Source organism: Morganella sp. Je.2.23 (assembly GCF_051129855.1).
In the GTDB taxonomy this organism is placed as follows: Bacteria; Pseudomonadota; Gammaproteobacteria; order Enterobacterales; family Enterobacteriaceae; genus Morganella; species Morganella sibonii.
In genome coordinates this window covers 1-57,671 of the sequence record NZ_JBCPSQ010000010.1, presented here as the reverse complement: position 1 = coordinate 57,671, position 57,671 = coordinate 1, and the positions used below count along the sequence as shown (strand labels likewise).

Below are 57,671 nucleotides of genomic sequence, written 5' to 3'. Positions count from 1 at the left end.
CGCTTGTCCGTTTTCTTTCAGGACAGCGGTATGCACCTGTGCAATTGATGCGGATGCCAGCGGGGTAATATCAAAATCATCGAACCAGGTTTCCACCGGCCCTTCCAGGGCATCCTCAATGGTTTTCTTTGCCAGATTGCCGTCAAACGACGAAACGCGATCCTGCAACAGCGCCAGCTGGTCAGCAATGGCCGGCGGGAACAGATCCCGGCGGGTGGAGAGCATCTGCCCGAATTTGATCCATACCGGTCCCAGTTCCTGAAGCGCCAGACGCAGACGCTCCCCCAGTGCTTTGTCTTTATGCTTGTTCGGCATCCAGAACAGTGAACGCCGCCAGAGACGTATCGCCCAGCTCAGGCGGTTCTTGGGGATCAGCTCATCCAGACCGTAATTCAGGAGGGTACGGATGATAAAATAGAGGCGTTTTATTTCACTCGGTCTCATACCCGCTTCCTGTTCTTTTTTCCAGGCGGGCGAGGCGCGCCTCAAGTTCATCCGCGATATGTGCCACATCCGCGACTTCATCACAGAAATGGGCCGCTTCCAGCGCAGAAGGCGCCAGTGCCCATTCACGGGTGACAGCACCGGTCAGGTATTCCTGCTGACGGCATACCGCCCGCCGGAACAACTGCCCGCCTTTCACGGCAATCTGTGTCAGTGTCTGCGCGGCAATATCACCCGTATACGGTGCCAGATAGTGTGCAGGGTCCCATTCAGCCATATCCAGCAGTGCTGAAAAATGCTGAATAACCTGCATATCACCGTCAATAATGACATCACCCTGACGGATCAGAGTTGAAAGCTGTTGTTTATCTTTCAGTTTCAGCAACGTAAGAAAACGGGTTTGCAGCACGCAGTCAGCCGGATCTTCCCAGCGGGAAATCACATCCAGCTGTTTTTCACTGAAAATCAGCGTGAACTGCATATCCGGTTCTGTCAGCCGGAGCGTCAGTGTTTTTCCGGTCAGACGGGCGCGGGCCGGTTTCAGTACACTTTCGCTGTACAGCAGACGGTTGAGCACCGTTTCCAGAAATCCGGCAACCACAGGATAAAGTGCCTGCGGACTGACAGGAGACGGGATATTTTCTGCAAACGTATCAGACATATCAGAATTTGAATCCTTTATGCAATGCCACAATACCGCCGGTCATGTTGGTGTAGGAGACATGCTCAAAGCCGGCATTTTCCATCATGCCTTTCAGGGTTTCCTGATCCGGATGCATGCGGATGGATTCTGCAAGATAGCGGTAGCTGTCCGCATCATTCACAACCGCCTGCCCGATACGCGGCAGTACGTGGAAAGAATAAGCGTCATACACTTTACTCAGCGGCTCAAGCACCGGTTTGGAGAATTCCAGCACCAGCAGGCGGCCACCCGGTTTTAACACACGGAACATAGAGCGGAGCGCTTTGTCTTTATCGGTGACATTACGCAGCCCGAAAGAGATGATGATGCAGTTGAAGTAGTCATCCGGAAACGGCAGTTCTTCAGCATTCGCCTGAACATAATTCACATTACCGACAACCCCGTGATTACGCAGCTTTTCCCGTCCCATTTTCAGCATGGAATCATTGATATCCGCGAGGATCACCTGACCGTTTTCGCCGACCATACGGGAGAATTTTGCCGTGAAGTCGCCGGTTCCCCCGGCAAGATCCAGCACCCGCTGGCCACGACGGACACCACTGGCATCAATAGTAAAACGTTTCCAGACACGATGGATGCCGAAAGACATCAGGTCATTCATCAGATCGTATTTTGCGGCAACAGAATGAAAGACGTTTGCCACCATACCTGCTTTTTCGTTTCTGTTAACAGTGCGAAAACCAAAATCGATTGTATCCCGGGATTGCTCTTCCATTCTCTTCTTGCCTGTTTTGCCTGTGTGCATGAATTTATGATCGGAAAAGTGTATCAGCCTTTACCGCAAAACCCTATGCCCATTGTGTTGTTCTGCGAAATTAGCCGGAACCTCCGGCGGTTCATCCGCCCCGCTATCCTGTTGTTCACTGAGACGGGCTTTCTGTACCAGAATTTCATCCAGCGGGCGCTTTACCTCAACCCCCAGTTCACGGAAACCTTCGGCCTGTGACAGCAGATTTCCCCGGCCGGTGGTCAGTTTTTTCATCGCCCCGTGGTAGGTATTCTGAGCTTTATCCAGCGCCTGGCCGATACCGTCCATTTCCTCGGTAAACAGGCGAAGCTTGTCATAGAGACGGGCAGCACGCTGTGCGATCGCCTGACTGTTCTCATGCTGATGTTCATAGCGCCAGAGGTTGGCGATTGTCCGCAGTGCCACCAGCAGTGTGGATGGGCTGACCAGCATGATATTGCTTCTGAGGGCTTCGTCCAGTAGCACACTTTCCTGCCCGACAGCCGCCAGAAATGCCGGTTCGACAGGGATAAACATCAGCACATAATCCAGTGAGTTGATCCCGCTGAGATCCTGATATTCTTTTCGGCTCAGGCCGCGTATATGCTGACGCACAGAGTTGATATGTTCGGTCAGTGCCGCCTGCTGTGCTTCCGGGGTTTCACTGTTGAAGTAACGCTCATAGGCCACCAGCGACACTTTGGCATCAACAATGACCTGTTTGTTCTGCGGCAGGTAAATCACCACATCCGGCTGATAACGGCTTTGCTGTTCATTTTTCAGGCTGACCTGAGTGGCGAATTCATGGCCTTCCCGCAGACCGGAGGCTTCCAGGATACGGGCAAGAATCGTTTCCCCCCAGTTACCCTGCATTTTGTTATCACCTTTCAGGGCATTGGTGAGATTGACCGCTTCCTGTGCCATCCGCAGATTGAGCTGCTGCAGACGCTGAATTTCATGTGTCAGGGTGTGCCGTTCACGGCTTTCCTGGCTGTAACTTTCCTGAACCTGCCGGTTAAAGTTATCCAGCTGTTCACGGAACGGGCGCAGCAGCATAGACAGGCTCTGGCGGTTGAGTTCATCCGTCCGGCGACCGCTCTGTTCAAAGATGCGGGAAGCCAGGTTTTCAAACTGGGTATTCAGGCGTTGCTCACTGTTGAGCAGCAGCCGCTGTTTTTCTTCGGCGGCCAGGCGGCTCTCTTCCAGCCGGGTGGTCAGCTCACGGATTTCAGCTTCCTGCTGTGCGCTGATATGACGGGCATTTTCCAGTGATTGTTCACTCTGTTCTCTGGCCTGTTGCCAGTACGCAGCCTGACGCCGTGTTTCATCCAGCAGAGCAAGTTGTGCAATATTGTCCTGTAGCAGCCGGTTTTTGTCCGCCAGCCGCTGCTGCAGACTGAACCAGACCACACCGCCGCCCAGCAGAATACCGCTCAGAATGCCGATAAAACCATAAAGCCACTGAATATCCACGATGGCTGTCTCCTCCGCGAGTCACTTACGCCGCTTACGGTAAAATAGCACTGTACAGATGTCCACTGTCTTTTTACTGTCCGCCGTTTTTTTCGGCGCGTCACGCAAAAACCAATGTAATCCGGTGAAAATGCGGTGCTATCCGCCCATCAGCCCGGCCATCCATTTCAGTCCGAATGCGCCGGGGGCCAGCAGACCAAATGCCCAGATCACGGCAGAAAACAGATTGGCCAGCTGAAAATGGCGCTGCGGCATCGCACAGATCCCGGCCACCAGCGGCACCACCGCCCGGAACGGCCCGAAAAAACGCCCGAGGAAGACACCCCATATTCCCCACTTTTCAAAGAACTGATGCCCTCTGACCAGGGTTTGCGGGGATCGGGAAATCGGCCACATATGGCGGACATTGTCTTTGTAGTAGTAGCCGATGTAATAGGAAACCCAATCGCCGAAAAAGGCGCCGGTGGCCGCCACGAGGAAAACCGGCAGAAAATTCAGTCCGCCTTCCCCGATCAGAGCCCCGACCCCGAGCAGGATCACTGTCGCCGGAAACAACAGGGAAAGAAATGCGAGAGATTCACCGAATGCCAGCACAAAAATAATCGGCAATGCCCAGAACTCATGTTCACGGACAAACGCGGTGACAGTGGTAATAATATCTGCCGGTGCCAGAGAATCCCCCTTACTATCGGATCTTATTCAAGGAAATGGTTACGGATTTTATCGCGGACGGCGGTAGTCAGCCCGATATCTTTCGCCAGCCAGGTATCAATACTGCCATAATGTGAGTGAATGCTTTTCAGTGCAGTATTCAGGAAATCAGACTGTACGGAATACACATAGGCGAATTTTTCCACAACCGCTTCCGGCATGGTTTTCGCGTGTTCTGCCAGCAGTTCATGGCGGTAAGGTGCCAGGGTGTCGTTGGTCAGCAGGTAATCTTCCATCACCATATCGGTATCCGCGCCGAGCGCAAACAGCACCAGTGCCGAGCCCACACCGGTCCGGTCTTTCCCGACGGCACAGTGCTGTACAATGCCGCCTTTTTCCGGGTTGCGCAGCATATCACCGAGTGCATGATAAGCCGGGTTTCCCAGCGGCAGCAGTTCATAAAGACGCAGCATAAAGGCTTTCGGATCAAACTCCGTCAGTGCTTCATTGCCGAGCTTCTCAAGATTGGCGTCCACTTCTTTTGACATCGGATTTGCCGGTGCGTTCGTGTACAGCGCACCATTCCACAGGCGATCCGGTTTATCCGCAATTTCGCCGCTGTCGCGGTAATCCAGGATCTGAAACAGATTCTGCTCTGTCAGGCGGGTTAAGTCGTTGTCGCTCAGGCGATCCAGCGCCCCGGCACGGAACAGCAGGCCGGGTTTGATTTTACTGCCGTCCGGCAGCACTTTGTTTCCCAGGTCCCGGAAATTGATCCCGCCGTCAAGCGGCAGCACGGAAGGATGCGGTAATGGCTGTCTGGTCATTGATACCTCTTTATCATTATTATCAGTATGTTCGGCACGATCACTGTATCAGATTTACAGAATGAATGATTAAAAAAAAGCCGTATCACCGGAAAAACCGGAGACACGGCTGATTCACTGAACCGGTAACGATCAGATGAGATGACGGGCGGCTTCCACCACAATATCCAGGGTATTGGATTCTGTTTTCTTCATCTTCGCTTCATCAGGAATTTCCTGCTGGGTGCGGTTAACAATAACCCCGGCAACCATCCCCGCACGCAGCCCCTGGCTGGCGCACATGGTCAGCAGTGTGGCGGATTCCATTTCAAAGTTCATCACGCCCATTTCCTGCCACTCTTTCATTGATCCTTTGAACCGGCGGGTCACACGGCCGCTGAACGTATCATAACGCTCCTGGCCCGGATAGAAAGTATCAGAAGAAGCAGTCACACCAATATGGACGGTAGCTTTGGCTGCTTTCGCTGCATTTACCAGTGCTGTGGTACATTCAAAGTCAGCCACGGCCGGGAATTCCATCGGCGCAAAGTGCAGGCTTGCACCATCCAGGCGCACAGCAGCCGTGGTCACAAGGACATCACCGACATTAATGTTTTCCTGAATCGCACCGGTGGTACCGATACGCAGGAACGTGCGGATACCCAGCTGCGCCAGCTCTTCCACCGCAATTGAGGTGGACGGGCCGCCGATACCGGTTGAGCAAACGATGACCGCTTTGCCATCCAGTTCACCGCGCCATGAAGTGAATTCACGCAGAGACGCGAGATGAACAGGGTTATCCATCAGGCGGGCAATTTTTTCGACCCGGTTCGGATCGCCCGGCACGATAGCCAGCGTCGCACCCTGTAAATCTGCTTTAGTCAAACCTAAATGAAATACATCAGCCATCCTGAACTCCTTTGCGAAAAAGTGATTATTGGGGACACTCTAACGTGTCGTCACACAAAATTTAGTGATTATTATCACTTCATTGATACTAACAAATGAATCAATTACATAAAAATGAGATTCAAATCACATAAACAGTGATTTGTGCTGAAAATGTCACCGGACTGCTCTCTGAAAAAGGTAAACACAGGTTGCTTTTTTGTCCGCCTCACTCTACTATCCGCACCATTCCGGCACGCGATGCGTGCTGACCTGTCACTTTCAGAACGTAAGGAGGTTCATATGACAACATTACAGTGCACTCTTTGCGGGCTCTTGCAGAACTGATTATCACATCGGTATTACAGCGTTATTTCTCCGTATTACCCGTCCCTGTTTCCTGTCTGTTTCTTCCTGACTGCCCGCCGTAAACCCGAATTTTCACTATTTTCCGGAATGGATTATGGGCAATTATATGCATTTTGTCGCGCCGGGCGTCTCTTATATCGCCTCGGATGCGACGTGGATCGAAAGTAACGCGATTCAGCAACTGATCACCACCGCACAATTACCGGGTATGACGGCTGTTGCCGGTATGCCGGATCTGCACCCCGGCAGAGGCTATCCGGTGGGTGCGGCATTTTTCTCTGAAGGCCGTTTTTATCCCGCGCTGGTCGGTAACGATATCGGCTGTGGTATGGCGCTGTACCAGACTGAGCTGAAAGTCAGCAAACTCAATGCTGACAAGGCAGAAAAGCAACTGCGCAGCATGCATGACCATGCAGATGCAGACTGGCTGGCAGAGCACGTGAGCGATCACTTCGTATCACATCCGTTTGCGGCGTCTCTGTCTTCTGTCGGCGGCGGAAATCATTTCGCTGAGTTTCAGCAGATCGATAAGATCTGTGATGACGGGCTGTTTGCTGCGTCAGGGCTGGATAAACAGCGGGTTGTGCTGCTGGTTCACAGCGGTTCACGCGGTCTGGGACAGATGGTTCTGCGTCATCATGTTGAGCAGTTCAGCCACGGCGGACTGACAGAAAATACACCGGAAGCGGCTGAATATCTGGCAGCACATCAGCAGGCGCTGGATTTTGCACAGCACAACCGGGCGCTGATTGCACTGCGGATGATGCAGCAGCTGCGTACCAACGGTGAGGTGATACTCGATATCAATCACAACCTGGTGGAGGCCTGCACGATCAACGGACGTGACGGCTGGCTGCACCGGAAAGGGGCAACCCCGGTAAATCATGGTTATGTGGTGATCCCCGGTTCACGGGGGGATTACAGTTATCTGGTGAAACCGCAGGCCACCGCTGACAGCCTTTACTCTCTCGCGCACGGCGCGGGACGTAAATGGATGCGCACCGAGTGCAAAGGACGTCTTTCTCACCGTTATACGCCCGCACAATTATCCCGGACTGATCTCGGCAGCCGGGTTATCTGCGCCAATAAACAGCTGATTTATGAGGAAGCGCCGCAATCCTATAAATCGATTGAGACAGTGATCGACAGTCTGTGCGGTGCCGGACTGATTACCGTAGTGGCACGGCTGAAACCGTTGCTGACCTACAAAACGAGCGGGGAGTGCTGCTGATGTTATTACAGTTTTCTGCCGCTCACGGCCCGGAAGAGTGCTGCCTGGCAGTGAAGCATGCGTTACGTGTCTTTTTGCAGGATGCCGCACAGTCAGCAGTAACGGTGACAATTGCAGAGGAAATGCCGTCACAGCACGGTCTGCATTCTGTATTGCTGTCACTGGACGGAGAGTATGCGGATGCCCTGGCGGATCGCTGGTGCGGGACATTGCAGTGGCAATGTGCCAGCCCGTTCCGCCCGAAACACCGGCGTAAAAACTGGTTTATCGGTATCCGGCGTTTTACTGCGCCGCAGGCGGTATCAGACAGTGAAATTATCTTTGAACGTCTTAAATCACAGGGGCCGGGCGGTCAGCATGTGAATAAGACAGAATCCGCTGTCCGTGCCACGCACATTGCCACCGGTATTACGGTCAAAGTGCAGTCTGAACGCAGTCAGCACGCCAACAAAAAACTGGCCCGCCGCCTGATTGAATGGCATCTCAGCCAGTATCAGCAACAGCAGTCCGCATCACTGAACGGCGAGCGTCACCGGTCACATCATCAGATCGAACGCGGCCGGGCAACGCGCTGCTTCAGCGGGCCGGATTTCCGTCCGGTCAGCTGACAGCGCATAACACAAAGCCGGTCATCACTGACCGGCTTCTTTCTTCTTTTATATAAATTAACTCAGCGGGATGTCAGCGGATTTTCCCGCAGACGGCGCGCCGCTTCCACCATGTTTGCCAGGGCTTTGCGGGTTTCATCCCAGCCGCGGGTTTTCAGGCCGCAGTCCGGGTTAACCCACAGACGCTCCACGGCGATCTTATCCGCCGCTTTGCGCAGCAGCGCTTCAATCCACTCCACTTCCGGCACATTCGGCGAGTGAATATCATAAACGCCCGGTCCGATTTCATTCGGATAATCGAAATCTTCAAATGCTTCCAGCAGTTCCATATCCGAACGTGATGTTTCAATGGTGATCACATCCGCATCCAGCGCCGCGATGGAATCCATAATGTCATTGAATTCGCAGTAACACATATGGGTGTGGATCTGAGTGTCATTTTCTGCGACTGCGGCATTGAGCCGGAAGGCATCCACCGCCCAGGTGAGATACTCCGCCCATTCTTCGCGGCGCAGCGGCAGCCCTTCACGCAGTGCCGGTTCATCGATCTGGATAATACCGATCCCGGCTTTCTGCAAATCGTCCACTTCATCACGCAGTGCCAGAGCAATTTGTTTAGCAATAGTTTCGCGGCTGACATCCTCGCGCGGGAATGACCAGCAGAGAATGGTCACCGGCCCGGTCAGCATACCTTTCACCGGTTTGCTGGTGAGGGATTGCGCGTACGTCGCCCAGTCAACCGTGATAGGTTCCGGACGGCTGATATCTCCGATAATCACCGGCGGTTTGACACAGCGGGAGCCGTAACTCTGCACCCAGCCGTTCTGCGTAAAGACATAACCGTCGAGATGCTCGCCGAAATACTCCACCATGTCATTACGTTCCGCTTCACCGTGAACCAGCACATCCAGTCCGAGCCGTTCCTGCTCATTAATCGCCTGCTTAATATGTTCAGAGATATTGGTGCGATAGAACGCTTTATCGATATTTCCTTTTTTGAAGTTCAGACGCAACCCGCGGATTTCTGTCGTTTGCGGGAAAGAACCGATTGTAGTGGTCGGCCACAGCGGCAGATTAAAACGACTGCGTTGTGCCTCTGCACGTTCGGCATACGGCGCGGCACGTTCACTGTCGCGGGCGGTTACCGCCGCCAGCCGGGCCGCGACTGCGGCGTTATGCACGCGGGAAGAGTGGCGGCGCAGCGTGATAGGTGCACTGTATTTCTCCAGCGCGGCAATATCGCCCGCCGAGCCGCTGTTGACCGCCCGGGTCAGCAGTGCCAGTTCCTCACATTTCTGCTGTGCGAAGGCAAACCAGCTTTTGACTTCCTCATCCAGTTTGGTTTCGTCACGCAGGTCAATCGGACTGTGCAGCAGCGAGCAGGATGTGCCGACCCACAGATCACGTTTTCCGGCCAGCGGTGCTATCACATCATATTTTTGCCGCAGATCGGCACGCCAGACATTGCGCCCGTTAATCAGACCGGCGGAGAGCAGCCAGTCTGCCGGTAAGGCTTCATGAATAGCCTGAATATCATCGCTGCCTGCAACAAAATCAACATGCAGCCCCTGCACCGGTAGTTCACGGATAAGCGGCAGATGGTGGCCCACGCTGTCAAAATAGGTGGTCAGCAGCAGTTTGGTATGCCCCTGCAAAGCATCATACGCGGTACGGTAAGCGGACTGCCATTCCGGCGGTAAATCCAGTACCAGTGCCGGTTCATCAATCTGAATCCACTCAATACCGCGCTCCGCCAGTTTTTCCAGCACGGTTTTATAGGCTGCCAGCAGTGACGGCAGTAATGATAAGCGATCAAACTGAGCGCCTTTCACTTTGCCGAGCCACAGATACGTGACCGGCCCGAGCAGTACCGGTTTCACCGCAAAGCCCTGCTCCAGTGCCTCATCCACCTCATCAAACAGCTGCGGCCAGCTCACGCTGAAGGTTTGCCCGCGCTGAAACTCCGGCACAATATAGTGATAGTTGGTGTTAAACCATTTTGTCATTTCCGCTGCTGCGGCCGGTTCACCGGAAGGCGCACGGCCACGGGCGATACGGAACAGGGTATCGAGGTCAATTTTCCCGTCAGCACCGGCATGACGCGGCGGCACATTACCAAACAGCAGACTGGTGCCGAGAACATGATCGTACCAGGCAAAATCCCCGACCGGTAATAATTCAACCCCGGCCTCTTTTTGCAGCTGCCAGTGGCGGCGGCGTAATTCACGGCCGGTATCGCGCAGCTCATCCTGCGAAATCTGCCCTGCCCAGTAACCTTCAAGCGCTTTTTTCAGTTCTCTTTTCAGACCGATACGCGGAAAACCCAGAGTGTGATTATGTGTCGTCATAAAAAATCCTATCATTTAGCCATCCAGATGTTTACACATCCATAATCAACGGGTACTGTATAAGAAACAAGCGCAAATTCTTCATCGCTAACCTGAAGGTTCCTCATGATAGAAATAAAACATTTAAAAACGATTCAGGCACTGAATCAGTCAGGGTCGCTCGCAGGAGCAGCAGGTGCGTTGCATCAGACACAATCCGCCCTTTCCCATCAGTTCAGTGAACTGGAGCACCGGCTCGGCTACCGGATTTTTATCCGCAAAACCCAGCCGCTGCAATTCACCCCGCAGGGACAGGTGTTGCTGCAACTGGCAGAGCAGGTGCTGCCGCTGGTGAAAGATGCTATCCGCGAGTGTAATGAGCCGGGGCTGACCGCGCTGCGCGTGGCGATTGAGTGCCACAGCTGCATTCAGTGGCTGACCCCCGCTCTGGCGCATTTCCGCGAAAGCTGGCCGCAGATTAATGTCGATTTCACTTCCGGCGTCAGTTTTGATCCGCAGCCGGAACTGCTGAAACGCGAACTCGATGTGGTGCTGACATCCGACATTGATGAGCAGCACAACGGGAAGCTGACATACACGCCGCTGTTTGATTATGAGGTGAAACTGGTGGTGGCACCGGATCATCCTCTGGCCCGCCGTCTGCATATTCAGCCGCAGGATCTGACAGCAGAAACCCTGCTGATTTATCCGGTACAGCGTCAGCGCTTTGATATCTGGCGGCGCTTCCTGCAACCGGCCGGTGTTTCCCCGCAGATAAAAACCGTGGATAACACCCTGCTGATGATCCAGATGGTGGCCGCCCGTATGGGGATCGCCGCACTGCCGCACTGGGCGGTGGAAAATTTCGAAAGACAGGGAATGGTGGTGACCAAAACCTTAGGGGAAGGATTGTGGAGCCGGCTGTATGCCGCAAACCGCAGCGGGGAACAGCGTCAGCCGGCTGTTGAGTCGTTTATTCGCGCGACGCGTCAGCACGCGGTGGACAATCTGCCTTTTGTAAAGACGGCTTCAGTATCCATACCCGGTGCACCCACAGCGATGCAACAATCAGGGTTGAGCCAATGCTGAACGTGAGCCAGTCCGGATGCTGCTGCCAGATGGCGAAGTTCACCAGTAACCCCGCCGGAACCATCATGTTGTTCATGATCGCGAGTGTTCCGGCGTCCACCTGCGTGGCACCGTAGTTCCACATAAAGTAGCCGATCCCGGAAGCACCAATCCCCAGCCACAGCAGGACGCCCCACTGTAACTGCGTGGACGGCATTTTGGCGAAATTGCCGAACAGCAGCCAGCCCGCCAGCGCCACCACACAGGCACCGAGGTAGAACCAGGAGAATGCCGTGCGCTGCACCAGCGGATGCACTTCCATCAGCCGCTTGTAACCGACCTGGCCGATGGCAAAGAAGATATTCGCCAGCTGCACCAGAATCAGCCCTGTCCAGAAAGAATCACTGAGATGGTCATAGCGGATCACCGCCGCACCAATCACCGCCAGCAGCGAACTGAACACATATCCCCACCGCAATCCGCGACGCTCCAGCAGATCATAAATCAGTGTCACATAAAGCGGCGTCAGCACGGTGAACAGCAGAAATTCCGCGACAGTCAGGTAGTTGTAGGCATGGAAAACGAAGAGATACATAATGCCGAGCTGACAGGCGCCCACCGCCATATACATCAGAATGACTTTCGCCGCGATCCCGCGCCAGCGCAGAAACGGCAGGAAAACCAGTGCCGCCAGCGACACACGGACTAATACAGAGAACCAGCTGTCCACCTGACCGGCGAGATACTCGCCGATCAGGCTGAATGATGCGGCCCATAAAATCGTGGTAATAATCAGTAACGGCATCGGTTATGTTTCTTTCTCAACCAGCAGGGCTTCCAGCAGATCCAGATCATGCAGCAGCAGTTGCAGGGTTTCATTGCTGATATTACGGGTCGCACGCTGGTGATACAGCTCCCCGCGCTCGGCACGCAGTGCGGTCAGACGGAAACGGCGTTCCAGATCTTCCACCTGGAGGTTATATTCCATCTCATCCCCCCCGGCGGTACGCCGCCTGAGGTGTCCGGCAACCCGCGAGGCCACCTCGCTGATCGCTTCCGCATCCAGCGCCTCGTCCGAACTGGCGGACAAACGCTCTTCCATCTTGCCGATACTGACAATCGCCACTTCCGCCATCGCCGCTTTCGCCGCACGGATTTCATTGGCATCTGCCTGTTTATCCCCGACATTCATGCCTTTGAGCAGGAACGGCAGTGATACCACCCCCATAAAGAGCGAGAAGATAATCACCCCGGCGGCGATAAACACCATCTGATAACGGGCCGGGAACGGCGTGCCGTCCGGCAGGAACAGCGGGATGGAAAGCACACCCGCCAGTGTTATCGCCCCGCGCACCCCGGCAAATGACGCCAGCCACAGATCACGGGTGGTATAGAATGTGAAGTCCAGCGGTTTACGTTTTAAGGTCAGGCGGCTGACGGTTTTCATCATCCACAGCCAGCAGAAACGCAGTACCAGCAGGGCAAAATAGATCACAATAACCGCGGTAAACAGCATCCAGGTTTCTACTGTCGGGTCCAGTTCCGCCTCAATAACGGACACCTGCCAGATCCCCGGCAGTTGCAGGCCGAGCATAATAAAGACCAGACCGTTAAAGACGAATTCCAGCATCCCCCAGACGTTATCTGCCCGCAGACGCATCGCCAGCGGTGCATTGCGGATCACGCCGGATTTGCTGATAGTCATCCCGGCGGCCACGGCCGCCAGGATACCGGACACACCGATATGTTCCGCGATCAGATAAGAAGCAAACGGCAGGAGTAACATAAAGACGATTTGCGTGGCCGGGTCATCCCCGCTCCAGCGGCTCATCAGACGCAGCGATTTACTGTACAGCCAGGTGACAGCCACCCCCGCCAGCAGACCGCCGATAGCGACTTTGAAGAATTCCAGCGTGACACCGGTGACCGAGAAAATCATCGTGCCCATGACAATCGCCACGGCAAATTTCAGCGCCACCAGGCCGGAGGCGTCGTTCATCAGCGCCTCACCTTCCAGAATGCCCATCATCTGTTTCGGAATGCGCCCTTTGCCGACAATCGACGACAGCGCCACGGCATCTGTCGGTGACAGCACCGCCGCAAGAGCAAAGGCCGGGATCAGCTCAATCCCCGGCATCAGCCAGTAGATCAGATACCCGATACCGATAACGGTGACCAGCACCAGGAACAGCACCAAAATGAAGATTTCCCGCCCTTTCTGCATAAATTCCCGGGTCGGGGTTTTCCAGCCGTCAACAAACAGCAACGGCGGTATCAGCAGGACAAGAAACAGTTCAGGGTCGAACGTGACATGCAGACCAAACTGCGGGAAGGCAAGCAGTGCCCCCATTGCGATCTGAATAATGGGTAACGGAATACGATACGGAATCATTTTGGTGAGAACACCGGACACCGACACGACCAGAATCAAAATAAGAATCGTAAAGAATATTTCCATATTACCCTTACTGAACTTAGGGCTTAACCAGCCCGCTGACAAAGAAGATACTGTTAATAACGGCAAAAAAACCGTAATAAGACCCCGGAAGAGAAAAAATTACCGCCGGTTGCCACTATCATACAAAAAAAGCAGCGGCGGATACGTTATCCGCCACTGCTATTTTATCTTCTCATGCCATTAATTCGGGCAATTAATTAGTATTTTGAGACAAATCGTATAAATAAAGCGTATCGTCACCACCAACTTCCGTTAAGTGGTGATTTATGACTTAAATTGCCCAGCCGCCAGCATAAAACGCCACCAGTGCCGCTGCGATAAGAACAGTGCCGATATTCAGCTTACGCCATTCACCCCCGGCAATACGACCGATAACCAGTGAAGCAAAGCCCAGCATAATCCCGGTTACAATGTTACCGGTCAGCACAATAAACACCGCACACAGTAAACCGGACATCGAACCGACAAAGTCACCGAAATCCAGTTTACTGACATTACTCAGCATCAGCAGGCCGACATACATCAGTGCCGGTGCCGTGGCATAGGCCGGAACCAGATAAGAGAGCGGAGAGAGAAACAGTATCAGCAGGAACAGCACGCCGACTACCGTTGCGGTCAGACCGGTACGGCCGCCCGCAGCAGCTCCGGCCGCAGATTCGATATACACCGCAGCAGGCGCCGCGCCGACAACACCGGCCACAATGCTGCTGACTGAGTCAGTTGTCAGTGCTTTGCCGCCGTTAATGATCTGATTATCTTTATCCAGCAGATTTGCCTGACCGGCAACCGCGCGGATCGTACCTGTCGCATCAAACACCGCCGTCATCACCAGTGCCAGAACTGTCGGCAACACCAGCGGCTTCAGTGCGCCCATGATATCCATGCTGAAGAAGAGTGACAGCCCGTCATCACCGAGAGACGGTAATTTGAAAAAGCCCTGATATTTCACATTCGGGTCAAAAATCAGCCCGATAACGGAAATGGCAATAATGACCAGCAGTACCGCACCCGGGACTTTCAGACGCTCAAGACCGAAAATCACCGCCAGACCGGCCAGTGCAATCATGACAGGGAAAGAGGTGAAATCCCCCAGTACCACCGGCATACCCGCGTTCGGGTTTTTAATCACAAGGTCGATATTGGTGGCGGCGATCAGCAGCAGGAACAGACCGATACCGATACCGGTACCGTGCGCAATGCCCATCGGAATATTACGCAGGATCCATGTCCGGATACCGGTTACGGAGATCAGGGTAAACAGAACCCCCATCAGGAAAACCGCGCCCAGCACAACCGGAATCGGGATATTCTGACCAAGCACCATGCTGAATGCCGTAAAGGCTGTCAGGGAGATCGCACAGCCGATCGCCATCGGCAGATTTGCCCACAGCCCCATCAGCAGAGAGCCAAACCCGGCAACCAGACAGGTGGCGATAAAAACTGCCGTATGCGGGAAACCCGCCTGGCCGAGCATGCCCGGCACAACAATCACGGAGTACACCATCGCCAGGAATGTGGTCAGTCCGGCGAGAACTTCACGGCGGACAGTCGTCCCGCGCTCAGTCAGTTTAAAAAATTGGTCTAATTTGCACCCGCTTTGCGGCTGTGTCGCAGACATGTCATCACCTGTGTTAATGAATTTTGTGTCACATCACGTAAACGATTGCGTTTTCAGAAAAAATCCGCCGGTTTCCGGGTAAAAAAACCGGACACACACGACGCAAACGTTTGGCTTTCAACAGAGAAAAGATGTGATTTTTTGAGGCAAACGATTATCTTAGGAAAAATCCTGATAATCAAGGCCAAATCCGGGAATTTTTTCACATCTGCCGCACGGACGGGTTATCATCATCCGTCCCGGTGCCTGATGACGGAATCTGTAATGAAACTGACTGCTTATCTCCTCCCCGTGAGCCTGTTCTGCGCTGTTTTACCAGCGGCACATGCAGCGATCACCCCGCTCAGCCCGGACACCTGCCGCGCTATGACGGCACTTGGCATTATCACACCGGAAAACCCGGTGCCCTGTGAACGGCTGGTGAATGTGGATGTCCGGTTTATCACCTTTGAGGGCGAAACCCGCACCGGCACTATTACTGTCGCCGATATTATTGCCCCTGAAACGGAAGCGCTGTTCGGTGAGTTGTACCGGCGAAAATTCCCGCTGCACAGCGTGCTGCCGATAGAGGCCTTCGGCGGTGATGATGAGGCATCTATGGCGGCTAATAATACGTCGGCATTTAACGGCCGCCGTCAGGCAAGTCAGAAAGCCTGGTCAAAACACGCTTACGGCATGGCGATCGATATTAATCCGCAGCAAAACCCTTACCGCTTCCGCGAGAAAAGCGGCCGTGTGACCATCAGTCCGCCGCAATCCGCCGCTGCACTGACCAACAGAGAAGCTATCCGCGACGGAAAAATGGAAACGGTGCTGCCACTGGTTTTCAGCCACGGTTTTCTCCGCTGGGGCGGGGAATGGAAAAATCCGGTAGATTTTCAGCATGCGGAGATCGGCAGTTTTACCTTTATTAATCATCTGCTGTCACTGCCGCTGCCGGACGCACAGGAGGAATACAGTGCCTATGCCGCCCGCTACCGCGACTGTTTCCGTAAAAGCAAAACCGGTGATGAGCTGCTGCGCGCCCGGCAATGTGCTAAAAAAGTGCTGCGCTGACCGCCGTCAGTGCACCAGGTTACTGATCAGCAGCGTCAGCCCGGCCAGCAGGATCACCATATTCAGGAAACGGAAAAAGGCCTCTTTCGGGATACGCATAGTGATATGCCGCCCGAGGACAATCCCCGCCACCATCGCAGGCAGAAACAGCAGCGCAGTAATGGCAATTTCGCTGTTCCAATAGATGCCCATGATCAGAAAAATAATCACACGGGTTAATGTACTGAAGCCAATCAGCGTGGTCTGCGTGATACGGAACCGGTTTCTGTCCTCAATCCGCCCGGCAAAATAGATGGCATACACAAACCCGCCCGCCCCGAACAGCGCACTCAGAATACCGCCGCCGATACCGAACGGAATAATGTATTTCTGCGGATAATGCCGTGCCGTCTTCTTAATAAAGAGGGAATAAAGCGCATAGAGAACAATAAACGCCCCGAGGAACACCGCCAGCAGATCCGGATGTGTTTTCAGCAGAATCGCCGCACCAATCAGACTGCCGCCGATCATCAGCGGCACCATCCATTTCAGCTCGGCAAAATCGGCTTTGCGCCCGTCACGGGTGACGTTAATCACCGCGGCGCCCAGATCCATCAGTGCCAGCATCGGCACAATGTGCGAAACCGGAATAAAGAAAGCCAGCACCGGGCTTGCGATCAGCGCAGAGCCGAATCCGACCATCCCGAAGACCAGATAACCGGCGAAGAGCACCGTAAAACAGATGAAAAAATCTGCCCATGGCAGGGTGTAGATCATGGTGAGCACCCGTTTAATGACATATGTTAATTATCACCATGCCGGACGCTTTCCTCTGATAACATCATTTATCAGACCTGTCTTTCCGGAAAATCACGGCTTACTGTTGTACAACAAGTGTGCAATACTAACAGGGTTTCCCTGCAAATTTCATTGGTATCAATTACATTATGCTAAAAACCAGTGCCCACATCGGCCAGAAAGTCAAACTGCTGCGTCAGGCGCGTAACCTGTCGCTCAATGATCTTTCAAAACTCTCCGGCATCTCGAAAGCCGCACTGTCCAAACTGGAATCCGGTGATTCCAATCCGCGTATCGATACACTGGAGGCCATTGCCGTTGCACTGCGTTTCCCGCTGGGCGATCTGTTTACCGCCAGTAATGAAGGTTATCCCCGTTACGAAAAAAATAAAGTCTTTAAAGGGGAATATGCGGAAGATTTTAAATTCCGTGTCGGTATGGGGAATATTTCAGAGATCTGGCACCTGAAGATGATCCGCGGTGCGATTATTAACAGTCCCGCGCACAGTACCGGTACCCATGAACATATTCTTATCCACCAGGGTACGCTGATGATGCGCTTTAATGAAGATCAGACAGTCCTGCTGGAACCGGGTGATTTCTATGCGTTCTCCTGTGATATTCCCCACTCTTATATCTGCATGGAAGGCGATCTGAGCGGTACGCTGATTATGTCTTATTCCCATATCGGCCAGACATCACCGTAATCCCGGACAAAAAACCGGGCTTATCCGCCCGGTTTTATCACGCTACTGAATGTATTTATTCAGTTGTTCAAAGATACTGATATCTTCGTTGTACTTCACGTCCTGCACGTCTTCCAGTTTTTCCACCTGACTGACCATCTGGCTTAGCCGGTCATCCGATTTCACCAGCAGCCAGATATGGCTGTGATCCTGTCCCGGCAGCGGCAGACACAGAATACCGTCCACGTTAAACGCCCGGCGGGCAAACAGACCGCAAATGTGCGTCATAACACCGGGGTGGTTACGGACGACCAGTTCCAGAGCGATAGGCTGATTATTTTTTTCCATGATTCTGTCCTCTGTCATCAGGCTGTGACCATATCGATATTGGCATCACCCGGCAATACCATCGGCCACACTTTTTCACTGACATCGATTAATGCGTGGATCAGACACGGCCCGGGATGGTCAATCGCCGCCTGCAATGCAGCATGCGGATCACTCTCTTTATTCAGATCACAGGTATGCAATCCGAAACCTTTGGCAATCGTCACAAAATCAGTCTGATACGGATAGGCAGATGCCACAATATGCTCATCGAACATCAGCGTCTGCTGCTGGTGAACCATCCCCAGCGCCTGGTTGTTCATCAGAATAATTTTGATATCCAGATTATGCTCTGCGGCTGTCGCCATCTCCTGGATATTCATCATAATACTGCCGTCACCGGTAAAGCAGATAATTTTGCGTGACGGCTCCGCCAGTGCGGCACCAATCGCCGCCGGTAAACCAAATCCCATGGTTCCCAGCCCGCCGGAAGTCAGCCACTGGCGCGGACGGCATAACGGATACGCCTGCGCCACCCACATCTGGTGCTGGCCGACATCCGTGGTGATAATGGCATCGTTATCCACCGCATCAGCCACCGCAGCGATCAGCCCGAAGTGACTTAACGGATTGCTCTTGTTGATCTGCTCCAGCGGGAATTCCTGTTTGATCTGCGTGATATGATCATTCCACGCCTGACGGGTATTCACCTCAATCTGCGGCAGCAGCATGGCGAGAACCTGTCCGGCGTCCGCGTTGATCGCGATATCCGGCTGCTTGATCTTGCTGATCTCCGCGCGGTCGATATCCACATGAATAATTTTGGCATCCGGGCAGAACTGCTCGGCTTTGCCGATGGCCCGGTCGTCAAAACGCGCCCCGACCACAATCAGCAAATCAGATTCCTGCAAAATCATGTTGGTATAGCGGGCGCCGTGCATCCCTAACATCCCCAGATAGAGCGGATGCTGCTGCGGAATGGTGCCTAACCCCATCAGGGTCATGGTGGTCGGTAACCCGGCACGTTCGGCAAAACTCTGCACCAGCTGCTGTGACTGAGAAGCCACAATACCACCGCCGATATACAGGATCGGGCGCTTCGCCTGATTAATCATGGCGGCCGCTTCGCTGACTTTTTCGGCATCAAACAGCGGTAACGAATCTTTTGGCATGATTGGCGGTAATTCATCAATCTCAATGATGGCTGCCTGAACATCTTTCGGCACATCCACCCAGACCGGTCCCGGACGGCCGGATTCCGCAATACGGAATGCATCCGCAATAATACCCGGCAGATCCTGAACATTGCGCACCAGATAATTATGCTTGGTGATAGGGATAGACATGCCGTAAGTGTCCACTTCCTGGAAGGCATCGGTGCCGATCATCGGCGAAGAGACCTGGGCGGTGATACAGACCAGCGGAACTGAATCCAGTTTGGCATCCGCAATCGCGGTCATCAGATTGGTCGCACCCGGCCCGCTGGAGGAGATACATACCGCCGCTTTACCGGTTGTGCGGGCAATACCCTGTGCGATAAACCCGGCTCCCTGTTCGTGGCGGGCGAGGATATGGCGGATGCGGCTTTTGCCCAGTGCATCATACAGCGGCAGCGCCGCCCCGCCCGGAATCCCGGAGACAGAGGTGATCCCGTGCTGTTCTAACATGCGGATAATTAATTCCGCCCCCGTCATCCGGGTTTTTGCCTGAGTCTGCTGTGAAGCTCCCATAACATCATCCTTTTCTTAACAACCGGTTCAGTTTCGCGGAGCCTGACATAAAAAAACCCCGCTCGGTTTACGCCGGCGGGGTTAGTGATCCTGTTGCTGATCCCAGCCCGTTACGGCGCGCTGCCGACGACCACCACCACTACCACACGCACGACGACAACCGCGTCTGATAGCGCGGTTGTTAGTAGTACGTTTTGCGGACGGGTGAATGGTTTCACGGGGTATCTCTCAACAGTAAATTGTGTGTGAATAAATTCGGTTCGTACTTTAAAAAAACATAAGAATGAAATCTGTACAAGCCTTTTTTCATTTATTTTTTATTCAGCCACTGAATTGTGATCGTTATCACTAATAAATCACTACCATAAAAATCAAAAATAATTAACCTATTGATTTTAAATAAAATATCAAAATACCCAATTTACTGTTACAGCGGGAAACAGCACTGTTCCTGCTAAAAAACAGCGATAAAAAAGGGAAAAGAAACAATTATCCGGAGCTATACAAACCATGGAACGAAAATCACAGCGGAATATATCGCAGGGAGATCACTGAAAACAGCGCCTGTTCACATTATCGCTGTCAGTTACTAAAAATCATTTTTTTATCAGTTTTATTGCTCAGTGTAATAAAAAACAGGATTTATTCAATTACCGGGCCGATTAACAGAACACATTAAAATGTGATTATTTGGTTAAAAATAACCTGACAGGTTACATTGAAATTACAAATACGGCTAAAACAGGTATTTTTACGTGACATTGATCACATATAATTACTACTGTGATTGTCACGTTTCAGGTTTACAGATAAAACGTAATCCGACACATGCTCTTTAAGCCTCTTATCATATTTTAATAAAAATTGAGTATATAACGCATTGATACCCAATGGTTTCATTGGGTTTTTTCTTTAAAAAGAGCAAACACACATCCGGTTACGACAGACATTTATAATAAAAATACCCGTTCTGATAAAAAATCAGACAAACAGGATAAAAACAGGACTTATAAAAACATAAGCTGTACTGCCTGTTAACCCCGGGCAATCTCATGTGTTCATCCAACGGCATGAGACATTACCCCTTACTGTCACCCGACGTAAGGGGTATTTTTTTGCCGCTGACTATGCAGAACTACGCAGAAAAATAATTTTTTTCTTATTTATTCTGAGCTGATAACACCTTATTTTCATCTGTGATATTTCAGCAAAGTACATATCATGTTTCATATGCAGACGATATACATGAAAAAATAAGATTAAGACTAATCATTATTTCGCTTTACGGATAAAAAAATACATTTAGCACTCAGTTAAAAACAAGGAGTGTTACATGTTAAAAGTTTATATCTGGTTGCCGGAAGGAAAATATATCGGACATGCATCTCTTTCGTTTCAGGGAAACTACGTCAGTTTCTGGCCAAAAGACAGTGCAGGAAAAAAAGATCTGAAAATTAAATCCAATAGTCATCCCGGTGCCTTTATGGGCGCGTTAAAGGAAGATATTGAAAATGAAGGCAACAGACAACCACGGGTTGTCACTATTAATGAAATCAATGAAGAAAAACTTGCATTTCATATCACAGAACTGATGAGTAACACACCGAGATATCAGCTGGCCCGCAATAACTGCTCTCATATTGTTGCTGAATGCCTGGCTGTTGCCTGTGATAAAAAACCCGGCTTTACCCCATCAGCCAGTAATTATTCCAAATATTTAGGTTCAACTCTGGGTAGAGGGATCTGGACACCTCATGATATCTTACGGTATGCACAGGAACTCTCGGTAAATATAGTATGAATGTAATCTATAGTGAGAATTATAATTTTGACATCGGACTGTTGAGTTACTTTCATCCGTTTTACGGGATGAAATTCAAATCTATTTTTAATGATTTGAAAAATAACAGTAAAATCCGGTTTCACATGCCTGATTCCGCTATAGATGAGCAGATCACAGAAGATTATCTTTCCGGGATAATGAAATACAGAGTCAAAAATAAAAAGGGTATCCTCAGAGCACTCGAGTTCCCCCCGGTACCCTTCCTCAGCTATGCATATCTGGATAAGCATGTATTAACTCCCATGCGTTTTGGTATCGCCGGTACATTGCTGGGAGCACAAAAAGCGATACAGGAAAACACCATTTTCTGGAATCTTGCCGGTGGTTATCACCACGCATCTCACCAGAATATGGAGGGGTTCTGTATCTATAATGACATCACGATTTGCTATCAGGAATTACGCCGGAGAAATATCCTGTCCGCGGATGACAGAATATTAATTATTGATACGGATGCACATCATGGCAATGGTAATGCTGTCGATTTTATGGATAACAGCAAGGTAACGATCCTTGATATTTATAATCAGGATATTTATCCGCAGTCAAAATATACACGTGAACGTGTTGATATCCCTGTTCCGCTTCCGGAAAAAACCCGCGGTAATCATTATCTGAGCCAATACCGTGATGCCTTAAATAAGATAAACGGTAACTATAAAATAGCATTTGTCATTACCGGCACAGATCCGCTTGAAGCAGATAAACTCGGCGGCCTTTCACTGACAATCAGTGATATTGCAGAAAGAGACAAAACAACCTGGCAGTTCCTGTCAGAAAAACAAATCCCCGCTGTTTTTCTTGGCGGAGGTGGTTACTCAAAACTCAGTGCAACCTGTGTCACCCGCGCCATTAACGGTATTATCACCGACGCCGCGGACTGATTTCAGATCACAGATATAAAAAATCCCGCGTTAGCGGGATTTTTTATATGAAATAACAGATATTCAGATCAGAACGGAATATCGTCATCGAAATCCATTGGCGGTTCATTGCTTTGCGGTGCAGCTGCTGCCGGTTGTTGTGCCGGGCGCGGGTTACCGCCGCCGCTGAACTGCTGGGATTGTTGCGGCTGCTGTGGTTGTCCCCAGCCACCGCCCTGTGATGCATTATCACCGCCACCGCTGCGGCCGCCCAGCATCTGCATGCTGCCGCCGATATTGACCACAACTTCCGTGGTGTAGCGTTCCTGGCCGCTCTGATCCTGCCATTTGCGGGTCTGGAGTGCGCCTTCGATATAAACCTGTGAACCTTTTTTCAGATATTCACCGGCAATTTCTGCCAGTTTGCCGAAGATCACCACACGGTGCCATTCGGTTTTCTCTTTCATTTCGCCGGTTTGTTTATCACGCCATGATTCTGATGTCGCCAGTGTGATGTTGGTAACCGCACCGCCGTTAGGCATGTAACGCACTTCCGGATCCTGACCCAGGTTCCCGATAAGAATGACTTTGTTGACGCCTCTGCTGGCCATGAAATGCTCCCGATGAAATTGTTTAAAACATATAAGGATCTAGTCTAACACGTCTGGGTGACTTTTTTGAATCGGTAATCTTTTGCCGCGATCGGCTTTTCATATTTGCGTGTCTTCTCTAAAATCTGCTGCGCAAAATGCCATCAGCTGTCAGGCAAATGCTGCTGAGATTATACACAGATTTCTTCTGATACTGGATATCCACTCAGTAAATTATGTGCAATAATATCAGGCTGAATAAATTAGTCGCTATCTGAAACTCCCGGGAAGTGGTACATGGATAATATCGATATACGGGGCGCCCGCACCCACAATCTGAAGAATATCAACCTCATTATTCCGCGTGATAAACTGATTGTTATCACGGGGTTATCCGGCTCCGGGAAGTCGTCCCTCGCCTTTGATACACTCTATGCCGAGGGACAGCGCCGCTATGTGGAATCGCTGTCCGCCTATGCGCGTCAGTTCCTGTCGCTGATGGAAAAACCGGATGTGGATCATATTGAAGGGCTTTCCCCGGCGATTTCCATCGAGCAGAAATCCACTTCCCATAACCCGCGTTCCACCGTGGGCACCATTACTGAGATCCATGACTATCTGCGTCTGCTGTTTGCCCGTGTGGGTGAGCCGCGCTGTCCGGACCACGATATTCCGCTGACGGCACAGACGGTCAGCCAGATGGTGGATAATGTTCTGACTCTGCCGGAAGGCAAACGTCTGATGCTGCTGGCACCGGTCGTTAAAGAGCGTAAAGGCGAACACACCAAACTGCTCGATAACCTGGCGGCACAGGGCTATATCCGTGCACGGATCGACGGGGAAATTTGTGATCTCTCTGATCCGCCGAAACTGGAACTGCAGATCAAACACACCATCGAAGTGGTGGTTGACCGTTTTAAAGTCCGGGATGATCTGGCACAGCGCCTGGCGGAATCCTTCGAAACTGCACTGGCACTGTCCGGCGGTACGGCCATTATCGCCGATATGGAAGATAACAGCGCCGAAGAACTGGTATTTTCGGCGAATTTCGCCTGTCCGGTCTGCGGATACAGCATGAGTGAGCTGGAGCCGCGCCTGTTCTCCTTCAATAACCCGGCGGGGGCCTGCCCGACCTGTGACGGTCTGGGTGTACAGCAGTTTTTCGATCCGGATCGCGTGGTGCAGAACCCGAATCTGTCACTCGGCGGCGGAGCTATCCGCGGCTGGGATCGCCGTAATTTCTATTATTATCAGATGCTGATGTCCCTGGCGGATCATTATAAATTTGATATTGAATCCCCGTACTCAGAATTACCGGCCAAAATTCAGAAAGTGATCCTCAATGGTTCAGGTCGTGAATCCATTGAATTTAAATATTCCAATGACCGGGGTGATGTGACGGTTCGCCATCATCCGTTTGAAGGTGTGCTGCACAATATGGAACGCCGTTATAAAGAGACGGAATCCATGGCGGTACGCGAAGAACTGGCCAAATATATCAGTAACCGCCCGTGTATTTCCTGTGGCGGCACCCGTCTGAAAAAAGAAGCCCGCTTTGTGTTTGTCGGTGACACCACACTGCCGCAGATTTCTGATTTCAGCATCGGCCATGCGATGGACTTCTTTAATAACCTGAAATTCAGCGGCCAGCGCGCGAAAATCGCCGAAAAAGTACTGAAAGAGATTCAGGATCGCCTGAAATTCCTGGTTAACGTCGGTCTGAATTACCTGACCCTCTCCCGCTCCGCAGAAACGCTGTCCGGCGGTGAGGCACAGCGTATCCGTCTTGCCAGTCAGATCGGCGCCGGTCTGGTCGGCGTGATGTATGTGCTGGATGAACCGTCTATCGGGCTGCATCAGCGCGATAATGACCGTTTGCTGGAAACCCTGGTTCACCTGCGTGATCTCGGCAATACCGTGATTGTGGTTGAACATGATGAAGATGCTATCCGTGCCGCTGATCATATTATCGATATCGGCCCGGGCGCGGGTGTCCACGGCGGGGAAATTGTTGCTCAGGGATCGCTGGACGACATTATCGGCACACCGGAGTCCCTGACCGGGAAGTTCCTCAGCGGCGAACGGCGGATCACCATCCCGGAAAAACGCAATGCGGCAGATCCGGCCAAAATGCTGACTATCACCGGTGCCAGCGGTAACAACCTGAAGAATGTGACACTGAATCTGCCGGTCGGGCTGTTTACCTGCATCACCGGGGTTTCCGGTTCAGGGAAATCCACCCTGATCAATGACACGCTGTTCCCGATTGCCCAGACACAGCTCAACGGAGCGACTACCGTCACCCCGGCGCCGTATAAATCAGTCGAAGGTCTGGAGCATTTCGATAAAGTGATCGACATCGACCAGAGCCCTATCGGCCGGACACCGCGTTCAAACCCGGCAACCTATACCGGCGTGTTCACCCCTGTCCGTGAACTGTTCGCCGGCGTACCGGAATCCCGCTCACGCGGCTACACACCGGGGCGGTTCAGTTTCAACGTCAAGGGCGGGCGCTGTGAAGCCTGTCAGGGTGACGGCGTGCTGAAAGTGGAAATGCACTTCCTGCCGGATGTGTATGTGCCGTGCGATCAGTGCAAAGGAAAACGCTATAACCGCGAAACCCTGGAAGTGAAATACAAAGGGAAAAATATCCACGAAGTGCTGGATATGACTATCGAGGAAGCCCGTGAGTTCTTCGATGTAGTTCCGGCGCTGGCGCGTAAATTACAGACACTGATGGATGTCGGCCTCTCTTATATCCGCCTCGGGCAGTCGGCAACAACCCTCTCCGGCGGTGAAGCACAGCGGGTGAAACTGGCGAAGGAACTGTCCAAACGCGGCACAGGGCAGACACTCTATATCCTTGATGAACCGACCACCGGTCTGCACTTCGCGGATATCGAACAACTGCTGGCGGTACTGCATCAGTTACGCGACCAGGGCAACAGTATTGTGGTTATCGAACATAACCTGGATGTGATTAAAACCGCAGACTGGATTGTGGATCTGGGCCCGGAAGGCGGCAGCGGCGGCGGTGAAATCCTTATCGCCGGAACCCCGGAAGAAGTGGCGGCATGTGAACGCTCACACACCGCCCGCTTCCTGAAGCCGATTCTGAAAAGAGGATATTAATCTTCCCCGCCTCTGAAAATACCGCGGCGTTCGCTGCGGTATTTTTTTGTCCGTTTTCCGTTCTGGTGAAATAATGAGCAACCCGTGATAAAATAGAGTATCGGGCAACCACCGGAAACAGGAGGCGAAAATGGCAAGCGGATGGGCAAGTGATTCTGCTGTTCAGGAGCAGATTGATGCCACACTGGATGATGCGGTCGCGCGGGTGCGCAGTCAGCTGGCGACAGGAGAAAGCGCGCTGTTTTGTGAAGAGTGCGGTGATCCGATCCCGCAGGCGCGGCGTGAAGCGATACCCGGCGTACAGCTGTGTGTGAATTGTCAGGCAGAAGCAGATAAAAAGCAGGCCGCATACAGCGGCTATAACCGGCGCGGCAGTAAAGACAGTCAGTTGCGCTGAAACAGGCGCGGAATACAATGATTCCGCGCATCATCATTTCATTGCTGAGGATTAACGGCTGACCGCCGCAAAGGCCCGCGCAATCGCATCCACATTATGACGGTTCACCCCCGCCATGCAGACACGCCCGGAACCGACCAGATACACCGCATGCTGCTCACGCAGTGCCGTGACCTGCTCCGGACTGAACCCGGTATAACTGAACATCCCGCGCTGATGCAGCAGATGATCAAAATTCTTCTCCGGCAGTGTATTTTTCAGGGTATCCACCAGCACCGTGCGCATATCCGCGATCCGGCTGCGCATGGTTTCCACCTCCGCCAGCCATTGTGCTTTCAGTGCGGTATCGTTCAGCACTTCAGACACCAGTTTTGCACCGTAAGACGGTGCGCTGGAATAGACTCGCCGTACGCCCGCTTTCAGCTGGCCCAGCACCCGATCTGCTTCCTGCTGTGACGGACAGAGAACAGACAGCCCGCCGACGCGCTCGCCGTACAGTGAAAAGATTTTTGAGAACGAGTTACTGATAAAGCACGGAACTTCTGCCGCCGCCATGGCGCGGATAGCATAAGCATCCTCTTCCATTCCGCTGCCGAAGCCCTGATAAGCAATATCCAGGAACGGGATCAGTTCGCGCTTTTTCACCACTGCGACAACCTTATCCCACTGTTCCGGTGTCAGATCAGAACCGGTCGGGTTATGACAGCACGGATGCAGTAAAATGATGCTTTTTGCCGGTAACGTCTCAAACATTGCCAGCATCTCATCAAATCTGACGCCTTTGGTCTGCGGATCGAAATACGGATAATAATGGGTTTTAAATCCGGCCCCGGCAAAGATCGCCTGATGGTTTTCCCATGTCGGATCACTGAGCCAAACATCCGATCCCGGGAACCAGCGGTGCAGGAAATCCGCTCCGATCTTCAGTGCGCCGGAACCGCCCAGCGTCTGGATCGTCGCCACACGCCCTTCGCGGATAAGCTCACTGTCATCACCCAGCAGCAGCGTTTGTACCGCGCTGCGGTAAGGGGCAAAACCTTCCATCGGCAGATACAGGGAGGCTCCGGTATCCTGCGCGTTATAGCGCTGTTTCGCCTGTGTGATGCTGTTCAGTTGCGGAGTCACCCCGGAATCGTCGTAATAGAGGCCAATGCTGAGATTGACCTTCTCCTTCCGGGGATCCTGTTTGAAATGCTCAACGAGCGTTAAGATCGGGTCGCCGCCGTAGGCGTCTACATGTTCGAACACAAGCGATACTCCTGATTGTTATTTTTCTCACTCTCAGAACATATCGCGTCACATTTTATTCGTCCAGATATTCCATCGCCACGCGGGAGGTCAGTTTGGTGATCAGTTCATAGGCGCTGATACCGCTGGCTTCTGCAATTTGCTCCACCGGCAGTGAATCGCCCCATAAAATGACTTCATCACCCGCTTTATCACTGCAATCCGGCCCCAGATCGATAGTTATCATGTCCATGGAAACACGCCCGGCAATAGGAACACGGCGTCCGTTAATCACCACCGGTGTGCCCGATGGCGCACTGCGCGGATAGCCGTCACCGTAACCGACCGCGATCACACCGAGACAGGTATCGCGATCACTGACCCAGGTACCACCGTAACCGACGGCTTCCCCGGCTTTGTGTTTGCGCACCGCAATCAGACGGGATTTGAGGGTCATCACCGGTTTCAGGCCGTAATCACCGGCTTCGGTGCCGCTTTTCGGCGACACACCGTAAAGAATGATCCCCGGACGTACCCAGTCGAGGTGCGCCTGAGGCCAGTAAAGAATGCCGCCGGATGCAGAAATCGATTTCTCCCCCGGTTTACCGGCGGCAAATGCCATAAAGCGGGCGATCTGCGCTTCTGTCGGCTGTGCGTCATCTTCATCGGCACGGCTGAAATGGCTGATGATATTCACCGGCTGCTGCACATTTTTGCAGTTACACAGCCGCTGATAAAATGCTTCCGCTTCTTCCGGACGCACGCCGAGACGGTGCATACCGGTATCAATTTTCATCCAGACTTTGACCGGATCAGATAACTCCGCCTGCTCCAGCGCCATTAACTGCTCTTCAAAATGAACCGCGACTTCCAGACGACTGGCAACAATGACCGGTAAATCGGTCGCATCAAAAAAACCTTCCAGCAGGATGATCGGTTTGACAATACCCCCGGCGCGCAGCGCGTGCGCTTCACTCAGACGCGCCACCGCAAACGCATCCGCCTCATTGAGTTCACGGGCGATTTCGACTAATCCGTGGCCGTAGGCGTTTGCTTTGACCACCGCAACATGACGGCTGTCCGGCGCAAGCGCCCGGATCTGCTGCCAGTTGTGGCGAAGCGCACCACGGTCAATGACGGCTGTTGCCGCTTTCATAGGGGTTCCTTGGTTATGGGTTGTTGATGTCTGGTTTGTTATCAGGGTTATTATGCCGCCTGCGTTATATTCAGGCGGTTTATTCATCGTCATAACTCGGCCCTGCATAGTTATCAAAACGCGACCACTGGCCGTTGAAGGTCAGACGGACGGTTCCGATAGGGCCGTTACGCTGTTTACCGATGATGATTTCTGCCACGCCTTTCAGATCACTGCTTTCGTGATACACCTCATCACGATAAATAAACATAATAAGGTCGGCATCCTGCTCGATAGATCCGGATTCACGCAGGTCGGAGTTTACCGGGCGTTTATCAGCACGCTGTTCCAGACTACGGTTTAGCTGGGACAGTGCGACAACCGGTACCTGTAACTCTTTGGCCAGCGCCTTGAGTGAGCGGGAAATCTCGGCGATTTCCAGGGTACGGTTATCGGAGAGGGACGGTACACGCATTAATTGCAGGTAGTCGATCATAATCAGACTTAAACCGCCGTGTTCGCGGAAAATCCGTCGTGCACGGGAGCGGACTTCAGTCGGCGTCAGGCCGGACGAGTCATCAATATACATATTGCGCTTTTCCAGCAGAATGCCCATGGTGCTGGAGATGCGCGCCCAATCCTCATCATCGAGCTGACCGGTACGGATACGGGTCTGGTCAACACGGGAAAGGGAGGCCAGCATACGCATCATGATCTGGTTGCCGGGCATCTCGAGGCTGAAAATCAGAACCGGTTTTTCTTCGGTCATGGCGGCGTTTTCGCACAGGTTCATGGCGAATGTCGTTTTCCCCATGGACGGACGCGCCGCAACAATAATTAAATCAGAAGGTTGCAGACCAGCTGTTTTTTTATCCAGATCCTGATAACCGGACGATACTCCGGTCACACCGTCATGCGGCTGGGCATACAGCTTTTCGATCTTCTCGACGGTTTCTTCCAGAATCGCCTCGATCCCTTTTGGCCCTTCATCTTTATTGGCACGGTTTTCGGCGATCTGGAACACGCGGGATTCCGCCAGATCGAGCAGATCTTCACTGGAACGCCCCTGCGGATCATAACCGGCATCGGCGATCTCATTGGCGACAGAAATCATGTCGCGGATCACCGCACGTTCGCGGACGATATCAGCATAAGCATTAATATTCGCCGCACTTGGCGTGTTTTTCGAGAGTTCTGCCAGGTAGGCAAACCCGCCGACATTTTCCAGCTCTCCGCCGGTTTCCAGTGCTTCGGACAGGGTGATCAGGTCAATCGGCCGTCCCTGCTCCAGCAGGCGCTGCATCTGGCCGAAAATCGTCCGGTGCGGACGGCTGAAAAAGTCCTCGCCGGTCACGCGCTCAGAGACATTATCCCAACGCTCGTTATCCAGCATCAGTCCGCCGAGAACAGATTGTTCGGCTTCCAGGGAATGCGGCGGTAATTTCAGCCCTTCCATCTGATGGTCACGGGGTTTATCGGTCTTGGTGTCCTTGGGATATTTGGCCATGAAACTCTCTTACTTATCAGTGCGTCGCCGGGGAGAATACCTGCGTCCCTGAACGGGACAGAGCGGGTAGTATAGCCCTCCTTTGCCGCTGATTGCACGAAGCTTGAGTAATTTTCAGTGACATGCAATTATGCCAAATACAATAAATCACATGATTAACTGTCCCGCTTACTGTTTCTGCGCTGTTCGCAGGTAAGTGGTCACTCTTTTTTCCGAATGAGGTTCCCTCCATGGCTAAACGTATTGAATTTGATGCACCCGGCGGCACCGATGTGCTGGTTTATCGTGACTTTACGCCGGCAGACCCGGCGCCGGGTGAAGTTCAGGTGGAAAACAAAGCAATCGGCGTGAACTATATTGATACCTATTTCCGCAGCGGCCTGTACCCTGCACCGGTATCCCCTTCCGGTGTCGGCTCTGAAGCAGCGGGTGTGGTGGTAAAAATTGGTGCTGATGTAAAACACATTAAAGTCGGCGACCGCGTGGTTTACGGACAGTCACCGCTGGGGGCGTACAGCCAAATCCATAATGTGCCGGAAGAAAAACTCGCTATTCTGCCGGACGGTATCAGTTTTGAAACTGCCGCCGCCTGCTTTATGAAAGGTCTGACCGCGTTTTACCTGCTGCGCAAAACGTATGAAGTAAAAGCCGGGGAAATTTTCCTGTTCCATGCTGCCGCAGGCGGTGTCGGGCAAATCGCCTGCCAGTGGGCCAAAGCACTGGGTGCGAAAATGATCGGTACTGTCGGTTCAGATGAAAAGGCGCAGAAAGCCAAAGCAGCCGGTGCCTGGGAAACCATCAACTACAATAAAGAAGATATTGCTGAGCGGGTGCTGGCACTCACTGACGGTGAAAAAGTCGGTGTGGTGTATGACTCCGTCGGTAAAGACACCTGGCTGCCGTCGCTGGACTGCCTGAAACGCCGCGGTCTGATGGTCAGTTACGGCAACGCCTCCGGCCCGGTGACCGGTGTCGATCTCGGGATCTTAAATAAGAAAGGCTCACTGTATGTAACCCGCCCTTCCGTCTTCGGTTATATCACCAATCGTGAAGAGCTTAACGAAGCCAGCAAAGCAATTTTTGATCTGATCCTGAGCGGTCAACTGACTATTTCTATCCCTGCGGATCAGGTTTATCCGCTGAAAGATGCCGCCCTCGCACATAAACGCCTGGAAAGCCGCGCAACAACCGGCTCCAGCATTCTGATTCCGTAATCGACGCAGAATGTAAAATGCCCGCCGGTTCTGAGAAACGGCGGGCATTTTTATCACTGATTTATTATTCTGCTGTATTTTTCCGCGTGACAAATTCCAGCGCCGCTTCAATTACACGCAGGTCTGATCCGGCTTTATGGGCATTTTCACTCAGATGACGCCGCCACTGACGCGCGCCCGGAATCCCCTGGAAAATCCCCAGCATATGACGGGTGATGTGGCCGAGATACGTTCCTTTCGCCAGTTCCGCTTCAATATACGGATACATGGCTTCCACCGCCGCGACGGTATCTGTCACCGGCAGCGCCGCATCAAACAGGGTATTATCCACCTGTGCCAGGATTGACGGGTTCTGATATGCCTCACGCCCGATCATCACGCCATCCATATACTGCAGATGGGTTTTCGCCTCTTCCAATGTTTTGATGCCACCGTTAAGTGCCATAATCAGGTGAGGGAAATCTTTTTTCAATTGATATACACGTGGGTAATCCAGCGGCGGAATTTCGCGGTTCTCTTTCGGGCTCAAACCGGAGAGCCAGGCTTTACGGGCATGGATGACAAACATCTCACAACCGCCGCGCTCCGCCACGGTACCGACAAAATCACACAAAAATTCGTAACTGTCCTGATCATCAATCCCGATCCGGGTTTTGACGGTAACAGGAATATCAGTCACATTCCGCATTGCGGCGACACAATCCGCCACCAGTGACGCATTGCCCATCAGACAGGCACCGAACATCCCGTTCTGTACGCGGTCAGAAGGACAGCCGACATTCAGATTGATTTCATCATAGCCCCGTTCCTGCGCGATCTTCGCACACTTCGCCAGTGCCGCCGGGTCACTGCCGCCGAGCTGCAATGCAACCGGATGCTCCGCCTCGTTATACGCCAGATAATCCCCTTTCCCGAACAGAATCGCCCCGGTTGTCACCATTTCGGTATACAGCAACGCATGGCGGCTGAGCTTGCGGTGAAAATAACGGCAATGACGATCAGTCCAGTCCAGCATCGGTGCAACGGAGAAACGGTTAAGGTTCTTATAGCCGCTCACATCGCGTAATTGCTGGGTTTCAGTGGTTTTTTCTGTTGGCGTGTTTTGGTGCATGGCGTATCCGGGATCTCAGTACATCAGTCAGAAAGAAAAACGAAGGCGGAGTATATCACAGAGGTATGATATCTCCGCTTTCTGCATCACGCCTGCTGCTGTTCGTTTTTACTCACCCGGTACGCATTCCATGCCAGCAGGGCACCGCACAGCATAGTGACGGCAAGCGCTGTTTTCGGTGGCAGCGGAGATGCGATAGCAACCAGCGTCAGCACCGCACCACCCGCCATCTGCATAAAACCGACCAGTGAAGAAGCAACACCGGCATTATCAGAATAAGGTTCCAGGGCATAACTGGTAGCCGGACCCATAATAAATGCCAGTCCTGCACAGGCAGCAGCCACCGGCAGCATATAAATCAGCCAGTGGCTCTGTATTTGTGCGGAGAACAGCACCGGACTCAGTGCCAGAGCGGCACACCCCAGAGCCATCAGAACGCCGCCGGATACCAGACAAACCGGACGCCCGGCTTTACGTATCACCCGGTTGGCGATCATACTGATCCCCATGATCCAGAATCCGTTAGCGCCGAACACAACCGAAAACTGCAACGGACTGAGAGCCGCATCCCCCATCAGCACTGCCGGCGCAAGCGAGACATAGGTTAATACCATTCCCATCGTCCCGGCATTCACCAGTGAAAATATTAAAAACCGCTTATTAAATAATACGGAAGCAAGGCTCTTCAGCGGATTCGCTTTATGCTGCAAACTGCCTTCGGGCCGGGTTTCCGGTAAATATTTTGCCGTCATAATCAGCAGAATAAAGGCATACAGAGCCAGAAAACCAAAAGGAACCCGCCAGCCGTAATACTCCGCCATAATACCGCCCAGCAGTGGCGCCAGCGCCGGTACAATATTCAGGGTGCCGTTTAAAAAGCCAAATGCACGCGCTGCTTCATTGCCGTTAAAGCAGTCCCGGACACAGGTAAATGCCACCACCGAGGTACAGCAGACCCCCGCTCCCTGGATTAACCGGGAAGCAATAAACATCGCCGGGGTAACGGCAAATGCCGCGGTCAGGGAACCGGCGATATACAATACCATCCCCGCCATCGCCATCGGTCTGCGGCCGAATTTATCCGCCAGATAACCGGAAATCAACTGACCCGCACCTAATATAAGGATAAACAACGAGATAGTTGACTGAATCAATGACTCACTGCTGCCCAGCCCTTTTGCAATAGCCGGAATAGCCGGTAAATAAAGATCAATACCCAATGGTCCTAATAACACAATAACTAACAACAAAAACAATAAATTCCGCATATCGTTGAACTTCACTCATCATCTTCCGACAGCAAAAAATACACGTTATTGTTGTTTTTTACAACTACCATCAATAACTAACCCCGTGAATTAAAAGAAAAATAATGCTGTATATTTCGTTATACAATGAAATTATAATCAACTGTCATTTTATTATTAAATAAGGCGGTCAGTAACCCGGCCGTTACTTATTTTATAAGTAAATATAAAATTACACATTAATACAATTACTGACAAGCATTACCAGCCTGATTTATGTATTTTACGGAAATATTCAGATATTTTAGCCATTCTGTTTTCTCATAATACCGTCCGGGAATTTAACAAACTATCACCTGCAATGTTGTAAGACCGCAATCACACTTACGTCCTGTCTGCCATTCCGCCAAAGTATGAAAAGGCAGTTAATCTAACCATTTTCAACTCAAAACCAGCATCAATATCTTTATATTAGGTATAATCCCGACTAAATATCAGAATATTCCCCTTACTCATCATTCATGTAAGATGTTAAAAACCGGGTATTCTTTATAACAATATGAAATAGCTGAGGTTATCATGCTTCCATATCGTATTTTCGTTCTTATTGTTTCGTATTTGTTGATTTTTTGTATCTATTACATATTAAAAGGGTATCGATTATACTTTTTAAAGAAACCATTTGAGGAAACAAATACGTCAAGTTAAATTTCAATATTATTAATGACAACCATTTATCTTCATAATTTATGACAATATATGATAAATATGAGTTGGCAATGTTTATTGGCGGCAGAATAAAATGTCAGAGACTAAAAAACTGTCTGACAGGTAAAGAGCTTTCAATAAAAATTAATATCTCACAACAGCAATTATCCCGCTATGAAACGGGAGCGAGCTTAATTCCTCTGGATAAATTATTAATGCTCGCGGACATACTGAATATTAATGTTAATTATTTTTTTGATGAAATTGGTTGTGATGAAGAATAAATTTTAATTTGACAAACATTAATATGTTATTGTTTAACCAGACTGACAGATGATAATGAGTAATAAAACAGATAGTAACCTGAACACCAGCATTAACGAAATGTACAAGATCATCGGCGGGCAAATCCGGAAAATACGCAGGATCACCGGTGTCACATCGACAGAACTGGGTAACCTGATTGGTGTATCACAACAGCAAATCTCCCGCTATGAAATCGGCAGTACTAAAATTTCGCTGGAAATCATACTGAGGATCTCTCAGGCCCTGGGCGTTTCCCCTTATTACTTTATAGAAGACAGCCTGCTTTTCTTTACCCGCCACCATCTGCCTGATGAGAACGGGCATACCGGCAGTACCGATGCCGGTGTGAATACAGAACCGGATTTCCGTCCGCCTGAACACTGACATGATGCAGCGCCGCTGAGGTGGCGCTGCAGCTGGCCGGGTTTATACCGGCAGCGTCGTGACATCCAGCCACTGCGCGTTTGTCAGCTCCGCCAGCCGTTCAGGTGTCAGCCGGACAGCAGAATTAGCCGAACCCGCAGCCGGTAATACCGTGTCATACACACGAAGTGAATGATCCGCATAAACCGTCAGTGGTACAGATAACCCGAACGGACAGACGCCGCCGACCGGATGACCGGTAAAGAGCATCACCTCTTCCGCATTCAGCATTTTGGCTTTACAGCCGAATTGTGTTTTGAATTTTTTATTATCCAGCCGGGCATCTCCCGCCATCACAATCAGGATGGCGTTGTCATCCGTCAGCTTAAAAGACAGTGTTTTACAGATCTGGCCGGGGCGGACACCGTGAACTTCCGCAGCCTGGATGACCGTCGCGGTCGGCTGTGCAGTTTCAATAATCGTGACATCCGGGGCATGCGTGCCGAACCAGGCACGAACCGTTTCGATACTCATTCAGGACTCCGTTTTATTCTCATGTGCTTTTTATGTGTTTGCACCAACAATTCACCATAATTTGCCCTGAATTGGCACCCCTTTTTTGACAAAATAGCGCGGACAACAGTTATTCTGCCGGAATTCATGTTAGAGTGGGCTGTTCATATATTTATTGATTAGCGGAAGGTGATGTCATGCAACCTGTTGATATTCAGACTGTATTAAAAAAAGCAGAGGCGCTGTGTCTGTCACGCAGTGTACGCATGACTTCTCAGCGGAAATCCATTCTGCAACTGATTGCCGGTCAGCCCGGTGCTATCAGCGCTTATGAACTGCTGGATCTGCTGCGCGAAACAGAACCACAGGCAAAACCGCCGACAATCTACCGCGGTCTGGAGTTTCTGCTGGAGCAGGGGTTTATTCATAAAATTGAGTCCACTAACAGCTTTGTGATGTGCCCGCATTTTGATAAACCCAGCCATACTTCCGTACTGTTTATCTGCGATCGCTGTAATAGTGTGACAGAGCGGGATGGTGAGGCGATTGATTCACAAATCAATCAGCTGGCGGATGCCGCACAGTTTCATATCCGCCACAGTGTGATTGAGGCACACGGGTACTGCCGTCCTTGTTATGATATCGAATCCTGTACCCGCAGAGATAAATGTCTGCATGACCATGAACATGATGAGCCGCGCAAACGCGGGCGCTGAAAAACAAAAACCACAGTGACCGTCTCCGGCATACTGTGGTTTTTAAGCGGATACCGTTTTCAGGCGGATATCCCGGAAATCAGTGCCAGTCGTTATTACGGATCACACCCACTGCCAGACCTTCGACAGTAAAGTTTTGTTCCCGTAAATCCACCACGATCGGGCTGAATTCCTCGTTTTCGGCGTGCAGCTCAATCTTGCTGCCCACTTTCTTAAACCGTTTGACCGTGACTTCATCTTCAATACGGGCAACCACCACCTGGCCGTTATGTACGTCCTGGGTTTTATGCACCGCAAGTAAGTCACCGTCCATAATACCGATATCTTTCATTGACATACCATTTACCCGCAGCAGAAAATCTGCACTGGGTTTAAACAGCATCGGGTCAACCCGGTAATGACTTTCGATATGTTCCTGTGCTAATAAAGGCTCACCCGCAGCCACACGGCCGATTAATGGTAAACCTTCATCCTCTTCTTCTTCCAGAAGCAGACGGATGCCCCGGGATGCCCCGGAAACAATCTCAATGACGCCTTTGCGCGCCAGGGCTTTCAGATGCTCTTCCGCCGCATTCGGAGAACGAAAACCCAGGCGTGCCGCAATTTCTGCACGCGTCGGTGGCATGCCCGTCTGCGAAATATGGTCACGAACAAGGTCATAGACCTGTTGCTGCCGTGCCGTCAGTGCTTTCATTTCGCCCCCTGTTTGTTTATACAGTCAGACTGTGAGTATATACAGGTATTCCGGGATTGGAAACCACAACATGAGGAAAATACGTGTTACGCCGCAGGTTTCACAAAAAATCGTCTGTCAGAGGCGGGAGAACCAGCTGATAAACAGCATAATCCAGATAAACAGCCCCAGTAATGTGGCAATCAGTACCGCCGCGGAGCCCATATCTTTCGCGCGCCCGGACAGTTCGTGATATTCCGTGCCGATACGGTCAACCACCGCCTCAATCGCGCTGTTGATGAGTTCAATGACCACCACCAGCACCACCGAACCGATCAGCAGCACCCGCTCAACCGCGGTAAAAGAGAAAGCAAACGCAATAATGACGGCCGGGATCAGCGTCAGTAACTCCTGGCGGATAGCGGCCTCATTTTTCCATGCTGCTGTGAGTCCCTTTTTTGAATAACCTGCCGCTTTAATTAATCGTGTAAATCCGGTATTTTTCTTCATTTCCGTCACTGTTAATAATCTGATTAGCTGACTGACTGCCGCCGTTTTTCCGCGATTTTATTGCTGACGCAACACAGATCTGGCTTCGCCTTTCTGGTATGCTGAAGACGAATTGTCAACAAGAGGCTTCATACATTTATGTCACTTTGGCGTAAAATATACTATAACGTATTGAATTTACCATTAAAACTATTGGTAAAAAGCAAGCCGATCCCGACGGATCCGGTCAGTGAACTGGGGCTGGATACACAGCGTCCGACACTCTATGTTCTTCCTTATCACTCTAAGGCGGATCTGCTGACACTGCGCCGCCAGTGTCTCGCACAGGGAATGCCTGACCCGCTGGAAGATAATGTCATCGGTAATACCACATTACCGGGCTATGTCTTTATTGATGACGGCCCGCGGGTGTTCAGTTATTACTCTCTGAATCCGCGTAAAGATTCCGTCAATATTTTCCACGCCTACCTGGATTTGCACCGCAATAATCCGTCACTGGATATTCAGATGCTGCCGGTTTCCGTGATGTTCGGACGCTCACCGGGCCGCGAAGGGCACCACGGTGTACCGCATTTACGTCTGTTAAACGGGATCCAGAAATTTTTCGCCGTACTCTGGCTGGGACGTGACAGTTTTGTCCGGTTCTCACAGCCGGTGTCCATGGGCGCAATGGCCTCTGAACACGGTACTGATACTATTATCGCCAATAAACTGGCCCGTGTCGCGCGTATTCACTTCTCCCGCCAGCGAATGGCCGCTATCGGTCCGAAACTGCCGGTACGCCAGGAATTGTTCAGTAAACTGCTGAAATCCAAGGCGATTGAAAAAGCAGTTGAAGATGAGGCGAAAGCCAAAAAAATCACCATTGAAAAGGCACGTCAGAATGCCGTTTCAATGATGAACGAAGTGGCTGCTAACTTTACTTATGATGCCCTGCGTGTGGCCGACCGTGTCCTCAGCTGGACCTGGAACCGCCTGTATCAGGGGCTGAATGTCCATAATGCCGAGCGGGTACGCCAGCTGGCACAGGACGGCCACGAGATAGTGTATGTGCCCTGCCACCGCAGCCACATGGACTACCTGCTGCTCTCCTATGTGCTCTATCATCAGGGGCTGGTGCCGCCGCACATCGCGGCCGGGATTAACCTCAATTTCTGGCCGGCGGGACCGATTTTCCGCCGCCTCGGCGCGTTCTTTATCCGCCGCAGTTTCAAAGGCAACAAGCTGTACTCCACTGTTTTCCGTGAGTACCTGAGTGAGCTGTTCTCACGCGGTTATTCCATCGAATACTTTGTCGAGGGTGGCCGTTCCCGTACCGGCCGTCTGCTGGAACCGAAAACCGGCACACTGTCGATGACACTTCAGGCTATGCTGCGCGGTGACTCGCGGCCTATCACCCTGGTGCCGGTGTATATCGGCTATGAGCATGTGATGGAAGTGGGTACTTACGCCAAAGAACTGCGCGGTGCCACCAAGCAGAAAGAAGGGTTTATGCAGATGGTGCGCGGCCTGCGCAAACTGCGCAACCTCGGTCAGGGTTATGTGAACTTCGGACAACCGATTCCGCTGTCACAATACCTGACAAAACAGGTACCGGAATGGCGTGAAGCAATCGATCCAATCGAACCGCAACGTCCGTCCTGGCTGACGCCGACCGCGACATCACTGGCTGATAACATCATGGTGAGCATCAATAACGCCGCTGCCGCCAATGCTATCAACCTGTGCACCACCGCACTGCTGGCATCCCGGCAGCGCTCTCTGACCCGTGAACAGCTGATCGAGCAGCTCGACTGCTATCTCAGCCTCCTGCGCAATGTACCGTACTCACCGGACAGCACCACCCCGGCGAAAAGTGCGGAAGAGCTGCTGGAACACGCATTGCAGATGAATAAGTTCGAGGTCGAGAAAGACAGCCTCGGGGACATCATCATTCTGCCGCGTGAAAATGCGGTTCTGATGACGTATTACCGTAATAACATTCTGCATATGCTGGTACTGCCATCCCTGGTAACCAGTTTCCTGATCCACCACCGCCGTATCAGTACAGAAACGCTGTGTGCACATATCGGGATGATCTACCCGCTGCTGAAAGCCGAGCTGTTTATGCGTTACAGTCAGGAAGAGCTGCCGGCAATCCTCGATACCATCATTGATGAGCTGTGCAGTCAGAAGCTGATCTGCCGCCGTGATGATAATATTCTGGTGATCAACCCGGCCCGTATCCGTCCGTTACAGCTGCTGGCGGCCGGAGTCCGTGAAACATTACAGCGTTATGCGATCACCCTGTCACTGCTGAATGCCACTCCGGAAATCAGCCGTTCCGCACTGGAAAAAGAGAGCCGGATGCTGGCGCAGCGTCTGTCCGTTCTGCACGGTATCAACGCACCGGAATTCTTCGATAAAGCGGTATTTGCCACCCTGGTAAGCACACTGCGCGAAGAGGGCTATATCAATGACAATGATGATGTGATTGAAGCCAACGCCGGTGAATTCTATAACGTGCTGGCAGAGCTGATGTCTCCGGAAGTCCGTCTGACTATCGAAAGTGTCAGTCTGGAGCCGGAAGAATCTGTACCGGCGGAAAGCGATGACAGTAATCCGGCTGACTGACAGCGGTAAGTGCTGAGTACAAAAAAGGAGACTGGGTAACCAGTCTCCTTTTTTATTGCCGGTCCGCAGGCTGAGCCCGGCGGAAACCACGCTGATATTATCGGTCTGCCATCTCCGTCGCTCATCCGTAAGCAACAGGGATTCGCCTTCATTTCATCCCTGACAGAAATGAGTTACCACTTATCACGGTAATCAAATGACACCTGATAATCGTATTTACTCAGGTCAATTTTATTAGTCAGATGCTTCTGAAGGCAGGGAACCCACGCAGAAATAACATCAAAACTACCTGCATTGATGATATTTTCATTTGGATTAACCGTTTGATGAATAATGGTATCGTCATCACCAAGATCTTCCGAATATTCATCATTAATAAAATCTTCTGTTTTTTTATCAAACCACTTTACATATACCTTTAATCCCATGATTGATTATCTCCTTATAAATATTTTTTGATATTACGTTTCGGATCTGCCGGTTTCAGCTGATTACCGGTTTTCGGGTCAAATGCACCAAGATGCTGCCCATCACTGGCCCGATAACCCTCGATTTCGCCATGCTGATAGTCCCACTCATAAATTTTACGGCCTTTATCTCCTAACCATCGTTTACGTGTACCCGCACCACCTTGTTTCGGCGTTTTATCTTTACCTGGCTTCAATTCTCCCAGCCCTTTAATTTCTTCAGTTTTTGGAGCCGGGTGGTAACTATGCCCCTGATCCTTAACGCCCTGTCGTTTTTTATCCTGCTCAGCCTTAACCTTATCCTCGGCGGCTTTTTTCTTGTCTTCCGCCTTTTTACGACTTTCCATCGCATCCGACAAGGCTTTTTCCAGCTGACCTATTTCGGTGGAAAGCTGATTGCTCACCGCGTTGAATTCACGTTCTTTTTCGCTGAATCTCATTCCACTTCTTGCAAAAGGACCGGCTCGCTTATATTTATCCAGAAATGCCTGAAACTCAGCCTGCGTAATCTTCAGTACCCGGCGTTTATTCGCTAACTGTTTTTCCTTTTCAGTTGCCACGGCTCCGGCAACTTCCAGCTCTTTCTCTGCCACCGCCAGGAATTTTCTTGCCTCTTCCGGGATTTGAATCTGATTCAGCGCCTGCTCCAGTGCTTTCATCTCAGCCAATGTTTTTTCATTCAGCGCCTTATTCCCCGTCGCATCTTCAAGTTCTTTCTGCAAACTGCTGACTTCAGCGGTAATCTGATCGATCTCCGCCTTAAGCGGGCCTTTCTTTTCACTGTATTTTTGTCCGCTATTCTCAAAAGGACTGGCCCGGTTATATTTATCCAAAAGCGCCTGTTTACTTTTCAGTACCTGCCGCTTTTCTGCCAGCAACTTCTCCTTCTCAGCGATCAGTGTGTTGATCTCTGCCAGAAACCGGCTCACACCGGCCGGATTATCAGCCACCCACGCATCCCTCGCTTTCTCAGCCTGCTTTGTGGCCTCTTCAGGTGTCACCTGTTTCGTAACCGAAATATAAAGTGGTGCATGATCACTGCCGAAATCAATCACCGCATGATGGGAAATATTGTCTTTTTCTTCCGGGACGGACAGATAGTGTTTCGATACAGGCAGTGACCCCGTTTGAGCCGCAGCGGATTTTACCTGTTTTGAATTATCAACGGTGATACGCAACGGTTTCATACCCGGAATCACCTGAGCGGTATAGACATCCGGTTTGTCGGTTTTCTGTGCTCTGACGACCGGAACCGGTGTGGATTTTACCGGGGTAAGGACCACTGGCCGGGTTTTCGTCAGATCATCAATCACTGCCTGCGCTATTATGCCGGCCGGAATGCTCGTATGTTCAGGAATATCCTCAACCGGGACACGGGTCATCTGCTCCGCCGGTAACGTGACTAAGACGTGAGGATTATCAATATCAAAATCTTTAACGTGAATGTGAACCTTGGGGTCAGGCGCTATCCGGCTGGGATAAAACAGCCCCAAAAGACCGAATACACGTCCGCTGATAACCGTTACATTGGTGAGAAGTGCCATCAGCGCCTCTTTTTGTAACTGACTGAGAGCAAACAGCGTGGCTCCCAGCCCCAGGCTCAGCGTATCCCCGCCGGCATACACCGTTACCGGTGTTCCCGGGATATCAGTGTAATTCAGTGTTTTCTGATCGTTATTACGGGAGGATGAGGAAGCACTACTGCTTCCCCCGTCACCACGGCTCCAGCCATGCTCCCCTTTATTGCTGCCGTTATCTGTATGGTGACCAATGTCACCACGGTTATCCGAGGTAGTTGACCAGCCGTTACCGTGGTCGGTGGTATGACCGCCGAGGTTACTGCCGTCATAACCGCCGCTGTTATTTTTACCCATCGTAAAATCCTTTTTTGCTTAAAAATCCGGCCCAAAAAACTGCTTATGTACATCAGTGAAATTACTGCAAATCTCACAGTACAGAATGTTAAAAGTCTTTCGGTGAAAATACTTTTCTATTTAAAATTAATAGATTAACAAAAAAGATAAGATGTCTGAGCAGGGAGAACAGGTGGAGAACTGGCAGGGAGAACAGGAAAACGGCAGGGGGTCCGGATACACACCAAACCCCTTCAGTGACACAAATCTATCCTGAACGTTTATAACGATTGCTGTCACGTTCGGTGCCGCTTTTAATATTCCTTATTTCTTTCGGTTTTTATCGTCAAACCGATGTAATTCCTTAATTATTGACTGATTTTGCTTTATTACATGCTTATCCGGATTTACAGATAACTGACCAGCATGCCGAGAAACAGAATAAATCCGACATAGTTATTATTCATAAAGGCCTGGAAACACGGGTCACGCTCACGATCAGCCATCAGGCGCTGCTGATAGACAAATAGCGCACCGGCCAGCAGCAGCGACCAGTAAAAGATCCCGGACAAATTCGCCATCATGCCGGTCCATAACAGCATCAGAATCATCACCAGCTGTAATATGCCGATAATGATTTTATCAAAGCGCCCGAACAGGATAGCCGTGGATTTTACGCCGATTTTCAGGTCATCGTTGCGATCCACCATCGCGTACTGCGTATCATAAATCACAGACCAGATAATATTGACCGCAAACAGCAACCAGCACACCGCGGGCAGCGATTCGCTGACTGCCGCAAACGCCATCGGAATCGACCAGCCGAATGCCGCACCGAGCACCACCTGCGGCAGATGGCTGACCCGCTTAACAAACGGATAGACCCAGGCCAGTGCCAGCCCGGCGACGGACAGCCAGATGGTCATCGTATTGAGTGTCAGCACCAGCCCGAATGACACCAGTACCAGTACGGCAAACAGAATTTTCGCTTCTTTTTCTGTAACATCACCACGCGGCAGCGGCCTGTTTTTCGTCCGCTCCACCGAGCCGTCAAATTTGCGGTCCGCGAAATCATTAATCACACATCCGGCGGCGCGCATGCTGAACACACCAATGGTAAAGATAATCAGAATGTGCCAGTCCGGGACACCTCTGGCCGCTATCCATAACGCCCAGTAGGTCGGCCAGAGCAGTAACAGTGAGCCAATCGGGCGGTCTGTCCGCATCAGACGGCTGTATGCCTGCCACTTGCTGCGTACCATGCTTCGTTCCACGTTATTCTTCTCCGAGATATTCATTTTATGCGGGGTATGCCGGAGAGGCCGGCAGAAAAACTTCAGTCAGCAGCAGCGGTTTACCGGCCAGGCACAACCGCGAACAGCGGGCCCAGTCAGTACCTGACAGCCCGAAGCGGATATAGTCCCGCGTCAGGCAGCCGCTGGTAAAGAGATAGCGCCCGAGCGGCATATTTCCCATTTTCAGTAACTGCTGCTCTTCCCCTGTCAGCGTCTCCTCCGGGACCACTGTCCGGCCGGTCAGCCAGGGAACCCCGTCACCATATAACACCACCTCCCGTAACCAGTAGCGCGCACTGCCGGGCAGATGCATCCGCTCTTCTTCAGTCAGCGCTTCACGGGAGATATATTTTTCACAAGACGGTTTGACCGTCACTTCATTGCAGTGCTGTTCAAAGCGCCGCGTCATCGACCCTAATTCTGATAACCAGTCCAGCACCATTGCGGGGATCGTCTCCGCATTATCAAACCAGCGGATGGGAGGTGTTATCACTGTTTTTGGCATGAATATATCCGGTTATCAGGGGCATGATATGTATTCTGATACACTTTAACAAAACCCGGCGGGAAATGAGCGCGTTACTGACATTTTTTTGCTAAAAATAAAGCCGCTCTGCGCAATGCAGAGCGGCTTTGTTTATAAAACGCGCGGTTAAAGAAAAATCAGCGCTGACGCCAGTTTTTAAACCGGTTAATCAGACCATTGGTGGAGCTGTCATGACTATCAACCGGTGTTTCATCCGCCAGTTCCGGCAGAATGCGGTTTGCCAGTTGTTTACCCAGCTCGACACCCCACTGATCAAAGGTATAGATATTCATGATCACGCCCTGAACAAAAATCTTATGCTCATACATAGCGATCAGAGCCCCGAGGCTGAACGGGGTAATTGATTTCAGCAGGATGGAGTTTGTCGGGCGGTTACCTTCAAAGACTTTGAACGGTGCGACATAATCCATGTCTGCAGGATTTTTACCCTGTGCGGCAAATTCCGCATCCACCTGTTCGCGGGTTTTGCCGAAGGCCAGCGCTTCTGTCTGCGCAAAGAAATTCGACAGCAGCTTGCTGTGATGATCCCCCAGCGGATTATGACTCTGCGCCGGTGCGATAAAATCACACGGAATCAGTTTGGTGCCCTGATGGATCAGCTGATAAAACGCGTGCTGTCCGTTGGTGCCCGGCTCACCCCAGATAACCGGCCCGGTCTGATGAGAAACCACCTTGCCATTACGATCCACATATTTCCCGTTGGACTCCATATTGCCCTGCTGGAAATAGGCCGCAAAGCGGTGCATATACTGATCGTAAGGCAGAATCGCCTCTGTTTCCGCGCCGAAGAAATTGTTGTACCACAGACCGATCAGCGCCAGCAGCACCGGGATATTCTGTGAGAATTCTGTTTCGGTAAAATGTTTGTCCATGGCGTATGCGCCATCGAGCAGTGCGCTGAAATTGTCATAACCGACAGAGAGCACGATAGACAAACCAATGGCAGACCACAGGGAATAACGTCCGCCGACCCAGTCCCAGAACTCAAACATATTTGCGGTATCAATACCAAACTCTGCTACCGCATCCGCATTCGTGGACAACGCCGCAAAGTGTTTCGCCACCTGTGCCGGGTCTTCAGCGGCAGCCAGGAACCAGTCACGTGCGGAGTGAGCATTGGTCATGGTTTCCTGGGTGGTAAAGGTTTTGGATGCGATGAGGAACAGCGTGGTTTCCGGGTTCAGGTCTTTCAGCGTTTCGGCAATATGTGTGCCGTCAACATTGGAGACAAAATGCATTTCCAGATGATTTTTATACGGGCGCAGTGCTTCTGTCACCATATAAGGGCCGAGGTCAGAGCCGCCGATACCGATATTCACCACATCAGTAATCGCTTTGCCGGTATAACCTTTCCACTCCCCGCTGATAATCCGCTCACTGAACACGCGCATTTTTTCCAGCACAGCACGAACCTCAGGCATCACATCCTGCCCGTCAGTCATCACCGGCGTGTTATCACGGTGACGCAGCGCCGTGTGCAGAACCGCACGGTTTTCTGTCCGGTTGATTTTCTCACCGGAAAACATACTGCGGACAGCCCCACGCACATCACACTCATCAGCCAGTGCCAGCAGCTTATCAAGCGTTTCCTGTGTGATACGGTTTTTGGAATAATCCACCAGCATATCTTCGCCGAATGTGGCAGAAAAACGGCTGAACCGGTCGTTATCCTGCGCAAATAAGTCACGGAGATGCACAGTCTTCATTGTGTTGTAATGCTGTTCCAGCGCCTTCCAGGCCGCAGTATCAGTGGGGTTAATATTTTTCATTGCAGCTCTCTTTTCATTGAAAACCAAAACTGAATCGTGTCAACAAAGTGTACTCTGTCCTGACGATAAAGACGTTATGCATCTGTCATTCCGTGATGTTGCTCAAAAAACAGAAACAAAACCAGAGCAGAAACGGAATATTGCAAAAAACGATAATTTGCCTGTCATTATGAAAGATATTGATTATCCGTTAATCAATATTGACTCATTCCGGCAATCCCTATAATTCTATCAGTGTAACACAGCTCACATTTTTCACTTTACGGGATAAGGAATTCATTATGGCGTCAGCATCTTCCGCGCCTGCTCAGCAGGTCATTGCAAAATTCGGTGGTACCAGTGTGGCAAATTATGACGCCATGCGGAAAAGTGCCGGGGTCGTTCTGCAGACCCCCGGTGTGGCACTGGTGGTGTTGTCCGCCTCAGCCGGGATCACCAATGCATTAATCGAATTAGCTCAGGGATGCCCGCGCGCGCAGCGTGAAAAATGTCTGAAACAGATACGCGATACGCAATATGAAATCCTGTCTCACCTGCCGGAAAACGCAGCAGTACAGAATGAGATTGACCGCCTGCTGGGTAATATCACCACATTGTCCGATGCAGCCGCACTGGCAACATCCAGCGCGCTGGTGGACGAAATAGTCAGTCATGGTGAAATTATGTCGACGCTGCTGTTTACCGAAGTGCTGCGGGAACAGGGCGCACAGGCGCAATGGTTTGATGTCCGTGAGGTCATGCAGACAGATGACAGTTTCGGCCGGGCAGAGCCGGATACCGGGGTGCTGCACACGCGCTGTGATCAGCTGCTTGCCCCGCGTCTGTCACAGGGCACGGTGATCACACAGGGATTTATCGGCCGTGAAGCAACCGGGCGTACCACCACACTCGGACGCGGCGGCAGTGATTACACGGCAGCACTGCTGGCAGAGGCTCTCGGTTGCCAGCGTGTGGATATCTGGACAGATGTGCCGGGGATCTACACAACAGACCCGCGCATTGTGCCGGACGCTTATCCGATTGACCATATTACCTTTGATGAAGCGGCGGAAATGGCGAACTTCGGGGCGAAAATCCTGCATCCGGCCACGCTGCTGCCTGCCGTGCGCAGCGGTATCCCGGTATTTGTCGGCTCCAGCAAAGAGAGCGGTGCGGGCGGCACCCTGGTGTGTGACAATGATCCGAACCCGCCGCTGTTCCGTGCCCTGACATTACGCCGCCATCAGACTCTGCTGACACTGCACAGCCTGAAAATGCTGCATGCCCGCGGCTTTCTGGCGGAGATTTTTACTATCCTCTCCCGCCATAATATTTCCGTGGATGTCATTACCACATCAGAAGTCAGCATTGCCCTGACGCTGGATACCGTCGGTTCCACACACACCAACGGTACATTGCTCAGTGATGAACTGACCGCGGAGTTATCAGCCCTGTGCCGCATAGAAGTTGAGCAGGATCTGGCACTGGTCGCCGTTATCGGTAATGAGCTCACCCGTGCACACGGGCTGGGTAAAACGATTTTCAGCGCCCTTGAGCCGTTTAACATCCGCATGATCAGTTATGGTGCAAGCGGACACAACATGTGTCTGCTGGTTCCGGGTAATGATGCCGAAAACATCATCCGTGCGCTCCACCGCGATCTGTTCTGAGTGCTTTCCATTGCGGATAAAAAAAACGCCTGACGCGGTCAGCGTCAGGCGATCAAATCACACGAAACGGGGATCAACATGAAACACAAGGACGGGTACTTACATACCGTATACTGTCCGCTGTATCACAATATTGAGCGCTCCTGCATATAAAGAAGAGTAAGACGATCATGGGAGGAAACATAAATAACAATGAATTATTTATCAGTATTACCTCTGCTCCTCATAAAAAATTATACGGTGTATCCCGGGTTTTAACATTAATAAAATTAATGCTGCCACAAAAACAATATAAATATTTTTAATCAATAGTGCCGGGAATTAATTATGCTGATTACGATTACTATCTATGTATTATTACTTCCCGGTGAATTAATTTTATTTGCTGATGACACAAAGTAACATCATCTGTCTGACAGGTTACTTTGCCTGAAATATGGTCAGACCATCAGCAAACCTGATATCCGCCATGTTTTGCCGCGAATAAATTAAATTCCCGCCAGCCTCTCAGCGCATACTCCAGTGTTTTGTGACTGATCTTACACAGTGATGCGATGTTATTGACCACCAGGTTATTATCTTCCAGCATGTGATCAGTCAGAACACCGGCAATAATAAGACATTCTTCCGGCATGATCCGCCAGGCATCCTGTGTGGCAAATTTGTGGACAGGCACATACCCCTCTTTCGGGCTGCGCCGGCTCAGTAATGCCAGCTCATCCGCTCTCGCCTGTTTAAATGCGGCGATTTCATCCGGTGACGGTACCGGTTCCGGCAATTGCTGCTGATATAAGAAGTGATAAACTTCTGATGCCCGGGCGGGAGTCAGTTCGCTTTTCAGCCAGATACGGTTAAAACAGTCATCATCAGGTATGTTGTCTGTATCCAGCACATCAGTGATCTGCATGATATTCAGTGCAGCATTGAGGATGCTCTCGTCCAACTCATAATAATGAGGCTGATCTGCTTTCGGCAGCGAATACGCGGGCAGGCACCCGGCAGGTAAAGTATCCTGAATATAGAAACGGTACATTGTCTCATCACTCCCTTTTATGACTGAATCGGATATGCCCGGTCACGGCTGTTGACTGCCATAGTACGGGATAATTGCTTCTCTATAAATGGGGATGAAAAAAACAATGACAAGAGCGGGCTGTCACATCAGATGATAATTGAGAAGAGAGGGTAACAGGATCCCGGCCGGTTATCCTGTTTCGTTTCAGATTATGGTGTGGTGTCCGGTGAGATATTCACAGGAAGTATTCTTTCACAGGTCTTCGGAACTGTGATGACCTCAAACATATCAAACGGTGAAAATTCTCCCGGCCGAAAACAAGAAAACGGAACGTCTCTTTTCTCAACTGCTGAGGGCCGGCACAGAGCCGGGCAGGCAGGTAACGGTTCTTTGCTGAAGCATGTTACGCCATCCGGTATTATAACTTTATTTCGCTTAATCATTTCTGTACATGGCAAATCAGCCTCCGCCCGGCAGTTACCGGCAAATGCACTGCATAATACAAAAGTAGCGGATATCACTAACGGTCTGAAAACGGGAAATGTCATATAGCCTCCCCGGCCAGGCCGTTAACAATATTAAATAGTAAACTCATACGATTCTCCTTCTGTTCTGATAATGGCGTACAGTGATACTGCGTGATTCACTATACGCAGAACAGATACCGGCAGTTAACGCAAACCGGAACAGGAGACTGATACCCGATAATACTCAGTCTTCCGGGTCATACCCCAGATTGGGTGCCAGCCAGCGCTCAAGCTCTTTCACCGGCATGCCTTTACGGGTGGCATAATCCTCAATCTGATCTTTCTGAATCTGAGCCACCGCAAAATAGCGGCTCTGAGGATGACTGAAATACCAGCCGGAGACCGATGCCCCCGGCCACATGGCATACGATTCTGTCAGACGCATACCGGTATGGCTTTCCACATCCAGCAATTCCCAGATTTTGCTTTTCTCCGTATGTTCCGGACAGGCAGGATAACCCGGCGCCGGGCGGATACCCTGATAGTTTTCCCTGATCAGCAAATCATTATCCAGGTCTTCATCCGGACTGTAGCCCCAGACTGTTTTGCGCACCTGTTCATGCAGATACTCCGCAAAGCCTTCCGCCAGCCGGTCAGAAAGTGCTTTTACCATGATTTTATTGTAATCATCATGTTCCGCCTCAAACTGTGCAGCCAGAGTATCCTCCTCAAGCCCGCCGGTGACCGCAAATGCCCCGAGGTAATCAGGAATACCCGGCGGGGCGACAAAATCTGCCAGACAGGCATTCGGAAAATTATCTTTCTTCTGTGTCTGCTGACGCAGGTGATGACTGTATAACAGGATTTCTTCACGGGATTCATCACGGTAAACCGCAATATCATCACCGATCCGGTTAGCCGGGAAGATACCGGCCACACCACGCGGTGTCAGCGTACCGGTTTTATCCAGCTCGTCCAGCATCGCGTTTGCATCCTTAAACAGGCGGCGGGCCTCTTCACCGACAACATCATCTTCCAGAATGCGCGGGTATTTACCGGCCAGCGACCAGGTCATAAAGAAAGGTGTCCAGTCAATATAACGGCGCAATACCGAAATCGGTGCGCTGACTGTTTTCACCCCGGTAAACGCCGGGCGCGGCGGTGTGTAGTTATCCCAATCAGGTGTGAAGGCGTTTGCCCGCGCCTGTGCGAGTGTTACCGGGGCTGAACGTGGCTGACGGCGGGCAAACTGGTCGCGGACAACCTCATATTCTTTGCGGGTGCGGGCGACAAATTCATCCCGCTGCTTATCCGACAGTAATGCCGCCACGACTCCGACCGTCCGCGATGCATTTTGTACATACGTCACCGGCCCGCTGTAGTTCGGTTCAATTTTCACTGCCGTATGTGCTTTTGATGTGGTGGCACCGCCGATCAGCAGCGGCAGAGAAAATCCCTGCCGTTCCATCTCTTTGGCCACATGCACCATTTCATCCAGCGATGGCGTGATAAGTCCGGACAGCCCGATAATATCCACTTTTTCCTCAATCGCTGTCCGCAGGATAGTTTCACAGGGTACCATCACCCCGAGATCGATAATTTCATAGTTATTACATTGCAGCACCACGCCGACAATATTCTTGCCGATATCATGCACATCGCCTTTTACTGTCGCCAGCAGAACTTTCCCGGCACTGGTACCGCTGGCTTTCGCAGCCTGAATATAGGGTTCCAGATACGCCACTGCCTGTTTCATTACCCGTGCGGATTTCACCACCTGCGGCAGAAACATTTTACCCTCGCTGAACAAATCACCGACCACATTCATACCATTCATCAGCGGGCCTTCGATCACTTCAATCGGGATATCCGCGCGCAAACGTGCCGCTTCGGTATCTTCAATAATAAATTCAGTGATCCCTTTTACCAGCGCATATTCCAGACGTTTTTCAACATCCCAGCCCCGCCATTCCGCGAGCTGCTGCTGATCATTTTCCCCTTTGCTGCCGCGATATTCTTCCGCCAGTGCCAGCAGCCGGTCTGTGGCATCCTCACGCCGGTTCAGAATGACATCTTCCACCGCATCACGCAGTACCGACGGCAAATCATCATAAATAGCAAGCTGCCCGGCATTCACAATCCCCATATCCATACCGTTACGGATAGCGTAATAGAGGAAAACAGCGTGAATGGCTTCGCGTACCGGATCATTTCCCCGGAACGAGAAAGAGACGTTGGATACCCCGCCTGAGATCAGCGCATGCGGGAGTGTCGCCTTAATGTCCTTACAGGCTTCAATAAAATCAACCGCATAGTTGTTATGTTCCGCAATCCCGGTTGCCACCGCAAAAATATTCGGGTCAAAAATAATATCTTCCGGCGGGAAACCCACCTGTTCGGTCAGAATGCGGTAAGCCCGCTGACAGATTTCTGTCTTGCGCTGCCGGGTATCCGCCTGACCGGTTTCATCGAAAGCCATCACAATCACGGCAGCGCCGTAACGTAACACCTTTTTGGCATGATCGATAAAGGCAGCCTCTCCCTCTTTCAGGGAAATCGAGTTCACAATCCCTTTACCCTGGATACATTTCAGCCCGGCTTCGATCACCTCCCATTTTGAGGAGTCGATCATAATGGGTACGCGGGCGATATCCGGCTCACCGGAAATCATATTCAGGAAGCGCACCATGGCGGCCTGTGAATCCAGCATGCCCTCATCCATATTGATATCAATGATCTGGGCGCCGTTTTCCACCTGGTTACGGGCAATATCCAGTGCTTCCTGGTAATTACCCTCTTTAATCAGCCGTTTAAACCGCGCAGAGCCGGTAATATTGGTTCTCTCCCCCACATTCACAAACAGGGAATTTTCATCGATAGTCAGCGGCTCCAGACCCGCCAGACGGCAGGCGACCGGGCGTTCAGGAATGACACGCGGCGGAATATCCGCCACGGCCTGAGCTATCGCGCGGATATGATCCGGCGTGGTACCGCAGCAGCCGCCGACAATATTCAGCAGACCGGATTGTGCCCACTCGCGGATATAATCCGCCATATTAGCCGCGTCCAGATCATAACCGCCGAACGCATTCGGCAGGCCCGCGTTCGGATGGGTACTGACATAACAATCTGCCACACGGGACAGCTCCGCCACATACTGACGCAGTTCGGCAGGCCCGAGGGCGCAGTTCAGCCCGAAAGAGATCGGACGGATGTGGCGCATGGAGTTATAAAAGGCTTCGGTTGTCTGGCCGGTCAGTGTCCGGCCGGAGGCATCCGTGATGGTGCCGGAGAGCATGACCGGTAATTTAACGCCCAGCGCCTCAAATTCAGTTTCGACGGCATAAATCGCCGCCTTGGCATTCAGTGTGTCGAAAATAGTTTCGATCATAATGATATCCGCACCACCACGGATCAATGCCCGCACTGAGCTGCGGTAAGCCTCAACCAGTGCATCATAAGAAACATTGCGGTAAGCAGGATCATTCACATCAGGGGAAATCGATGCTGTCCGGTTGGTCGGCCCCAGAATTCCGGCCACATAGCGGGGTTTTTCCGGTGTTTTGCGTGTCCACTCATCAGCACACTCACGCGCCAGTTTTGCTGCAGCCTCATTAATTTCATCAGACAGTGATTCCATCTGATAATCCGCCATGGAAATGACCGTAGAGTTAAAGCTGTTGGTTTCAATAATATCCGCACCGGCTTCCAGATAGGCATGATGAATTTCACGGATAATCGCCGGCTGAGTAATGGATAACAGGTCGTTATTTCCCTTCAGATCGACCGGCCAGTCAGCGAAACGCTCACCGCGATATTCCTTTTCATTCAGTGCATAGCGCTGGATCATTGTTCCCATTGCACCATCAAGAATCAGAATCCGTTGATTAAGCGCTTCTTTTAATACACTGATTTTATTATCCATTTATCTGACTCCGCTCTGCAATGCCTGTTTGAATAGCCGTCTGAACGTCTATACTACCACAACTTTCCCTGAGTGCATTAAAGCGCAACCTGAGCGTTTTTCATGTTGATGTGATCCGCACTGGTACTCAACCCTCTTTTTCTGATTATTCGATCCGCGCCGAAAGCTTTCTCGTTTCAGCTAAATTTGAGGTGGATCATATTCAGGAAAGAGAATTGCTCATAAAAGTTGCAATCCGCGGCTGATCTATGCCAATGTTACCGGTAACAAAATAAGACTTTGATACTGCCACAGGCCGATTATCAGCACGGAGCTATGACTATGACACATTCTGCGTACCCGCCGGTTCATCCGCGACTTTCAGACATTACCGCCCGCATTGCTGCGCGTTCCCGTGTATCCCGCGCCCGGTATCTTGAAAAAATCAGCGCCGCACGCAGTAAAACCGTTCATCGCGCTCAGCTGGCCTGCGGTAACCTGGCTCACGGTTTTGCCGCCTGCCAGCCGGATGAGAAACAGCAGCTGCGTAATATGGCGCATAACGATATTGCGATTATTACGGCTTACAATGATATGTTGTCGGCTCATAAGCCTTATGAATACTATCCTGAACAGATTAAAGCGGCGCTGCACAGCGCGGGGGCTATCGGTCAGGTTGCCGGAGGCGTTCCGGCCATGTGTGACGGCGTGACCCAGGGGCAGGATGGTATGGAATTATCTCTGCTGAGCCGCGATGTTATTGCAATGTCAGCCGCGGTCGGGCTTTCCCACAATATGTTTGATGGTGCGCTCTACCTCGGGATCTGCGACAAAATCGTTCCCGGGATGATGATGGCGGCACTCTCTTTCGGACACCTGCCATCAATTTTTATTCCGGCGGGACCAATGACCAGCGGCCTGCCAAATAAAGAAAAAGTACATGTCCGTCAGTTATTTGCTGAAGGGAAAGTTGATCGCCGCGCATTGCTGGATGCAGAGGCAGCGTCTTATCATGCTGCCGGAACCTGTACCTTTTACGGCACCGCGAATTCCAACCAGATGGTGATGGAAATCATGGGGCTGCATTTGCCGGGAGCGTCTTTTGTCCATCCTGATACACCACTGCGTACTGCCCTGACAGATGCCGCAGCCCGCCAGGTGGTCCGCTTTACCGAAAACAGCGGCAATTATCTGCCGGTCGGGCAACTGGTGGATGAGAAAGTCATTGTGAACGGTATTGTCGGCTTGCTGGCCACCGGCGGTTCGACTAACCTCACCATGCATCTTATCGCGATGGCCGCTGCCGCAGGTATCATCATCAACTGGGATGATTTTTCTGAGCTGTCCGATATTATTCCGCTGCTCAGCCGCATCTATCCGAACGGACCCGCAGATATCAACCAGTTCCATGCCGCCGGCGGGTTACAGCTGATTATCCGTGAACTGCTCAGCCTGGGACTGCTGCATGAAGATGTGCATACGGTCGCCGGTTTCGGCTTATCGCGCTATACACAGGAGCCGTGGCTGGATAACGGTGAACTGAAATGGCGGGAGGGGGCACTCAGCTCTCTTGATGACAGCGTGATTGCATCCGGAAATACACCGTTCTCCTCTCACGGCGGCACCAAAGTGCTGACCGGAAATCTCGGGCGTGCGGTGATGAAGACGTCGGCAGTACCTGCGGAGAACCAGATTATTGAGGCACCGGCTATCGTGTTCAACAGTCAGCATGATATCGTGCCCGCCTTTGAGGCCGGAAAACTGAACAAAGATTGTATTGTGGTGGTGCGTTTTCAGGGGCCGCAGGCTAACGGCATGCCGGAACTTCACAAACTGATGCCGCCGCTGGGTGTGCTGATGGATAAAGGCTACCGCGTGGCACTGGTCACCGACGGTCGTTTATCCGGTGCATCCGGCAAGGTGCCTTCCGCTATCCACGTTACTCCGGAGGCATACACCGGCGGGCTGCTGACCAAAGTCCGTGACGGCGATATGATCCGGGTGAACGGACAGACCGGTGAGCTGACACTGCTTGTTGATGAGGCCGTTCTGACGGAACGTCAGAGTATCATCCCTGACCTCAGTGCAGAGCGGGACGGCTCCGGTCGTGAACTATTCAGTGCGTTACGCACGCAACTCTCAGGTGCGGAAGAAGGTGCCTGCTGTATTCGTTTTTATAAAGGTGAGAATGGCGATGAATGATCAGAAATTAGATGCGCAATCCGTTTTAAATGCAGGGCCGGTTGTGCCTGTCATTGTTATCCGTGAACTGCATCAGGCAGTCCCGCTGGCCCGTGCACTGGTCGCGGGCGGAATCCGTGTGCTGGAAGTCACACTGCGCACTGAGTGCGCAATAGAAGCAATCCGCGCCATTGCAGAAGAAGTACCGGAGGCGATTGTCGGTGCCGGCACCGTGATTAATCCGGAACAACTGAAAGCCGTGACTGACGCCGGTGCACAGTTTGCTATCAGTCCGGGTCTGACAGAATCACTGTTACAGGCAGCCGATCAGGGCTCTGTCCCGCTGATCCCCGGGATCGCCACTGTTTCTGAACTGATGGCTGGTATGGCTCACGGGCTGACAAACTTTAAATTCTTCCCGGCAGAAGCAAATGGTGGTGTGAAAGCTCTGAAAGCCATCTCCGGTCCTTTCCCGGATATCCGTTTCTGCCCGACCGGCGGGATCTCCCTGAATAACTACCGGGATTATCTTGCTCTCAGCAGTGTTTCCTGTGTCGGCGGTTCATGGCTGGTGCCGGAGGATGCACTCCGTGACGGTGACTATGATCGTATTACCACACTGGCAGCACAGGCTGTTGCCGGTGCCGCAGCATAAAGACATCATGCATTAAGTCTGCCTTTTGCCACCGTCCGCGGTGGCTTTTTTTATCAGTCCGCCGTCGGGTTCATGATGCTCAGATCAAACGGTGTTATCTGATAAACACAATAATTCAGCCAGTTAGCATAAAGCAGATGACCGTGTCCGCGCCAGCTGGATACCGGCGTTTTCGACGGATCGTTATCCGGAAAATAATTCACCGGGACAGCAGGATCTAATCCGGCATCCGAATCACGCTGATATTCTCCTGCCAGCGTATCCGCGTCATACTCAGCATGTCCGGTCACATAGACCTGACGCTTATCTTTACTGGCAAACAGATAGGCTCCGGCTTCTTCAGAAGCAGCTAAGATCTCAAGATCGGTATTTTCACGGATCATGGCTTCAGGGAATGCCGCGTAGCGCGAGTGCGGAGCGGAAAACTGCCCGTCAAAACCGCGGGTCAGTAAAGCATGCGGCATCAGTGTCGTGTGGGTATACACGCCGGAGATTTTTTCCGGCAGCGTTTGTTTGGGGATATTGTAAAGCGTGTTCAGTCCTGCCTGTACCGCCCAGCAGACAAACAGTGTTGATGTGACGTGCGTCTGCGACCAGCGGATAATTTCATCCAGTTCCGGCCAGTAATCCACATCCTGAAATTCAACCAGACCGAGTGGTGCACCGGTAATCACCAGACCATCAAAATTCTGCTCTTTTATCTTATCAAAATCACAATAGAAGGCATCCAGGTGTGCCCTTGGTGTATTTTTTGACTCATGATGGCTGATACGCAGTAACTGAATATCAACCTGAAGCGGTGTATTGGAGAGCAAACGCAGAAATTGCAGTTCTGTTTCAATCTTTTTGGGCATCAGATTTAAAAACAGGACCTTCAGCGGCCGTATATCCTGAAATTGTGCCCGTGATGATGTCATCACAAAGATATTTTCATCACGCAGATCGGTAACAGCAGGAAGTTCATCAGGGATACGGATTGGCATAGCAGCGGGCTCTCCTTGTTATTTTAGACATCCGGACATCTAAAAATAGCGAAAAAGAGCGAAGCAGTCGAGGGAAAAACAGCAAGGTGAATTTATTTCATACAAAAAACAAAACCCCGATAGTTTCCTATCGGGGTTAATGTTTGTTGGCGGAACGGACGGGACTCGAACCCGCGACCCCCTGCGTGACAGGCAGGTATTCTAACCAACTGAACTACCGCTCCGCGTATCTCTGTGTGACTGACGCAGTTCTCTGCATCCTCACTTAATA

General features: G+C 51.5%; 48 protein-coding genes and 1 tRNA gene (1 of these 49 running past the window's edge). 17 read left to right on the top strand and 32 right to left on the bottom strand.

All coding sequences use genetic code 11. The features are described 5' to 3' along the window. From ubiB to udp, 7 genes are all read right to left on the bottom strand, one after another. On the bottom strand, nucleotides 1-444 hold the 5' end (the start) of the coding sequence (gene ubiB / locus AAZR23_RS19945; protein WP_434694447.1) for a ubiquinone biosynthesis regulatory protein kinase UbiB. The gene continues 1,194 nt to the left of window position 1, outside the view; only the first 444 of its 1,638 coding nucleotides appear in the window; it begins with the start codon at nucleotides 442-444; its stop codon lies beyond the left edge, outside the window. Further along, a complete protein-coding gene (locus AAZR23_RS19940; protein ID WP_218427307.1) occupies nucleotides 431-1,105 on the bottom strand; it encodes a ubiquinone biosynthesis accessory factor UbiJ in 675 nt (224 codons plus the stop codon). The genes ubiB and AAZR23_RS19940 overlap by 14 nt, the downstream gene beginning before the upstream one ends. A 1-nt stretch (nucleotide 1,106) precedes the next feature. Continuing rightward, nucleotides 1,107-1,862: a bifunctional demethylmenaquinone methyltransferase/2-methoxy-6-polyprenyl-1,4-benzoquinol methylase UbiE gene (gene ubiE, locus AAZR23_RS19935; RefSeq protein WP_046892759.1), complete on the bottom strand. Its 756-nt coding sequence runs from the start codon at nucleotides 1,860-1,862 to the stop codon at nucleotides 1,107-1,109. Nucleotides 1,863-1,922: 60 nt separating this feature from the next. Next, nucleotides 1,923-3,347: a DNA recombination protein RmuC gene (gene rmuC, locus AAZR23_RS19930; RefSeq protein ID WP_166706911.1), complete on the bottom strand. Its 1,425-nt coding sequence runs from the start codon at nucleotides 3,345-3,347 to the stop codon at nucleotides 1,923-1,925. A 138-nt stretch (nucleotides 3,348-3,485) separates the two neighbouring features. Then, on the bottom strand, nucleotides 3,486-4,019 hold the full coding sequence (locus AAZR23_RS19925; RefSeq protein ID WP_046892757.1) for a DedA family protein: 534 nt from the start codon (nucleotides 4,017-4,019) through the stop codon (nucleotides 3,486-3,488). A gap of 23 nt (nucleotides 4,020-4,042) precedes the next feature. Next, nucleotides 4,043-4,825: a tyrosine-protein phosphatase gene (locus AAZR23_RS19920; protein ID WP_046892756.1), complete on the bottom strand. Its 783-nt coding sequence runs from the start codon at nucleotides 4,823-4,825 to the stop codon at nucleotides 4,043-4,045. 132 nt (nucleotides 4,826-4,957) lie between these two features. Further along, on the bottom strand, nucleotides 4,958-5,713 hold the full coding sequence (udp, locus tag AAZR23_RS19915; RefSeq protein ID WP_004238238.1) for a uridine phosphorylase: 756 nt from the start codon (nucleotides 5,711-5,713) through the stop codon (nucleotides 4,958-4,960). 442 nt (nucleotides 5,714-6,155) lie between these two features. Here udp and AAZR23_RS19910 point away from each other — a divergent pair, with 442 nt between their 5' ends. Both AAZR23_RS19910 and prfH read left to right on the top strand, forming a co-directional pair. Beyond that, nucleotides 6,156-7,292 carry an RNA ligase RtcB family protein gene (locus tag AAZR23_RS19910; RefSeq protein ID WP_434694446.1) on the top strand — a complete coding sequence of 379 codons (1,137 nt, stop codon included), beginning with the start codon at nucleotides 6,156-6,158 and terminating at the stop codon, nucleotides 7,290-7,292. Further along, nucleotides 7,292-7,900: a peptide chain release factor H gene (prfH, locus tag AAZR23_RS19905; protein WP_166706909.1), complete on the top strand. Its 609-nt coding sequence runs from the start codon at nucleotides 7,292-7,294 to the stop codon at nucleotides 7,898-7,900. Before AAZR23_RS19910 ends, prfH begins: the two co-directional genes overlap by 1 nt. A 62-nt stretch (nucleotides 7,901-7,962) precedes the next feature. Here the strand turns inward: prfH and metE are convergent, their stop codons facing one another. Continuing rightward, nucleotides 7,963-10,248, bottom strand: coding sequence for a 5-methyltetrahydropteroyltriglutamate--homocysteine S-methyltransferase (metE, locus tag AAZR23_RS19900; protein ID WP_434694445.1), 2,286 nt, complete (start codon nucleotides 10,246-10,248; stop codon nucleotides 7,963-7,965). 105 nt (nucleotides 10,249-10,353) lie between these two features. On the opposite strand from metE, the gene metR reads away from it, so the two are divergent. Continuing rightward, complete coding sequence (metR, locus tag AAZR23_RS19895) at nucleotides 10,354-11,316, top strand: HTH-type transcriptional regulator MetR (RefSeq protein ID WP_434694444.1); 963 nt, start codon at nucleotides 10,354-10,356, stop codon at nucleotides 11,314-11,316. Here metR and AAZR23_RS19890 read toward each other — a convergent pair. The 3 genes from AAZR23_RS19890 to AAZR23_RS19880 all read right to left on the bottom strand — a co-directional run bounded on the left by AAZR23_RS19890 (nucleotide 11,201) and on the right by AAZR23_RS19880 (nucleotide 15,371). Further along, entirely contained in the window at nucleotides 11,201-12,100 is a 900-nt protein-coding gene (locus AAZR23_RS19890; RefSeq protein WP_434694443.1) for a carboxylate/amino acid/amine transporter, read from the bottom strand. The two genes, metR and AAZR23_RS19890, sit on opposite strands and share 116 nt — an antisense overlap. 3 nt (nucleotides 12,101-12,103) lie before the next feature. Beyond that, the gene (locus AAZR23_RS19885) at nucleotides 12,104-13,753 is read right to left on the bottom strand and encodes a Na+/H+ antiporter (protein ID WP_046892750.1); all 1,650 of its coding nucleotides are present in this window, start codon (nucleotides 13,751-13,753) and stop codon (nucleotides 12,104-12,106) included. 271 nt (nucleotides 13,754-14,024) lie between these two features. Further along, nucleotides 14,025-15,371, bottom strand: coding sequence for an NCS2 family permease (locus AAZR23_RS19880; RefSeq protein WP_046892749.1), 1,347 nt, complete (start codon nucleotides 15,369-15,371; stop codon nucleotides 14,025-14,027). A gap of 264 nt (nucleotides 15,372-15,635) precedes the next feature. Here AAZR23_RS19880 and AAZR23_RS19875 point away from each other — a divergent pair, with 264 nt between their 5' ends. Beyond that, nucleotides 15,636-16,427 (top strand): M15 family metallopeptidase, encoded by a 792-nt coding sequence (locus AAZR23_RS19875; RefSeq protein WP_434694442.1) that lies wholly within the window; start codon nucleotides 15,636-15,638, stop codon nucleotides 16,425-16,427. Between the two features lie 6 nt (nucleotides 16,428-16,433). On the opposite strand, the gene AAZR23_RS19870 is transcribed toward AAZR23_RS19875, so the two are convergent. Continuing rightward, the gene (locus AAZR23_RS19870) at nucleotides 16,434-17,183 is read right to left on the bottom strand and encodes a sulfite exporter TauE/SafE family protein (protein WP_046892747.1); all 750 of its coding nucleotides are present in this window, start codon (nucleotides 17,181-17,183) and stop codon (nucleotides 16,434-16,436) included. A gap of 170 nt (nucleotides 17,184-17,353) precedes the next feature. Here AAZR23_RS19870 and AAZR23_RS19865 point away from each other — a divergent pair, with 170 nt between their 5' ends. Further along, nucleotides 17,354-17,911 carry a helix-turn-helix domain-containing protein gene (locus tag AAZR23_RS19865; protein ID WP_046892746.1) on the top strand — a complete coding sequence of 186 codons (558 nt, stop codon included), beginning with the start codon at nucleotides 17,354-17,356 and terminating at the stop codon, nucleotides 17,909-17,911. A gap of 42 nt (nucleotides 17,912-17,953) precedes the next feature. On the opposite strand, the gene ilvN is transcribed toward AAZR23_RS19865, so the two are convergent. Together ilvN and ilvB are read right to left on the bottom strand one after the other, a co-directional pair. Beyond that, the gene (ilvN, locus tag AAZR23_RS19860) at nucleotides 17,954-18,238 is read right to left on the bottom strand and encodes an acetolactate synthase small subunit (RefSeq protein ID WP_004238249.1); all 285 of its coding nucleotides are present in this window, start codon (nucleotides 18,236-18,238) and stop codon (nucleotides 17,954-17,956) included. Between the two features lie 17 nt (nucleotides 18,239-18,255). Next, the gene (gene ilvB, locus AAZR23_RS19855) at nucleotides 18,256-19,947 is read right to left on the bottom strand and encodes an acetolactate synthase large subunit (RefSeq protein WP_046892745.1); all 1,692 of its coding nucleotides are present in this window, start codon (nucleotides 19,945-19,947) and stop codon (nucleotides 18,256-18,258) included. 1,333 nt (nucleotides 19,948-21,280) lie between these two features. Between ilvB and AAZR23_RS19850 the strand changes: the two genes are divergently transcribed. Beyond that, a complete protein-coding gene (locus AAZR23_RS19850; RefSeq protein WP_434694441.1) occupies nucleotides 21,281-21,748 on the top strand; it encodes a hypothetical protein in 468 nt (155 codons plus the stop codon). Continuing rightward, nucleotides 21,745-22,674, top strand: coding sequence for a histone deacetylase family protein (locus AAZR23_RS19845; protein ID WP_434694440.1), 930 nt, complete (start codon nucleotides 21,745-21,747; stop codon nucleotides 22,672-22,674). Before AAZR23_RS19850 ends, AAZR23_RS19845 begins: the two co-directional genes overlap by 4 nt. A gap of 68 nt (nucleotides 22,675-22,742) precedes the next feature. On the opposite strand, the gene AAZR23_RS19840 is transcribed toward AAZR23_RS19845, so the two are convergent. Then, nucleotides 22,743-23,264: a single-stranded DNA-binding protein gene (locus AAZR23_RS19840; protein ID WP_218427292.1), complete on the bottom strand. Its 522-nt coding sequence runs from the start codon at nucleotides 23,262-23,264 to the stop codon at nucleotides 22,743-22,745. A gap of 276 nt (nucleotides 23,265-23,540) precedes the next feature. On the opposite strand from AAZR23_RS19840, the gene uvrA reads away from it, so the two are divergent. Together uvrA and AAZR23_RS19830 are read left to right on the top strand one after the other, a co-directional pair. Further along, the gene (uvrA, locus tag AAZR23_RS19835; RefSeq protein ID WP_434694439.1) at nucleotides 23,541-26,375 is read left to right on the top strand and encodes an excinuclease ABC subunit UvrA; all 2,835 of its coding nucleotides are present in this window, start codon (nucleotides 23,541-23,543) and stop codon (nucleotides 26,373-26,375) included. A gap of 130 nt (nucleotides 26,376-26,505) precedes the next feature. After that, nucleotides 26,506-26,772, top strand: coding sequence for a DksA/TraR family C4-type zinc finger protein (locus tag AAZR23_RS19830; protein ID WP_052927756.1), 267 nt, complete (start codon nucleotides 26,506-26,508; stop codon nucleotides 26,770-26,772). A 51-nt stretch (nucleotides 26,773-26,823) separates the two neighbouring features. Here AAZR23_RS19830 and AAZR23_RS19825 read toward each other — a convergent pair whose 3' ends face one another. From AAZR23_RS19825 to dnaB, 3 genes are all read right to left on the bottom strand, one after another. Then, entirely contained in the window at nucleotides 26,824-28,020 is a 1,197-nt protein-coding gene (locus AAZR23_RS19825) for an aromatic amino acid transaminase (RefSeq protein ID WP_434694438.1), read from the bottom strand. 55 nt (nucleotides 28,021-28,075) lie between these two features. After that, nucleotides 28,076-29,155 (bottom strand): alanine racemase, encoded by a 1,080-nt coding sequence (gene alr / locus AAZR23_RS19820; protein WP_046892739.1) that lies wholly within the window; start codon nucleotides 29,153-29,155, stop codon nucleotides 28,076-28,078. 79 nt (nucleotides 29,156-29,234) lie between these two features. Continuing rightward, nucleotides 29,235-30,641, bottom strand: a complete 1,407-nt coding sequence (gene dnaB / locus AAZR23_RS19815; RefSeq protein ID WP_046892738.1) for a replicative DNA helicase — start codon at nucleotides 30,639-30,641, stop codon at nucleotides 29,235-29,237. A gap of 230 nt (nucleotides 30,642-30,871) precedes the next feature. On the opposite strand from dnaB, the gene AAZR23_RS19810 reads away from it, so the two are divergent. Further along, nucleotides 30,872-31,855 carry an NADPH:quinone reductase gene (locus AAZR23_RS19810; RefSeq protein WP_046892737.1) on the top strand — a complete coding sequence of 328 codons (984 nt, stop codon included), beginning with the start codon at nucleotides 30,872-30,874 and terminating at the stop codon, nucleotides 31,853-31,855. Nucleotides 31,856-31,919: 64 nt separating this feature from the next. Here AAZR23_RS19810 and dusA read toward each other — a convergent pair whose 3' ends face one another. Together dusA and AAZR23_RS19800 are read right to left on the bottom strand one after the other, a co-directional pair. After that, the gene (gene dusA, locus AAZR23_RS19805; protein ID WP_434694437.1) at nucleotides 31,920-32,966 is read right to left on the bottom strand and encodes a tRNA dihydrouridine(20/20a) synthase DusA; all 1,047 of its coding nucleotides are present in this window, start codon (nucleotides 32,964-32,966) and stop codon (nucleotides 31,920-31,922) included. An 86-nt stretch (nucleotides 32,967-33,052) separates the two neighbouring features. Further along, nucleotides 33,053-34,234 carry a multidrug effflux MFS transporter gene (locus AAZR23_RS19800; RefSeq protein WP_166708898.1) on the bottom strand — a complete coding sequence of 394 codons (1,182 nt, stop codon included), beginning with the start codon at nucleotides 34,232-34,234 and terminating at the stop codon, nucleotides 33,053-33,055. 728 nt (nucleotides 34,235-34,962) lie between these two features. On the opposite strand from AAZR23_RS19800, the gene AAZR23_RS19795 reads away from it, so the two are divergent. Next, nucleotides 34,963-35,205 (top strand): helix-turn-helix domain-containing protein, encoded by a 243-nt coding sequence (locus tag AAZR23_RS19795; protein WP_107680339.1) that lies wholly within the window; start codon nucleotides 34,963-34,965, stop codon nucleotides 35,203-35,205. Between the two features lie 55 nt (nucleotides 35,206-35,260). After that, nucleotides 35,261-35,611 (top strand): helix-turn-helix domain-containing protein, encoded by a 351-nt coding sequence (locus tag AAZR23_RS19790; protein ID WP_247717299.1) that lies wholly within the window; start codon nucleotides 35,261-35,263, stop codon nucleotides 35,609-35,611. A 42-nt stretch (nucleotides 35,612-35,653) separates the two neighbouring features. Here the strand turns inward: AAZR23_RS19790 and AAZR23_RS19785 are convergent, their stop codons facing one another. Further along, complete coding sequence (locus AAZR23_RS19785; protein WP_434694436.1) at nucleotides 35,654-36,124, bottom strand: YbaK/EbsC family protein; 471 nt, start codon at nucleotides 36,122-36,124, stop codon at nucleotides 35,654-35,656. Between the two features lie 176 nt (nucleotides 36,125-36,300). Here AAZR23_RS19785 and zur point away from each other — a divergent pair, with 176 nt between their 5' ends. Then, a complete protein-coding gene (gene zur, locus AAZR23_RS19780; RefSeq protein WP_218427277.1) occupies nucleotides 36,301-36,819 on the top strand; it encodes a zinc uptake transcriptional repressor Zur in 519 nt (172 codons plus the stop codon). A 79-nt stretch (nucleotides 36,820-36,898) separates the two neighbouring features. Here the strand turns inward: zur and lexA are convergent, their stop codons facing one another. Next, nucleotides 36,899-37,513: a transcriptional repressor LexA gene (lexA, locus tag AAZR23_RS19775; protein WP_025155151.1), complete on the bottom strand. Its 615-nt coding sequence runs from the start codon at nucleotides 37,511-37,513 to the stop codon at nucleotides 36,899-36,901. Between the two features lie 117 nt (nucleotides 37,514-37,630). After that, on the bottom strand, nucleotides 37,631-38,002 hold the full coding sequence (locus AAZR23_RS19770) for a diacylglycerol kinase (RefSeq protein ID WP_046892730.1): 372 nt from the start codon (nucleotides 38,000-38,002) through the stop codon (nucleotides 37,631-37,633). A gap of 138 nt (nucleotides 38,003-38,140) precedes the next feature. On the opposite strand from AAZR23_RS19770, the gene plsB reads away from it, so the two are divergent. After that, on the top strand, nucleotides 38,141-40,615 hold the full coding sequence (gene plsB, locus AAZR23_RS19765; RefSeq protein ID WP_434694435.1) for a glycerol-3-phosphate 1-O-acyltransferase PlsB: 2,475 nt from the start codon (nucleotides 38,141-38,143) through the stop codon (nucleotides 40,613-40,615). 173 nt (nucleotides 40,616-40,788) lie between these two features. Here the strand turns inward: plsB and AAZR23_RS19760 are convergent, their stop codons facing one another. From AAZR23_RS19760 to pgi, 5 genes are all read right to left on the bottom strand, one after another. After that, complete coding sequence (locus tag AAZR23_RS19760) at nucleotides 40,789-41,043, bottom strand: colicin E3-like toxin immunity protein (RefSeq protein ID WP_046892728.1); 255 nt, start codon at nucleotides 41,041-41,043, stop codon at nucleotides 40,789-40,791. 14 nt (nucleotides 41,044-41,057) lie between these two features. Then, complete coding sequence (locus AAZR23_RS19755; protein WP_434694434.1) at nucleotides 41,058-42,956, bottom strand: colicin E3/pyocin S6 family cytotoxin; 1,899 nt, start codon at nucleotides 42,954-42,956, stop codon at nucleotides 41,058-41,060. A 386-nt stretch (nucleotides 42,957-43,342) separates the two neighbouring features. Next, on the bottom strand, nucleotides 43,343-44,197 hold the full coding sequence (gene ubiA / locus AAZR23_RS19750) for a 4-hydroxybenzoate octaprenyltransferase (protein ID WP_434694433.1): 855 nt from the start codon (nucleotides 44,195-44,197) through the stop codon (nucleotides 43,343-43,345). 37 nt (nucleotides 44,198-44,234) lie between these two features. After that, nucleotides 44,235-44,741: a chorismate lyase gene (ubiC, locus tag AAZR23_RS19745; RefSeq protein ID WP_434694454.1), complete on the bottom strand. Its 507-nt coding sequence runs from the start codon at nucleotides 44,739-44,741 to the stop codon at nucleotides 44,235-44,237. Between the two features lie 152 nt (nucleotides 44,742-44,893). Further along, nucleotides 44,894-46,546, bottom strand: a complete 1,653-nt coding sequence (gene pgi, locus AAZR23_RS19740; protein WP_434694432.1) for a glucose-6-phosphate isomerase — start codon at nucleotides 46,544-46,546, stop codon at nucleotides 44,894-44,896. Between the two features lie 281 nt (nucleotides 46,547-46,827). Here pgi and lysC point away from each other — a divergent pair, with 281 nt between their 5' ends. Then, on the top strand, nucleotides 46,828-48,195 hold the full coding sequence (lysC, locus tag AAZR23_RS19735; RefSeq protein ID WP_434694431.1) for a lysine-sensitive aspartokinase 3: 1,368 nt from the start codon (nucleotides 46,828-46,830) through the stop codon (nucleotides 48,193-48,195). 448 nt (nucleotides 48,196-48,643) lie between these two features. Here lysC and AAZR23_RS19730 read toward each other — a convergent pair whose 3' ends face one another. Beyond that, nucleotides 48,644-49,228 carry a hypothetical protein gene (locus tag AAZR23_RS19730; protein ID WP_054423567.1) on the bottom strand — a complete coding sequence of 195 codons (585 nt, stop codon included), beginning with the start codon at nucleotides 49,226-49,228 and terminating at the stop codon, nucleotides 48,644-48,646. Nucleotides 49,229-49,921: 693 nt separating this feature from the next. Then, a complete protein-coding gene (metH, locus tag AAZR23_RS19725; RefSeq protein ID WP_166706890.1) occupies nucleotides 49,922-53,602 on the bottom strand; it encodes a methionine synthase in 3,681 nt (1,226 codons plus the stop codon). Nucleotides 53,603-53,923: 321 nt separating this feature from the next. On the opposite strand from metH, the gene edd reads away from it, so the two are divergent. Next, on the top strand, nucleotides 53,924-55,783 hold the full coding sequence (edd, locus tag AAZR23_RS19720) for a phosphogluconate dehydratase (RefSeq protein ID WP_434694430.1): 1,860 nt from the start codon (nucleotides 53,924-53,926) through the stop codon (nucleotides 55,781-55,783). Continuing rightward, nucleotides 55,776-56,417: a bifunctional 4-hydroxy-2-oxoglutarate aldolase/2-dehydro-3-deoxy-phosphogluconate aldolase gene (locus tag AAZR23_RS19715; protein ID WP_052927737.1), complete on the top strand. Its 642-nt coding sequence runs from the start codon at nucleotides 55,776-55,778 to the stop codon at nucleotides 56,415-56,417. The genes edd and AAZR23_RS19715 overlap by 8 nt, the downstream gene beginning before the upstream one ends. 53 nt (nucleotides 56,418-56,470) lie before the next feature. Here AAZR23_RS19715 and metA read toward each other — a convergent pair whose 3' ends face one another. Further along, nucleotides 56,471-57,400 (bottom strand): homoserine O-acetyltransferase MetA, encoded by a 930-nt coding sequence (gene metA, locus AAZR23_RS19710; RefSeq protein ID WP_046892718.1) that lies wholly within the window; start codon nucleotides 57,398-57,400, stop codon nucleotides 56,471-56,473. Nucleotides 57,401-57,547: 147 nt separating this feature from the next. Further along, nucleotides 57,548-57,624 (bottom strand) — tRNA-Asp (locus AAZR23_RS19705). Nucleotides 57,625-57,671 lie beyond the last annotated feature (47 nt).

Bases quoted from the DNA above. Each gene is read 5' to 3' on its own strand.
- AAZR23_RS19940 (WP_218427307.1), bottom strand. From the start codon at position 1,105: ATGTCTGATACGTTTGCAGAAAATATCCCGTCTCCTGTCAGTCCGCAG.
- ubiE (WP_046892759.1), bottom strand. From the start codon at position 1,862: ATGGAAGAGCAATCCCGGGATACAATCGATTTTGGTTTTCGCACTGTT.
- AAZR23_RS19920 (WP_046892756.1), bottom strand. From the start codon at position 4,825: ATGACCAGACAGCCATTACCGCATCCTTCCGTGCTGCCGCTTGACGGC.
- udp (WP_004238238.1), bottom strand. From the start codon at position 5,713: ATGGCTGATGTATTTCATTTAGGTTTGACTAAAGCAGATTTACAGGGT.
- AAZR23_RS19910 (WP_434694446.1), top strand. From the start codon at position 6,156: ATGGGCAATTATATGCATTTTGTCGCGCCGGGCGTCTCTTATATCGCC.
- prfH (WP_166706909.1), top strand. From the start codon at position 7,292: ATGTTATTACAGTTTTCTGCCGCTCACGGCCCGGAAGAGTGCTGCCTG.
- metE (WP_434694445.1), bottom strand. From the start codon at position 10,248: ATGACGACACATAATCACACTCTGGGTTTTCCGCGTATCGGTCTGAAA.
- metR (WP_434694444.1), top strand. From the start codon at position 10,354: ATGATAGAAATAAAACATTTAAAAACGATTCAGGCACTGAATCAGTCA.
- AAZR23_RS19890 (WP_434694443.1), bottom strand. From the start codon at position 12,100: ATGCCGTTACTGATTATTACCACGATTTTATGGGCCGCATCATTCAGC.
- AAZR23_RS19885 (WP_046892750.1), bottom strand. From the start codon at position 13,753: ATGGAAATATTCTTTACGATTCTTATTTTGATTCTGGTCGTGTCGGTG.
- AAZR23_RS19880 (WP_046892749.1), bottom strand. From the start codon at position 15,371: ATGTCTGCGACACAGCCGCAAAGCGGGTGCAAATTAGACCAATTTTTT.
- AAZR23_RS19875 (WP_434694442.1), top strand. From the start codon at position 15,636: ATGAAACTGACTGCTTATCTCCTCCCCGTGAGCCTGTTCTGCGCTGTT.
- AAZR23_RS19870 (WP_046892747.1), bottom strand. From the start codon at position 17,183: ATGATCTACACCCTGCCATGGGCAGATTTTTTCATCTGTTTTACGGTG.
- AAZR23_RS19865 (WP_046892746.1), top strand. From the start codon at position 17,354: ATGCTAAAAACCAGTGCCCACATCGGCCAGAAAGTCAAACTGCTGCGT.
- ilvN (WP_004238249.1), bottom strand. From the start codon at position 18,238: ATGGAAAAAAATAATCAGCCTATCGCTCTGGAACTGGTCGTCCGTAAC.
- ilvB (WP_046892745.1), bottom strand. From the start codon at position 19,947: ATGGGAGCTTCACAGCAGACTCAGGCAAAAACCCGGATGACGGGGGCG.
- AAZR23_RS19850 (WP_434694441.1), top strand. From the start codon at position 21,281: ATGTTAAAAGTTTATATCTGGTTGCCGGAAGGAAAATATATCGGACAT.
- AAZR23_RS19845 (WP_434694440.1), top strand. From the start codon at position 21,745: ATGAATGTAATCTATAGTGAGAATTATAATTTTGACATCGGACTGTTG.
- AAZR23_RS19840 (WP_218427292.1), bottom strand. From the start codon at position 23,264: ATGGCCAGCAGAGGCGTCAACAAAGTCATTCTTATCGGGAACCTGGGT.
- uvrA (WP_434694439.1), top strand. From the start codon at position 23,541: ATGGATAATATCGATATACGGGGCGCCCGCACCCACAATCTGAAGAAT.
- AAZR23_RS19830 (WP_052927756.1), top strand. From the start codon at position 26,506: ATGGCAAGCGGATGGGCAAGTGATTCTGCTGTTCAGGAGCAGATTGAT.
- alr (WP_046892739.1), bottom strand. From the start codon at position 29,155: ATGAAAGCGGCAACAGCCGTCATTGACCGTGGTGCGCTTCGCCACAAC.
- dnaB (WP_046892738.1), bottom strand. From the start codon at position 30,641: ATGGCCAAATATCCCAAGGACACCAAGACCGATAAACCCCGTGACCAT.
- AAZR23_RS19810 (WP_046892737.1), top strand. From the start codon at position 30,872: ATGGCTAAACGTATTGAATTTGATGCACCCGGCGGCACCGATGTGCTG.
- dusA (WP_434694437.1), bottom strand. From the start codon at position 32,966: ATGCACCAAAACACGCCAACAGAAAAAACCACTGAAACCCAGCAATTA.
- AAZR23_RS19800 (WP_166708898.1), bottom strand. From the start codon at position 34,234: ATGCGGAATTTATTGTTTTTGTTGTTAGTTATTGTGTTATTAGGACCA.
- AAZR23_RS19795 (WP_107680339.1), top strand. From the start codon at position 34,963: ATGACAATATATGATAAATATGAGTTGGCAATGTTTATTGGCGGCAGA.
- AAZR23_RS19790 (WP_247717299.1), top strand. From the start codon at position 35,261: ATGAGTAATAAAACAGATAGTAACCTGAACACCAGCATTAACGAAATG.
- AAZR23_RS19785 (WP_434694436.1), bottom strand. From the start codon at position 36,124: ATGAGTATCGAAACGGTTCGTGCCTGGTTCGGCACGCATGCCCCGGAT.
- zur (WP_218427277.1), top strand. From the start codon at position 36,301: ATGCAACCTGTTGATATTCAGACTGTATTAAAAAAAGCAGAGGCGCTG.
- lexA (WP_025155151.1), bottom strand. From the start codon at position 37,513: ATGAAAGCACTGACGGCACGGCAGCAACAGGTCTATGACCTTGTTCGT.
- AAZR23_RS19770 (WP_046892730.1), bottom strand. From the start codon at position 38,002: ATGAAGAAAAATACCGGATTTACACGATTAATTAAAGCGGCAGGTTAT.
- plsB (WP_434694435.1), top strand. From the start codon at position 38,141: ATGTCACTTTGGCGTAAAATATACTATAACGTATTGAATTTACCATTA.
- AAZR23_RS19760 (WP_046892728.1), bottom strand. From the start codon at position 41,043: ATGGGATTAAAGGTATATGTAAAGTGGTTTGATAAAAAAACAGAAGAT.
- AAZR23_RS19755 (WP_434694434.1), bottom strand. From the start codon at position 42,956: ATGGGTAAAAATAACAGCGGCGGTTATGACGGCAGTAACCTCGGCGGT.
- ubiA (WP_434694433.1), bottom strand. From the start codon at position 44,197: ATGGTACGCAGCAAGTGGCAGGCATACAGCCGTCTGATGCGGACAGAC.
- pgi (WP_434694432.1), bottom strand. From the start codon at position 46,546: ATGAAAAATATTAACCCCACTGATACTGCGGCCTGGAAGGCGCTGGAA.
- lysC (WP_434694431.1), top strand. From the start codon at position 46,828: ATGGCGTCAGCATCTTCCGCGCCTGCTCAGCAGGTCATTGCAAAATTC.
- AAZR23_RS19730 (WP_054423567.1), bottom strand. From the start codon at position 49,228: ATGTACCGTTTCTATATTCAGGATACTTTACCTGCCGGGTGCCTGCCC.
- metH (WP_166706890.1), bottom strand. From the start codon at position 53,602: ATGGATAATAAAATCAGTGTATTAAAAGAAGCGCTTAATCAACGGATT.
- edd (WP_434694430.1), top strand. From the start codon at position 53,924: ATGACACATTCTGCGTACCCGCCGGTTCATCCGCGACTTTCAGACATT.
- AAZR23_RS19715 (WP_052927737.1), top strand. From the start codon at position 55,776: ATGAATGATCAGAAATTAGATGCGCAATCCGTTTTAAATGCAGGGCCG.
- metA (WP_046892718.1), bottom strand. From the start codon at position 57,400: ATGCCAATCCGTATCCCTGATGAACTTCCTGCTGTTACCGATCTGCGT.